Source organism: Pontixanthobacter luteolus (assembly GCF_009828095.1).
Classification (GTDB): Bacteria; Pseudomonadota; Alphaproteobacteria; order Sphingomonadales; family Sphingomonadaceae; genus Pontixanthobacter; species Pontixanthobacter luteolus.
This window is the reverse complement of the sequence record NZ_WTYP01000001.1, coordinates 623219-678087: the sequence shown is the minus strand read 5'-3', so window position 1 is coordinate 678087 and position 54869 is coordinate 623219. Positions and strand designations below refer to the sequence as shown.

Genomic DNA, 54869 nt, shown 5'->3' with positions numbered 1-54869 from the left:
TGGCACAACAGCCACGGCAGAGGAACTCGTCGAAATCGGACGCGCGATGGGCCGCGCCGGGCACGGTGTGTTCGAAATGGCCAGCGACCTCCAGCGCGACTGGAATGAATTTGGTTGGATGGGCGAACTCAGCCGTGAAACCGGTCTGCCGGTGACTTTCGCCGCACTGGAGTCGATCGCGAAGGAAATGCCGCTCAAGGAACAGATCGCGGCGATGCGAGCGGAAAACGACAACGGCGCAAACATCGTGGCCCAGATCGCCTTGCGCGGAAACGGCATCATCATGGCATGGCAGGGGACCGTAAATCCGTTCGTCTATCGGCCAAGCTGGCAACAGATCGCAGACCTGCCTTGGGAACAGCAGAAAGCGAAGCTGCTCGACCCTGAATTCAAGCGGCAATTGCTTTCGGAGGCGAACGATTACTCGGAAGCTCCCAAGGATATCCTCGGCGTGCTGATGGTCATCACCCAAGGTTGGGCCTTGCAGTACGAAATGGATCCTGATTTCGATTACGAACCGGATGAAACAGCCAGCGTTAACGCACGCGCGAATGCAAAGGGCGTAGACCCGCAGGAATATGCGTACGACATGCTTTGCGCCGATGACGGCAGGGGTTTTATATACCTGCCTATCCTGAATTATGCCGACGGCAATCTGGACTTCCTGCATCCATTGCAGCACGCCGACGACACGGTAAACTCGCTGTCCGATGGCGGCGCGCATTGCGGGACGATTTGCGACGCCGCAAGCCCGACCTTCATGCTGGAACACTGGGTCCGTGATCGCAAGCGCGGTGACCGCATCAGCCTGGAAAATGCAATCAAGCGGCAATGCTGGGATACGGCGCGCCTTTATGGCCTTGAAGATCGCGGTATCCTTGCGCCAGGATATCTGGCCGACATCAACATCATCGATTTCGACAGGATCAAGCTGGGCAAGCCGTGGCTCGCATTCGATCTGCCAGCAGGCGGCAAGCGCCTGCTGCAGAAAGCTGACGGCTATGTCGCCACGATCAAGAACGGCACCGTCACTTTCAAGGATGGCAAGTGGACCGGCGAAACACCGGGCGGCCTGATCCGGGGGCCGCAGCGGGCAGAATTGGCGGAAGCCGCCGAATGACTGCCTATTCGCCTTCCAAAGGCGACTGGGCTGTCATAACCGGCGCCGGGCGCGGAATTGGCCGGTTCCTTGCCCAGCATTTCGCGGCCAAGGGCATGCGGATCTGCGCCATCGACATCGATGCTTTCGAAGCCGAGCAGACTGCACGGCTCTGCGGTGATGGTAGCCGCGGAAGGGGCTGCGATGTGTCCGACCGCGATGAAACATTCGCGGTCGCTGAAAAGCTGATTGCCCAAGGCGTGGAGCCTTCACTTCTCTGGATAAATGCAGGTGTTGGCACCGCCGATACGGTCAGCAAGGCCAAGCCGGAAACGATCGATTGGCTGATGGGCGTCAACGTTTACGGACCGATCAATACCGCTCAGGCATGGCTGCCCGTGCTGCGCGCAAAAACCGGCGCGAAGCATGTCGGAGTGACCGCCAGTTCGGCATCGGTAACGCCGGTCAGCGGGCCTTACACGCTATATTCAACGACCAAGCAGATGACGGCATCAATCGGGGAGGCGCTTGGCGCTGAACTGGCCGAGGACGGCATCGGTGTAACGATTTTGTGCCCGGGTATGCTCAACACGCAAATCTGGAACGCCGCACAGGCACGTCCGGATCGATACGGTGGTGCCCGTAGCGCGCCGGAAGCGGCGGGCGATCTCTGGCGTGCCCAGCCCGGCCCCGAAGTGCTCGCGCAAGGAATCGATACCGTGCTGGGCCGAGGTGGCGGCTGGTGCATCATCCCTACCGAAAAGGACACCGAGAGCAGGATGGAAGCCCGACACCGTGCGCAGCATCACGGCTACTTCCATTACGCAATCGCTGACGATTAAGCCGTCTGACGACTTGATCACGCAAACAATTCGCCCATCCCGACACCCACTGGTTTGAGAAGGAAAAGACCGACGATGAAAGCCATTCGCACAGGTTCCGCGCCCTCTACGCTCGATACACTCACGCTCGTGGAGGTGGACAATCCGGGTGCCCCCGGCCCCGGCGAAATTCGCGTAGCGCTCAAGGCATCATCGCTGAATTATCACGACTATGCCGTGGTCAAGGGGATGATCCCCACCGCTGAAGGGCGGATACCGATGTCTGACGGAGCCGGAATCGTCGAAGCTGTCGGAGACGGTGTGAACGAATACAAGGTCGGCGATCTGGTTGTTTCAACCTTCTTCCCGGATTGGCTCGATGGTACCCCGCCGCAAAGCGCCTTCACCCGGGTGCCGGGTGATGGGATCGACGGCTACGCACGCGAAGTGGTTGTCGCGCCGACGACTTGGTTCACCCGCGCGCCCAAGGGATACGATGCCGCGCAGGCAGCAACGCTGACCTGCGCCGGATTGACCGCATGGCGCGCGCTGTTCGTTGATTATGCATTGAAGCCCGGCGACACGGTTTTGGTTCAGGGCACCGGCGGTGTGTCAATCTTCGCGCTGCAACTGGCCAAGGCGGCGGGCGCGAATGTGATCGCCACAAGTTCGTCGAACGAGAAACTGGAACGGGTCAAGGCGCTGGGGGCAGACCAGGTCATCAATTACAGGGAAACCGAAGCCTGGGGGCCGAAAGCGATGGAATTGACCGGCGGACGCGGGGTAGATTGCGTGGTCGAAGTGGGCGGATCGGGCACTCTGGACCAGTCAATGCTGGCGACGCGCATCGGCGGTCATGTGGCGCTGATCGGGGTTCTATCCGGTTTCGCCGGTCCGGTGCAGACCGCCCTGCTGTTCTCGAAGAACCTGAAAGTTCAGGGCCTGACCGTCGGTAGCCGCAAGCACCAGATCGACATGATTGCTGCTGTTGAAGCCAACGGGATCGCTCCGGTAATTTCCGATCACTTCGCAATGGCCGACCTGGCCGATGCCTTCCGCCATCAAGAAAGCGGCAAGCATTTCGGCAAGATCGTGGTCGACATCTAGGGCGTTCAATCAGGGGTGGATCACGATCCCTTTGGCGGGGTCGACCGATCCGCCCAGCATCGTGACGAACGCTTCGCGCGCTGCATCGATGCCCTCGCGCACATCCATCTCGATCGCGGTACCGACATCGCTCAGGAATTGCTGCCAGCTTTTGGCGATTTCCTTGCCGAAGCCTTCCGGGCCCAGTTCCTTGACCGCCGCAACGGCGTGATCCGGGGCGAAAAACAGGATCGGTTCGGGTCCGGCAAGTTTCCCCGATCCGTCCATGGTGCCGCCGCGAGCCTCGATATGGGTGGCGCCGACGAGGCAGGAATATTTCAGGTTTTCGCCCAGATGATTGTGCAATTGTGCCAGCAATTCGCCATTGCCGGCAAAATCAACCGATACCGACGGAACCTGCGCGATCTTGTCCAGATTGTCGTAGGCGATCACTTCGTCGTACAATCCGGATTGCTCGACGAAGCCGACATTGCCCTTCGATGTCAGTCCGATCCGGCGAATTTTCGGCGACCTGTCCTTGGCAACGCTTGCCAGCCCCATCGCGGTTTTCGATGATGCGCTGGTCAGGATAACGGCCTCTGCACCATGCCAGTTTTCGCGCCGCATGAAGCTTTCGATCAGGAAGCCGGTTTTGAACAACGGGCCGAAGATCATCCGCTCGTTCTCTTTCGCGGGATCATGCTCAGGGTCTGCATCCAGGCGGCTATACTGATTGTAGATCGGGCTCATCGGCTGCCGATGCGCCGCCATGTCCATGAAACCGTGCTTGCTCACCTTGCCCGGCATAACGGTCAGGTGTGTTCCCATCGGCAGGTAACCGTACACCCGTTCCCCCACCTTGAATTCTGGATGGGCAGAATCCTCGACCACCGCATGCCCCCACATCGGAACGATGCCGAATTCGTCCTCGGCAGGGAAGAAATTCCAGTAGCCGAACCGGTCACCCGCAACGGCATAGGTCACATTGTTTGCAGTCACTGCAAAGCTCTGAACCTTCAGGCGAACGGCACCGTCCGGCAAATCCATCTTGGGCAGTTCAACCGTCTTTGCTTCGGTCAGCTTCTCGCGGTTAACATGGACGGAATGCTTCATACGGTCTCTCCTAGGAATTTTCAGAGAGCGTAGCGTTTAGAAACTCTTCATGCGAGGGCCAATCTGCCTAACTTGCAGTAGAACCGCTTTCCATCGGCCACGCGGTGGCGGCCATCGATGCGCGCGTGTGGCACTCTTCCATCCATTGCGGCAAACGTTCCATCTGTGCGATCCCGGCCGCACCGTGGGGTGTCAGCTGCACACCGCGCAGCACCGTGTAGAGGAAAATGTCCGCCATCGAGAAACCGCAACTGGTCCACGCACCATCGCGTTGCAATTCTAGATCCAGAAATGACAAGGTTTTCGCGATGCCAGGCAAACTATCCGAAATCCGCTTGGTATCGAGCGGTTCGCCGGCATATCTGTGCATGATGTATGGCATCACCAGCCCGTGTTCGAACAGCGGGAAGAGGTAGGAATTGGCAATACCGATCCACCGCTCGCTCACCGAGCGCATCAGCGGATCGGAGGGCTGCAAAGCGCCATCATTATGCGCGCTATCGATATAGTTCACGACCGAAGCGGTCTCGTACATCTCTTGCCCGTCCAGATGGACCACGGGCACCTTGCCGAAAGGATGGCGGTTGTCAGGCGAATTGGCAGGTGTCGGCACAACGTCGTGCCGCAGGCCTGCCTCTTCGCAGACGATCTGGATGATCCTGACGTAAGTCGAAACGACCGGTCCGAATATCTGGACCGGCTTTGTCAACGACTTACACCCGCATCGGCATCAGGACATAAAGTGCCGGGCTCTTGTCATCCTTGCGGATCAGGGTCGGCGCGCCTGCATCGGCCAGGTGCAGTTCAACCTGATCGCTGTCGATCTGGCTGAGAATGTCCTTCAGGTAATTGGCATTGAAGCCAATCTCGAACCCATCCGAACCGTATTCCGCAGCGACTTCTTCTGTCGCAGTCCCGTTATCCGGGCTGGTGACAGAGAGGATGACCTTGTCATTTTCGAGGGCCATCTTGACCGCGCGAGTTTTCTCGGTCGCGATGGTCGCAACCCGGTCGACACCCGAATAGAAGGCTCGCGGATCGATTTTCAGCAGCTTGTCGTTACCCGTGGGAATGACACGGCTGTAATCGGGGAAAGTCCCGTCAATCAGCTTGGAGGTGAGAACAACGCCGCCCTCGCCGCCCAGCGTGAAACGGATCTTGCTGGCCGAAAGGTCGATTTGCACGTTCCCGTCCAGCGCTTCTTCCAGCAGCTTGCGCAGCTCAGCCACCGCCTTACGCGGGACGATCACGTCAGGCATCCCTTCGGCGCCCTCTGGCTGGTCGATGGTGAACCGCGCGAGGCGGTGACCGTCGGTTGCGGCAGCTTTCAGAACAGGTTTGTCATCATCCGCCACGTGCAGGAAAATGCCGTTCAGATAATAACGGGTTTCTTCTGTCGAGATCGCAAAACGCGTGCGGTCAATCAGTTCCGCCAGCGTCTTCGCCGGAAGCTCGAAACTGGTCGGCAGATCGCCTTCAACGATTGTCGGGAAATCATCACGCGGCAGGGTCGGGAGCGAAAAGCGGCTGCGCCCCGCCTTGATCGCCATGCGGTTTTCAGCCGTTTCCAGACCGACCTGGCTGCCTTCCGGCAGCTTGCGGGCGATATCGAACAGCAGGTGGGCAGATACCGTGATCGCGCCAGCGCTTTCGACAGAGGCAGCGCTCATGTTCTCAATCACTTGCAGGTCGAGGTCGGTCGCCATCACTTTGACCGATCCGGCTTCGTCAGCCTCGATCAGCACATTCGACAGGATCGGAATGGTGTTGCGGCGTTCGACCACCGACTGAACGTGGGACAAACAGCGCAGCAGCGTAGCGCGTTCGATTGTGGCCTTCATCGCGTCTCAATTCCCTATTGCGCGCGGGTGGCCGGAATCGCCAGCCTGCGCCGGTAAAGTCAGCATTATCCTTAGCGGTGGAGACCCCCGGGGCAAGGTTATAGAGGGGGAAACCCCGATTCCTTGGGGATAAAACCTCTCTGCCGCCCGTTCGCTCAGCCCAGCATCGCCATGCCGCCGTTCACGTGCAGCGTCTGCCCGGTAACATAGGAGGCTTCGTCAGACGCCAGATATGCAACCGCAGCACCGATATCTTCGCCTTCGCCCATGCGGCCCATCGGAATCCGTGCATTCAGCGCGTCCTTCTGCGCATCAGGCAATTCGTCGGTCATCGCTGTACGAATGAAGCCCGGCGCGACGCAGTTTACCGTAACGCCGCGACTTGCGAGTTCCTGAGCCAGGCTCTTGGACATTCCGACAAGCCCCGCCTTCGCCGCTGCATAGTTCATCTGGCCGGGATTCCCGGTGGCACCCACCACGCTGGTAATGCTGATGATACGCCCTTGCCGCGCCTTCATCATCGGACGGGCCGACGCACGCATCAGGCGGAAGGCCGCCTCAAGGTTGACCTTCATCACCTGATCCCATTCCTCGTCCTTCATCCGCATGGCGAGGTTGTCGCGCGTGATCCCGGCATTGTTGACCAGAATATCCATCTTGCCCAGCGTATCGACGGTCGCCGGAACCAGATGTTCGACGCTCTCCGTGTTCGACAGGTCGCAAGTGATTTCGACGTGATCCCCGCCAATCTCATCGTTCAGCTGTTCGCGGAAGGCGCGCAATTTGTCGCCGTTGGAGCCTGACAAGGCAAGGCGTGCCCCCTGCTTTGCGAGGGCGATGGCGATTGCGGAACCGATGCCTCCGCTGGCGCCAGTGACGAGTGCGGTTTTGCCTGAAAGATTGAACACGGGATCGGTACTCCAGTTAGAAATTTGCAAACAGGTCTTTGGCCTGCCGCTTGAGGATGATCATGGTCATCAGCGCGCCAACATCTTCATCGGTGCTCTCGCTGCCGCCGGGGTCAAGCCGCTCGAGGATTTCGCCCAGAAAAACGATGTCATCGTCGTCAGGCATTACCGCCTCGCCCAGTTCAGTGATATCCCCGGCGATTGTCTGTGCAATCGCCCAGAAACGATCTCTCTCGGATGCGGGAATATCGTTGTCGATCTGGCGCAGAATGTCAGCAGCGATCGGTGCGGATTGACGCATGCCGCGTTCGTTCAGCAAGGACATCGAATATAGGAACGCCATTTCCGACGCTTGCTCGGACCACGAGTTTTCGGCTGCGCATGCTTCGATCTGACCTGCCAATACTTCCATTACGCCTTGCGACATCAGGTCTTCGTCAAAGGTCTCAGAACTGAATTCTTCGACGTAGCGGTCCAGTTTTGCTGCTTCAGCATCGCCGCTGACGACAATCGCGCAATCGAGGTTTTCGGCCGCATGGGCCGTGGCCGGCAGGGCAAAAATGCAGGCCGTCAGGGCCGCGGAAAGTCCGAATTTCATGACAGTTCTCCGGCAAGTGCCTCGATATCTTCCATCGTGATGACGATGGAGACTTTGGCTTCACGGTCGATCCGCCCGATCATCGGGCCGAGAACCTTGCCGCCGAGTTCCACGAAATGTTCAGCACCGGCTGCGCGCATCGCCATCACGCTCTCGCGCCAGCGCACCCGCCCGGTCACCTGCTGCACCAGCAATTCCTGAACCTGCGCCGGATCATCGACCAGCGAGGCAGTAACATTGGCATAGAGCGGCACGGCCAGATCCTGTGGCGGCGTTTCGGATAGCGCCTCTGCCATGGCATCGGCTGCAGGCTGCATCAGCGAACAATGAAACGGCGCGGAGACGGGCAGCGGAACGCCGCGCTTGATGCTGTGATCTTTCACCAGTCCGACCGCGCGTTCAATCGCGCCAGTGTGGCCGGAAAGCACGACCTGCGTCGGGTCGTTGTCGTTCGCCAGTTCGCATACTTCACCCTCAGCGGCTGCATCTGCAAGCGCCTGCGCCTTCTCGACGTCAGCGCCCAGCAGTGCGCACATTGCGCCGACCCCCACGGGCACTGCTGCCTGCATCGCCTTGCCGCGCAGTTTGAGCAACCGCGCTGTGTCGGCAAGCGAGAACGCGCCGACGGCACAAAGCGCGCTGTATTCGCCCAGCGAATGTCCAGCCACGCAGCCAGCATTGTCAGCCAGCGAAATGCCGAAATCCTGCTCCAGCACGCGCAGAGTGGCGATGGCATTGGCCATGATCGCCGGCTGTGCATTCTCGGTCAGAGTTAATTCTTCTTCTGGCCCGTCACGCATGATGGTGGAGAGATTTTGCGACAATGCATCGTCGACCTCTTCAAACACGCTGCGCGCGGCGGCGCTGGCCGCAGCCAGTTCAGTGCCCATGCCCACTTTCTGGCTACCCTGTCCGGGAAATACAAAAGCTCGCATTATTCAGATCCCCTCTTCGCGCTGCCGATTGATTGTATGGCGCGCCGATGTTCGTGCCTCGCGCCTATTCGGCGTTGGCGGATCTCGCAAGTCCGAACGGCACGATTGTGTTGTCCGCGTCATGGCCGATCTCCGCATTGCCTAGGAAGGGAATACCGCCCTTTTCGCACCAATACCGCGCTATTTCCTCCGGACTGGCCCCGAATGGGCGGTCATTTTCGGGCACCTCGGATATACGGCCAAGCCGCAGCCCGGCAATACCGCGCAGATGCTGCGTGATATGAAAAAACAGGCGGTCGACCGAATACAGATGTTCCGACACTTCCTCGACCATGACCACATGGCCGCTTAGATCGGGGATCAATTCCGTGCCGACGAGCATGGCCAGCGTCGTCAGGTTGAACGCCGCCGCCGGGGTGCTGTCCAGTGAAGGTTCCAGCCCGCCTGTGCCGCCCTTCAACCAGTCAATGACCCTCAATATCGCCCGATCCCCGCCGGTCCGCCTGATGTCGCCAACCAGAGGTGCGTGAACGCTCTGGCCGATTCCAGCCTTGTGAAGCGCGGCGAGCAAATAGCCATTGTCGGAATAACCAAGATAGCTTTTCGAATGCGCAGCGTGCGTCAGTTGCGGTATTGCCTGCGCAGCAATGCGGTTGGCACCGTATCCGCCCATCGCAAACCAGACCGCGTCAAAAGACGGATCATTCGCGCATTCCAGAAAAGCATTCAGCCGGGCCGCGTCATCACCTGCGAAATGGCCGTGCCGTGCAAAGCATTGCCGGTGAAACACCAGTTCTACCTGGTCATCACTGGCCAGCAGGTCGCGCACAGCGTCCGCCCTATCCTGCTCGAGCCGTTTGCCCGGTGCACAAATCGCAATTCGTATCATTGATGCATCTAGCCAGCTTGCAAGCCGTCACACAACTGCATACCGCACGCTGCATGAGCGAATTCCCCACTTACGAAGAACTGCTGGACCGTCCTTTCTTTTTTTGCGGCATTGGCGGGTCCGGAATGCTGCCCTTGGCGCAAATCCTGAAAGGGCGCGGGGCCAGCGTATCGGGCTCTGATCGCAGCCGCGACCAGGGCCGCTCGCCGGAAAAATTTGCCGCTCTTGAGAAGCAGGGTTTCGCTCTGTTTCCGCAAGACGGCAGCGGCATTACCGTCAGCGATCAGATCCTGGTCGCTTCCGCCGCGGTCGAAGACACCGTGCCCGAGGTGGTTCGCGCCGCAGAACTTGGATGCCTTAGGATGACGCGCGCGGAATTGCTGTCGATCCTGTTCAACACATCGGGTGCAGGGATCGGCATCGCCGGAACCAGCGGCAAGTCCACCGTTACGGGAATGCTCGGGTGGATTCTGCACGCAACGGGCGGCGATCCCACGGTCATGAACGGCGCGGTGATGAAGAATTTCGTCAGCGAAGACCGTCCATTCGCCAGCGCGATCGTCGGCGGGCCCGGCGCTTTTGTAAGCGAAGTTGACGAAAGCGACGGGTCGATTGCGCTTTACCGTCCCGCAGTTGGCATACTGCTCAATGTCAGCCTCGATCACAAAAGCATGGAGGAACTGCGCGCCCTGTTCGGCGATTTCCTCGCCCGCAGCGGGGTCGCGGTCATCAATGCTGACAATGCCGAAGCTCTGGCGTTACTGCCGCGTGCAATCAAGGCACTGACTTTCGGGATCGATCAGGACAAGGCGCAAATCGGCATCGTTCCCGGCAGCATCGCGGACGGACCTGTGCGCCAGGCGGCGACCGTGATCGACCGGCATGATGGAAGCGAACACCCCCTCGTCCTGAACATGCCCGGTAGGCACAATCTATCCAACGCGCTGGCGGCCATTGCCGGGGCAATCGCTGCTGGCGTCCCGGTTGCCAAAGCTGTGACTGCTCTGGCCGGATTTGCTGGCCTGGCCCGCCGCTTCAACGTCATCGGCACGAGCGAATCCGGTATCACCGTGATCGACGATTTCGGCCATAACCCTGAAAAATGCGCGGCAACGCTGCGGACGCTGAAAAGCCATCCGGGACGCGTGATCGCGTTCTTCCAGCCCCACGGATACGGCCCGCTTCGGCAAATGGGGCATGAACTGGCGGATACCTTCGTGGCCGAACTAGGGCCAGAAGATATCACGATCATGTGCGATCCCGTCTATTTCGGCGGCACGGTGGACCGCAGCGTCGGCAGTGAACGGATCATTGAAATGATCGAGGATGGCGGGCGACTGGCTGATCATGTCCCCGCGCGCGAGGATTGCGCCAAATTGATCCAGTCGATCGCCAAGCCGGGCGACAGGATCGTGATTATGGGTGCACGCGACGATACCTTGACCGGATTTGCGGAAAGCCTGCTGAAAGCCCTCTAGCCGATGGCAGGGCCGGTTCCGGCATCCTTCGACGCTGATTCTTCCAGAGCCAGGGCTTTCTGAAAACCGCTACGCCGGGTCATGGCTGTCAGATAGTCTACAACACCCGGGCCGAGATACTCAGCAAGGCCAATCCGGTTCGCGAGGTAAAGCGCATAGCCGACGCAAATGTCGGCAACGGTGAAGCGGTCTGCACACAGAAATTCGCGCGATTCCAGGCGCTGTTCAACCTTCACCAACCGTTTACCGAACCATTTGGCATATGCGTGCCCGGCTTCCTCAAGCCCCTTGCCCTGCTCGAAGCGCGCGAAGCGAAGGTAAACCGTCTGCGGGAACGTGATGGTGGCATCGGCATGGTAAGTAAAATCGAGATATTGAGCATAGTCCGGCTCGTCCGGGCCAACCACCAGCGCATCAGCCCCACTTTTTACCGCGATATAATGCGCGATTGCGCAGCTTTCCGTCATCTTGCTACCGCCATCAACCAGCATCGGGATCGTGCCCAGCGGGTTGATTTCGAGGTATTCTGGCGCCTGAAAGCGCGGCGGAAATGGCAACATGCGCAGGTCCAGATCCGCCCCAGCCTCTGCCGCCGCCCATGTTGCACGAAGGCCCCGAGACCCTTGGCAAGTATAGAGCGTCGGACGCCAATCCTGCATCAGTGAGCGACCTCTTCATGGCCCATCTTGAACACCTTGTGCAGGATGAACACCAGGATTGCTCCGAGCACCAGCCCGGCAATCGCAGACAGGCTTGCGAATGTCAGCCAGCCGAGAATGCCGGACAATGCCCCGGTCGCACCCTCGACCGCGTGCTGCGCAAGCTCTACCGCATGTTCCGGACCTTCGATGCCGAGCTCTTTCAGGCCGTGCAGGATGATTCCGCCGCCCACCCAAAGCATCGCAATGGTCCCGATGAATGACAGCGCGATCAGCAGCTTGGGCATCGCCGCAAGCAGCAGTTTGCCGATATTTTGCGCCGCGACTGAGGATCGCTGTGCGAGATGCAGCCCGACATCGTCCATCTTCACGATCAGGGCGACTGCGCCGTACACCACAATCGTGATCGCGATTGCCACGGCGGCAAGCGCGATACCGCGCTGGAAAATGTCGTCCAGATCGATTTCGTTCAGTGCGATCGCCATGATTTCAGCCGACAGGATCAGGTCTGTCCTGATCGCCCCTGCAATTCGCTGCTTTTCGAATGCGACCGGATCGGTGATCGGGTCCTCGACGGTCTTGCCATGTTTGGCACCGCCAAGTTTTTCGATCACTTTCTCCGCGCCTTCATAGCACAAGTAGGCGCCGCCCAGCATCAGGATCGGAATGATAGCCCAAGGCAGAAATTCGCTGAGCAACAGCGCACCGGGCAGCAGGATCAGCAACTTGTTCCGGAAGCTGCCCTTGGTGATGCTCCATATGATCGGCAGTTCACGCGCCGGGCTGAGCCCGGTGACATAGGACGGGGTCACTGCGGCATCGTCGATCACGACACCGGCGGCCTTGGTCCCGGCCTTGCTTGCAGCAACGCCGATATCATCGATGGAAGCAGCCGCCGTCCGGGCGATAATTGAAACGTCGTCTAGAAGGGCTACCAGTCCGCCGGGCACATTGTTCTCCGAATCCAGTTTATCGAAGAACGGCTTAAAGCCGATTTGGTCCCGGCAAGCTAGGCAGTTCCCTGCTTCGCCACCCGCTTATCTTAGCGGAATTCTTGATGCAGGCTCCGCCGTGGGACAGGAATTGCTGATTTTGCTGGCAACCAGCTTGCGCGCAAACGGCGGCGCGCGCGGCTGAATTCGTCCGTGCGGCAATACTTATCGATGGCGTCGAATACTGCCGAAAGTTCCTGCCAATCATCAAACCCACATGGCTTTGACGCCTGCGCCTGCAGCCGGATATATTTTTCGCCCAGGGCAGAAACTCGGCAATTGCTGTCAACTGTGTGGAGGCCTGCCTTACGGAACATCGAGCGGGTGATGCGTGAGAACGGCCAGGCCCAGCTACGCTCTCCTTCTCCGGATTGACTATCGTTCTGTGCCCGCCCCTCGTTTTCTAGCCCGATCGACAGCACTTCGAATTCGTCCTGACTTATACCGAAATGTTCCTCGGCATAGCACATCGCGGCAGCGGACGGATTGCATTCCGACGATTGCGAGGTCCGGAAACGCCCACGCGCAGGGTGATCCATCGGCTGGAGAATGTGGGGTTCGAAATAGCCCTGCGCACTGCATGCCGCAGCAGCCAGATCGCTCAGCAACATTTCGCTGAACCGGTCATGACGGCCATTGCCTATCTCGATCGTAGCCCACTGGTTCGACTCAGGGTCGGATTGGCGCTCGACACTGACCATCAGTTTTGCACCGGAGCGCGGCATTTCGGACAAGCGCGCTGCACCGAACAGTTTTCCAAGTTCGGCGATCATATGCTGGTGACAATATTTCGCGTTCTCCGCATTGTTGCCGAACATGGCCTCGGCATTCTGGCGATAGAACTTCATGATCTCAGCGATTTCGACACCATTTGCGAGGGCCAGCGCAGTGATCGCGCCCATCGCATTGCCGGCAAACATATCTGCTGCACCAACCAGCTGCCCTTCCGGGTCAAGCTTGTGCATCAGATATGCAGTGCCGGCAGCACCGATTCCGTCCCTGTCGAATGCGACAATCCTGAACGTCATTGCCTGTAAAATCCCGTCGTAGAACCCTTGAACGATTCCCCTCTGCCCGATTCGTAGGAATACCTATTGTATTGATCGGACATGCTGGGCTGATTTTGTTAACCATTTCCGGAGCCAGTTCTGGCCCTGGGCCCGGGATTGATCGGCGCTTTTGCTCCCGGCCAGAATGTGTCCGCGCGGTGTTCGTCGCGCTTTCGGACTTGCTTTTCGGACCAGTCCAGCTATGTGCGCCCATCCGCTGCGAAAGTGGCGGTGTTGAAGAAAGCCGGAGGGGCCCCGCAATGGTGCGGATCAGCCAGCGATCGGCATTACATTGTGAAGGAAGCGAAGATGGCTCTGTATGAGCATATCTTTCTCGCGCGTCAGGATCTGAGCCAGTCTCAAGTCGACGCTCTGGCCGCTACGGCCACCGAGATTATCGAAGCTAATGACGGTAAAGTCACCAAGACCGAAACTTGGGGCCTGAAGAATCTTGCCTACAAGATCGACCGTAACCGCAAGGCGCATTTCGTAATGCTCAACATCGAGGGCCCCGGCTCCGTTGTTGCCGAACTCGAGCGTCAGACCCGTATCAACGAAGACGTCATTCGTTACATGACCATCAAGGTCGACGAGCATGAAGAAGGCCCGTCTGTAATGATGCGCAAGAACGACCGCGACAAGAAGCGCCGGTCCGATCGTGAGGAGCGCAACTGATGGCACGTCCGTTTTTCCGCCGCCGCAAATCTTGCCCGTTTTCGGGTAAGAATGCCCCGAAGATCGACTACAAAGACGTACGTCTGCTGCAGGGCTTCATGTCCGAGCGTGGCAAGATCGTCCCTAGCCGTATCACCGCAGTCTCTGCAAAGAAGCAGCGCGAACTCGCCAAGGCGATCAAGCGTTCACGCCACATCGGCCTGCTTCCGTACATCGTGAAGTAAGGGAGAAAGAACATGGATATCATTCTCCTCGAACGCATCGAGAAGCTCGGCACCATTGGTGACGTCGTAACCGTCAAAGACGGCTATGCACGTAACTTCCTGCTGCCGAACAAGAAGGCCCTCCGTGCTAACGAAGCCAACAAGAAGGTCTTCGAAGCAAACCGTGAGCGTCTTGAAAAAGAAAACGCCGAGAAGCGTACCGAAGCCGAGAAAGCCGGCACCGAAGTCGACGGCACCGAGATCGTTCTGATCCGCGCATCGTCGAACTCCGGCCAGCTGTACGGTTCGGTATCGGTTCGCGACATCTTCAACGGTCTGGCCGAAAAGGGCCACAACGTTGACAAGAAGCAGATCATCCTCAGCGCGCCGATCAAGACGATCGGCATGTTCGACGTGATCGTGCGTCTGCACCCCGAAGTCGAAGTCATCGTGAAGGCAAACGTTGCCCGCAGTGACGACGAAGCCGAACTGCAGAGCCAGGGCGTCGACGTTCTGGCCCAGATGTTCGAAGACGAGCAGAAGGAAATCGAGGAAGCGGCTGCAGCAAATGCCAGCAACCGTGACCCGAGCCTTGAGCCGGGTGAAATCCCTGCCGACATGCTCGACGAAGGCGTTGAAGCCGGAGCCGAGGAAGAAGCAGTCGAAGAAGAAAAGTCCGAAGACTGATCTTCCTGCCTTTGGCAAGACAACAAAGAGGCGCGGCTCCTTCGGGACCCGCGCCTTTTTTGTAACAGCAGGGTAAAATCCGGCTGGCTTTGAAAAACAGAACAGAAGGAGCTATCTCCCAGCGATGAAAACAGTTGAAACTATCCTATCCGAACTCGAACGACTTTATGCCGCCTCCGTCGCGCGTCTGCGCGCTGACGTGATGGCCTTTGGGCGCGATGGCTCGCTGCCCTCGAAGGAACGCCGCAAGGACGGAAGCTATTCCTATCCCGAACTGGTCATGCGCTTCATGGGCGGCGATCAGCCGGAAGACCGCAGCCGCGCATTCGGCCGCCTCAACGCGCCGGGCACCTATTCAACCACTGTGACGCGCCCGGCGATGTTTGCCGGCTATCTGCGCGAGCAACTGGAACTGATCGGCAGCGATTACGACATCGAGCTGGAGGCACGCCCTTCCAAGCAGGAAATTCCGTTTCCCTATGTGCTCGACGGCGATGTGGCGGCGCAGCTGGCCGGGATCAGCCCGCAGGAAATCGCCCGCCATTTCCCCTCGACAGAACTGGCCGACATCGGCGATGAACTGGCCGACGGGATCGAGATCGACGAAAGCGGCGGAACTATCCCGTTGTCACTGTTCGACGGGCTGCGGACCGATTTCTCGCTGGCGCGCCTCGCGCATTACACGGGCACCGCAACCGACCATTTCCAGCGTTTTATCCTGTTCACCAACTATCACCGCTATGTCGATGAATTCGTTGACTGGGCCGGCAAACAGCTGGGCAAAAACGGCTATACGGCGCTGGCCGGTGCCGGGGGCCTGTATCTGGAAGAAGCCACGGAGAACGCCGCCAGCCAGCTGTCGGATACGGCATGGCGCAAGCACCAGATGCCTGCTTACCACCTGGTAGGTGAAGGCCGCAGCGGTATCACGCTGGTCAATATCGGCGTCGGCCCATCCAACGCAAAAACCATCTGCGATCACCTCGCGGTCCTGAGGCCAGAGGCATGGCTGATGATCGGCCACTGCGGCGGCCTGCGGCCCACGCAGAAGATCGGCGATTACGTTCTGGCCCACGCGTATCTGCGTGACGATCACGTGCTTGACCCGGTACTTCCGCCCGAAATTCCCCTGCCCGCAATTGCAGAGGTTCAGCAGGCGCTGGCCGGCGCGGCAGAGCAGGTCAGCGGCGAACACGGCGCGGACCTGAAAAAGCGGATGCGCACAGGCACCATCGTCACCACGGACGACCGCAATTGGGAACTGCGCTACACCACCAGCGCAAAGCGGCTGTCGCTCAGCCGCGCTGTCGGTATCGACATGGAAAGCGCCACCATCGCCGCGCAGGGTTACCGCTTCCGCGTTCCCTACGGCACGCTGCTATGCGTTTCGGACAAGCCGCTGCACGGCGAAATCAAGCTGCCGGGCCAGGCCAACAAGTTCTACGAGGAAGCGATCAGCGCCCACCTCCAGATCGGCGTGACCGCCTGCAACCTTCTGCGCGAAGAAGGCAACCGCCTGCACTCACGAAAATTGCGCGCGTTCAACGAACCGCCGTTTAGGTAGATCTCAAACTAATACCCAAACTGTGCCTTGGCGGCTTCCACATCGTGGCGCTCAACCGTCACCAACGATGTCTTCGTTTCGCGAGTCCCGTCAGGATTTGTGACGACAGCATTCGTGCGCATCGACATCTTTATGACCGACCCTGTAGGTTCCAGATCAAACTCCATCCGGATCGAACCCTGGAAATCGGTCTGTGCAGCGTCACTTTCTGCTTGCTCGCGCGATAGATCTTCGTCGAGCATTTGGGCAAGGATCAAGGCATTCTTTGCTTCTTCCGCGCGGGCTTTCTGCTGATCAATCGACAGAACTACAAAGTAACCTGTTCGCGGCGCAGCCAATCGCTCCAATATGCCGGGAGAGCTCGCCATAGGGTGTGAAAATTCAGCACCGGCTTCCAGACGTGGCATACGCAGATCGAATGCTTCAATCTGGTCCAATATCGAATCCGGATCACAATCGACCCGATAAGGGAACCCACCACCGTGGGTCCAATGGCCGCATGCTTCTCGCGGAATGTTCCGTTGCGTCAACCACTGGTCGATTCGTGATTTGACGCTGTCGACATCAAGCAACTCGAGCGATCCGTCAGGCCTTTCCAGAACATCCGCCGGAAAATACCAAAATTTTGTTCTGGTATTTCCCGCCTCATCGCGCGGCAAATCATACCGGAGCACAACACCGTCATCAGTGTTCCGCATGACTGTTTCGATCAAAGACTGCTGGCCGCTGGAGCTGCTGTTTGAGCCGCCATCGGAACTCACCGATGACCTCTCGTACACTAGCTGAAGCCAGCTGGCGCGATCAGAACCCGCATTCGCCTGCGCTGCAAAAGGAATTGCGGAGACAATTACCGCTGAAAGAAAAAGGTAAAACCTCACCCCTTACCCTTCGTCTTGGTCTTACCCGCCTTCGCATTGCCCTCGATAAATTCGATAATCTGACCAGCAATATCCTTGCCGGTCGCGTTTTCGATGCCTTCCAGGCCGGGTGAGGAGTTTACTTCCATGATCACCGGGCCGTGATTGCTGCGCAGCAGATCGACGCCGCACACGTTCAGGCCCATTACCTTTGCCGCGCGCACAGCGGTGCTGCGTTCTTCCGGCGTGATCTTGATCAATTGCGCGCTGCCGCCGCGGTGAAGGTTGCTGCGAAACTCGCCCTCTGCGCCCTGCCGCTTCATAGCGGCGACAACCTTGCCGCCCACGACCAGACAGCGAATGTCCGATCCGCCCGCTTCCTTGATGAATTCCTGCACCATGATCGCGATGTTCGCGCCGCGGAATGCCTCGATAATGGACGCCCCGCCCTTCAGCGTTTCGGCCAGCACCACGCCGATGCCCTGTGTACCTTCGAGCAGTTTGATCACAACCGGCGGGCCGTTGACCGCCTTGATAATCTGCTCAGCCTGCTTGGGATCATTGGCATAGGCTGTCAGCGGCAAACCCAGACCGTATTTCGCCATGATCTGCGTGCTGCGCAATTTGTCGCGGCTCCGCCCGATGGCAACGCTTTCATTGAGCGGCCACACTCCGCCCATCTCGAACTGGCGCAGAACCGCCAGACCGTATGCCGTGATCGACGCACCGATACGCGGGATAACCGCATCATATTTGCCCAGCGTTTCACCCTTGTACATGACAGTCGGACGGTGGCTGGCAATGTTGACGGTGCAGCGCGTGGTGTTGAGGATGTCGAGCGTGTGTCCGCGTTCCTCGGCCGCCTCGACCAGACGCTTGTGCGAGTAAAGGTTCGGGTTGCGGGCGAGCATTGCAATTTTCATTTGAGAATCCTTTGGCGCTCTTCCGCGCTGGACTGGAGGTAACTTCTGCCTGAATTGACGAGGAACCGGCGGCGCAGCGCGGTTCTGCCAATCAGGATCGGGAATTTCATGTCGCTGCGATCAGCAAGGCTGAATTCGGCCGCAAACCGTTCGGACCCGATTTGCAGGTCCGTCTTGATGACATAGCGTTCCTGCGCCTCGCCATTGGAACTGGTCACGGTGCGCCGGTCCGCATGCGGTACCTCTACGGTAACCGCCTCGCTTTGCCCACCGCCTACGTCCAGCTGGAAGCGGATCCAGCGGTGTCCGTCGCGGTCAAAGCGTTCGATGTCGGTTGCGTGCAAGCTGGACGTGCGTGCGCCGGTGTCGATCTTTGCCGGTATCCGATGGCCCGAAAGGTCCGGCAATGAAACCATTTCACGCCAGCCGACCACTGCTTTTTTCGGATCAATCTGCGCCATGTGCACCCGCAGACAGGATGGCCAAACCGTCCCCGCCGTCGCCCACCTTGATGCGCCTGAGCAAGGTGCCTGAAGCATAATCGATTTCAGCCACGGTATCTGTACCGGTTTCAGCGACGTAAACGCGCTGTCCATCATCCGACCACAGGATCGTGACCTGAAACCGGGTTTGCGCCTCCTCCGGGCTTGAAACGGCAATCGTGCGGACAGGCTCGCCCGTTGCGACGTCGATCACAGTCAGCGAGCCGTCGGCCAGGTTCGAAGTGACGGCGACATCGCCCTGGGGCCGTATCGCAAGCCGCAATGGGAAACGCCCGACATTGATTTCGCGGCGCACGTTCAGCGTCATCGGCTCCAGCTCAATCGCCGTGTCTGAGCCTCTCGCTGAAACCCACAGGACCGTTCCATCGGGTGACAGATCGATCCCTTCCGGTTCTACTCCCACCACGGCACTGCGCGGCGCGCGGCGCGTGAGCAGGTCGACCAGCGTGACCGTGCCGCTGCCCAAATCCATCGTCCATGCATGGCACGCATCGGGCGATACGGCGAGCATGTGGCTGCCATCCTTGCCAGTAGAAAATTCGAACGTTTCCGGCTTCGGGCCGACCGGGTCTTTCACCCGGAAGATCGACTTGCGGCCTTCTGCGGTCACATAGATATCGCCATTATCATGCCAGACGATCCCGTGGGGGCGCGCATTTTCGCCCAATTCGATGCTCGCGGCTTTTTCAAGACCGGCAGTGGCGAGAATATCGACGCGGGTACCAGCATAGCAGGCGACAGCAAGGTGAGTGCCATCGGGAGATAGCGCCAACTCATGCGGATTGGCGCAGGTTTCCACCCGGCGCATTTCCTTGCCGCTTTCCAGATCGATGACCGACAAATCGTTGCCGCGCTTATTGGTCACATACAGCGTATCGCGCGAAGCATTCGCATCATGCGCAGGTACAAGCGTCGCCGGGGCGCACGCGCTCAGCAGCACGGCTGGCAGGGCTGCCGCAATGCAGCGCCCTGCCCCCGCATCCCGCAAGGGTCGCCTTACCATCCGGTAGGCTGGCCTTCGTTTTGTTCGTCGAGCCATGCCTGCAGCGGCGCGAAATATTCGACCAGCGCCTTGCCGCTCATCTGCCTTTCGCCGGTGAAGGCTTCCAGCGCATCAGGCCAAGGCTTGCTAGCGCCCATTTCGAGCATCGCGTTCAGGTTTTTGCCGACTTCCTCGTTGCCATAGAACGAACAGCGGTGCAGCGGCCCTTCCCATCCGGCCTGATCGCAGGCTGCCTTGTAGAACTGGAATTGCAGAATGCGGGCGAGGAAATAGCGGGTGTAAGGCGTGTTGCCGGGGATGTGATATTTGGCGCCGGCATCGAACGCATCCGCAGGCCGGTCGACCGGCGGAGTGATGCCCTGATATTCTTCTTTCAGGCCGTGCCATGCCTCGTTGTACTGCTCCGGCGCGATTGAACCATCGAACACACCCCAGCGCCATTTGTCGACCAGCAGGCCGAACGGCAGGAATGCAATCTTGTCCATCGCCTGACGCAGCAGGAGACCGATATCCTTGTCGGCGCCAGGCACGTCTTCCCGGTCGAGCATATCGATCTGCACGAGATATTCCGGAGTGATCGACAGTGCGATCATGTCACCGATAGCTTCGTGGAAGCCATCGTTTGCGCCGTTCAGATGCAGGAAGTCCTGTTCCTTGTAGGCGCGCTGGTAATAATTGTGGCCCAGTTCGTGATGGATCGTGATGAAGTCATCGGCATTCTTCTTGATGCACATCTTGATCCGGATGTCGTCCTTGTTGTCGAGATCCCACGCGCTTGCATGGCACACGACTTCGCGGTCCTGCGGTTTGGTGAACTGGCTGCGTTCGTAGAAGGTATCAGGCAGCGGTTCGAAGCCGAGCGAGCTGAAGAATTGCTCGCCCACCTTGACCATGTCGACTTCGCTGTAGCCCTTTTTCTCGATCAGATCGGTCAGGTCGTAGCCGACATCGCCGGCACCCTCCGGCGCGACCAGCGGATAAATATTGCCCCATTCCTGCGCCCACATATTGCCCAGCAGATCGGCACGGATCGGGCCGGTCGCGGGCTGCACAGCATCGCCGTGATGCTGGTTCAGCTTGTTACGGACATAGGTGTGAAGCGAGAGGTAAAGCGGCTTAACCTCCTGCCACATACGTTCCAGATCGGCGGAGAATTCCTGCGGCGGCATATCATAGCCTGATCGCCACATTGCGCCGACATCGCTAAAGCCCAGCTCCGCCGCGCCTTCATTGGCGATCTCGACCATGCGGGCGTAATCGTCTTTCATCGGCGCGCCGACATTGGTGTGCCAGCTGCCCCACATTTCGGCGAGCTCTTCTGGTGTCCGCTCGACATTGCCCATTTCGGCTTCAATGTCGGAACCGTTGATTTCCTCGCCGTTGAGCGTGCCCTTGCCCTTGCCGTACTGGCTGTTGAGCCGGGTCGCGATTTCGTTGAGTTCAACCGCAGCGCCCTCTGTCGTCGGTGCTGGCAGGACAATGCCGTTGCGAAGCATGTCGAGCTTGCGTGAAACTTCTGGATCGAGCCCGTCGATGGTCGCGTATTTCGCCGCTTCCAGCGCATATTTGACTGACATTTCGGTGCCTTCTGCACCGGAGGCAGCAGCCAGCGCATCGGTATCCTGCGTGATATAGGTGGCGTTGATCCAGTAAATCTTGCTCGCTTCGACGATGTAATCAAACATCTCGCTTTCGGCCATTGCCACGAACTCGGCCGCCCCTTCGGGGGTCATCGGAAAGGCAGTCTGTTCAGCCATCTCGGGTGCTTCGGCATGGTGATCTGCCATGGCGGGAGTGGCGAGCGAGATAGCGAGCGCGGATAGCGCGACGGATGCGAATTTCATGATGTCAAAAGTCCCCAATTCTCAAACCGGTTTCAGTTGAGACGATTGTGAACCTGCCGCGAGGTTTAATCAACTGGCTCGGCGCTGAAATCGACGAATTGCAAGGGCCGCAAGGATGCCAGCAAACGTGGCAATCCACGCGGCAACCTTTACGGGACGAACAGTTGCTGCAAGCGCGGCTTTCGCATCATCGCCTTCAAACCGCATAAGCTGTGAAAACTGGCTGATCGTTTCAATGTAGTCGGTTGCAAGGAATATTCCCCCCGCAAGCAGCACTGCCCCGCCAATCAACCGAACTGCGCCGCGCCCGGATCGGAAGAAATAGAGCCCGCCAAGAACGCTGCCGATGCCGTAAATACCAATGAACACCAGGTCGGACATCATCGCCAGCGCTGCACGGTTCCACAATGCTGCCAGCCGCCATTCGTGCTGAATTCGGTCCACTTCAGCGGCGGTTCCTGCCGCCTGATGATCCAGTATCCCGCCGGGAACGGCTGAAACCGCCAGCGGCAGCCCCAGAATTATCGTGACACCAAACAGAACCAGACCAAGTCCCCATAGAGTCAGGAATGCGGTGCGCAGCTTGGAATGTTTCATGTCAGAAAATCGACCAGCGCATCGCCAAGCGCGCCTTCGGTGACGCTGCTCATGTGGGTACCCGGAATTTCGACATAACGTGCATCGGGCAGAACTTCTGTCAGCCGCGTGGCTGAACCATTGTCATTGTCCTTGTCCCCGCACAAAACCATGGTCGGCATGGCCAATTTGGCCAGCTCGTCCGACGAGGTATCGGCCACCGATTGCAAGAGCAGACGCGCCGCAACCCGGTCCACCTTCATGGTTTTCATGAAACTGACCGCCATGAATGCAGGATCGCCGCGCTTTACCTCGTCGAAACGGTCGATTGCATCGATGAAGAAGGCAGCTCGGTTGTTCCAGCCGGAAAGCCCTTCCAGTCCCATGCCTGACAAGACCAGTCTGCGCGGCTCAAGTCCCGAAATCACTGCCCGCGCCGATGTTCGCGCGCCGAGAGAAAAACCGACAAGATCGTAATCCTCCAGTTCCAGAGCCTCGACCAAAGTGTGAACATCCCTGGCCAATACGTCGCCCGGATAACTTGCCGGATCATGCGGCGCACCGCTCATCCCGTGAGCGCGCAAATCGGGCATGATTGCCTCGAACCCGGCATCGACCAGCTTTTGCGCGTGGCCGAACCTGATCCAGTTCATGTCTGCATTGGAAAACAGCCCGTGCAACAAGACGACTGGCCTGCCCCCGCCTGTTTCCGGGGCCATACGGTGCACGGCAAGCTGGGTGCCGTCGAAGGCGTTTACCCGGGTAGACAGAGCAGCGGTCAAATCGGACCTCCCAAAAATTCAATCCATCCAGCCGCGTCTTCAGGCTGGGTTTCCATTTGCGCAATTTCCTCGGGCAATTGCAGCCACTGTTGCTTGCTGCGAACCCAGAAATGGGCCGCAAGTTCAAGCTTGTGACTTTCATCGACAGCGCCGCAATTGCACCCGCCGGTCAGTCCGCCTTTCATCGTTCGGCAAGCCCTTTTTCGTTCATGCGCCACAGGACCATCTCGATCCGGTCCTGCCCAAAGAACGGCTCCCCATCGAATACCAGCGTGGGCACACCCCAATGGCCTGAAGCTTCGAGGGCTTCTTGGTTGGCGGCGATTTCCGCATCCAGGCCCTCGGCATCCTCTACAACTGTCCGGGTCAGCGCATCCCAGTCGAGACCCGACTTCTCAGCGGCGTTTTTCAGATGATCGCCTTCATTCCAGCCTTCTGCCCCGCCCCAGATCAAGCGGGCCACTTCGTCTGCGAACACAAGCCCCTTACCCTCTCGCGCGGCGGCCTGGCCCATACGGGTGATGCGGTAGATATGCGGCTGATCTTCCGCAATCGTGCGGGTTTTCATGTCCTGCACGATAGGATCGGGTTTCGGCGGGCCGAAGGGAATGCCGTGGAACTGCGCCACGCGGATCATGTCACGCATGGTATAGCCCAGCCAGTTGGGATGATTGCGTTCGAAGAAATCGGGCTGGCGCACGGCCAGCGGATATACAGGCCGCAAATCGATTTCGACATCGAACATGTCGGCCAAAGCACGGTAACGGCCAATCGCCAGATAACTGTAGGGCGAGCGGAACGAGAAATAGAGCTGAGCTTGTAGGGTCATGCCGCCCTTTTTGCGCTGTTCAGCGGAAGAAGCAATTGGTCCCGGCATAGAATGCATCGATGCCGACCCCGTTTTCGTCCAGAAAACCGCCGATGCCCATGTCTGAAGTGAACTCATTCCCCAAAGTGCTGCCGCCGACCATCTCGAACCCGTCCAGCCCGGACGTGAGGTCGCTCACGGTGTTTTCGGTTCCAAACTTGCTTGCCACCCGCAGCAGGCCGGCCTGTTCAGCATCTGCAAGGAACCAGCCAACGAGCCTGTCTTCCTGGTAGTTGACGGTCAAACCGCCGGGATAGGTTGCGCTCGCTATGGGCCCAGCACCACATTCCGAATTGGTCGAATTTGAAAGGCTGGACCCGAGCATGGACCTAAGCAGGGCATCCACCTCGATCCTTGCCGAACCGAAAGGCAGGCCGGATGTGCTCCATGCCGCAGCTAGTCCGTCGCCGGACAGAACAAGGGTTTCCTGTTCTATATCGACCGCCTGCACCCGCTCACTTTTCGGCTCGGGCTGATTATGCAAGCGTTCGTCGCGCTGGTCTCCGCAACCAGACAAGACAAACGCTGCAAGAACTCCGAAGGTGAGCCGCAAGGACCTACCCTTTCTTCAGGTGCCGCCGGCCCAGCAATTCGGCGATCTGGACCGCGTTCAGCGCCGCGCCCTTGCGAAGATTGTCGGATACGCACCACAGCACCAGGCCGTTCTCGACCGTCGGGTCTTCGCGCACGCGGCTGATATAGGTCGCACCGTCGCCAGCGCTTTCCACCGGGGTTACATATCCGCCGTCTTCGCGCTTATCGATCAGCATGATGCCCGGCGCCTCGCGCAGGATATCCTGTGCTTCCGTAGCAGAAATTTCGTTCTCAAACTCGATATTCACCGCTTCCGAATGACCGACGAATACGGGCACGCGGACGCAAGTGGCGTTCAGCTTGATCTTGGGGTCGAGGATCTTCTTCGTCTCGACCATCATTTTCCACTCTTCCTTGGTGGAGCCGTCATCCATGAACACATCGATGTGCGGAATGACGTTGAAGGCGATTTGCTTGGTGAACGTTTCCGGCATCAGCGGGTCACCGACGAAAATCGCGCGGCTCTGCTGGAACAGCTCGTCCATGCCAGCCTTGCCTGCACCGGAAACCGACTGATACGTCGATACGACGACGCGCTTGATGGTGGCGGCATCGTGCAGCGGTTTAAGCGCGACGACCAGCTGCGCGGTCGAGCAGTTGGGGTTCGCGATGATGTTCCGCTTGGTGTAACCGTCGATCGCATCAGGGTTCACCTCAGGCACGATCAGCGGAACGTCCGGGTCCATCCGGTAGAGCGACGAATTGTCGATCACCACGCAGCCTGCTGCCGCCGCTTTCGGGGCGTATTCCTTGGCCGGGCCGCTGCCTGCGGAAAACAGGGCGATATCCCAGCCGGACCAGTCGAAGTGCTCGATATTCTTGCATTTGAGCATCTTGCCGGTGTCGCCGAATTCCACCTCGGTCCCGTGCGAGCGTGAGCTGGCAACAGCTGCGATCTCATCAATCGGAAATTCGCGCTCTGCAAGGATTGCCATCATTTCGCGTCCGACATTGCCTGTCGCACCGACGACTGCCACCCGATAACCCAAACCTATTCTCCTAAATCGAAATTCTACGCTGCCCCTCTAGCAGCATTCGTGTTAGACGGAAGCCAGCAATGGGGGGTTGCGCTGTCACACTGGAGGCAACAATCACTCTGTCTATCGATCAATGGCGCCAAAGCGCGAAGCATTTCGAGTTTGAAGGGCTGAAGATCGCCTATTGGACTGCGGGCAAAGGCAAGCCGCTGCTAATGGTGCACGGCTTCCCCACCGCTTCATGGGACTGGGCGCCGGTGTGGGACCGGCTATCACGCAGCCATATGCTGATCGCCGCCGACATGATCGGCTTTGGCCTCTCGGACAAGCCGCAATCCGGCTATTCAATCCACCGCCAGACCGACATGCAGCTGGCCCTGCTCAAGCATATCGGTGTCGATCAATTCGATGCAGTGGTGCATGATTACGGCGTATCGGTCGGGCAGGAGATGCTCGCCCGCCAGCAGGAGCAATCCGGCGCGGAGGGACTTGGCCGCATGGTCTTCCTGAATGGCGGCATATTCCCCGACCAGCACCGCGCCCGCCCGATCCAGAAGCTGGGCGTATCGCCGCTTGGCTTCCTGGTCAGCAGATTGCTGAAACGCGAAGGTTTCGGAAAAAGCTTCTCAGCTGTGTTCGGCCCCGACACCAAACCCAGCGAACAGGAACTGGACGAATTCTGGTCTCTGATCGCGGAGCAGGACGGCAACCGCATTTTCCACAAGCTGCTTCATTACATCGGCGACAGGCAGGAACATAAAACGCGCTGGATCACGGCGCTGGAAAATGCCGAGAAACGGGTCGGCCTGATTAACGGTGCGAAGGATCCGGTGTCGGGCGAGCACGCCTTCAACCGGTGGGTGGAATGCGTACCCGAAGCGCACGCATACCTGTTGCCGCAAATCGGCCACTACCCACAGGTTGAGGCTCCGGACAGGGTCGCCGCGCTCATCCTGGAATGGCTCAGCTAGAACCTATTCGGGCGGAGTAACGCCGTGCCGTTGGAGGAATGCGAAGATCGTATTCCACATATGCGGACTGATATTCTCACCCGCCACGCGGTGCGTGTAACCAGGGTAAAGCATCATCTCGAAAGGCACGTTGCCCTCTTGCAGGGTAGCGATGAGTTCGGATGAATTTTCGAACACGACATTGTCATCCGCCATGCCATGGATCAGCAGCAAAGGATCGCTGATCCTGGTCGCATCGGGAATGGCGCTGGCTTTCTCGTAAGCTTCCGGCACCTCGCGCGGATCGCCCATGAAGCGTTCGGTATAATGCGTGTCGTACAGTTCCCACTTGGTCACCGGAGCGCCCGAAATGCCCGCCGCATACAGCCCCGGATCGGCCTGCATCTGTTTCAGCGTCATGTATCCGCCATACGACCAGCCATAGATAGCGATCTTGGCCGGATCGACGAAATCGAGCGATTTGAGGTACTCGGCACCAGCCTTCTGATCGGCAACCTCGACCCCGCCCATTGCGCGGTAAAGCGGCTGCTCAAAGTCGACCCCGCGATTGGCGCTTCCGCGATTGTCGAGTTCGAACCAGATGTAGCCCGCATCGACAACCGCCTGCTGCAGCGCACCGTCCCAGCCCTTTGTCACGATCTGGGGACCGGGTCCGCCATAGTGATAGAAGAAGACCGGATACTGCTTGCCCTGCTCCATCTCTGGCGTGACCATTTTCCAGAACAGGTCCGTGGTTCCGTCTGCGGCCTTGATCGTACCGAACCGGGCAGGACGGTGGTCTGAGAGGAAGTCACTGTAAGGATGATCCGGCCCGAGTGCGTTTTCTTCCACCCATGCAAGCCGGTCGCCCTTTGCGTCGGCAATATAGGTTTGCGGGGGCTGATTGTGGCCGGAACGGGTCACCAGGAGCGTCTGCCCGTCCTTGTCCATAGTCGCGCTGTGGGTATAGCCGCGTTCGGTAAGACGGGTGATCGGCCCGCCCGTCAGACTGACCGAATATACGTGCTGTTCCAGAGGATCGTCACGGTTCGCAGTGAAATAGGCGATATTCCGGTCCTGATCGACACCCACCAACGCACTGACCACCCATTCACCGCTGGTCAGTTGCACAGTTTCCCCTTCAGGGATGCCCCGCAGATAGAGGTGGCCAAAACCATCGACCTCGCTCCACCACAGCAAGCGCGGATCGCTGCCTTTCAGGAATTTGTAATTGTCCGACAGATTGATCCAGTAATTCTCGCGCGCGGCGTTTTCCGTGAACACAGCCGCGCTTTCGCCCGTCGCCGGATCGACCCGCAGCATGTCCATCACCGTCTGGGCGCGGTTCTGCCGCTGAACGTAGAGCGCGCTTCCATCAGGTGCCCAGTCCACGCGGGCGACGTAAATGTCTCGGTCCGATCCCAGATCGACCTGCACCCGGTCACTGCCATCGGGGTTCATCACGAACAGTTCCACGATCGCGTTGTCGCTGCCAGCGACCGGATAGCGCTGATCGAACACCTTCGTTCCGGTCGCGCCGATTGCAGCGCGGGTGACGATGCCGACAGGGCTTTCATCGGTCCGCTGGACCGCGATACGGCTGTCGTTGGGGCTCCACCAATACCCGGTGAGCCGCGACATTTCTTCCTGTGCGACAAATTCCGCCTCGCCCCAGCGGATCGTGTCGCCTTCTTTCGGGGTGACCGGATTGGCCGCCGCGCCGACCTCTCCGACCCACAATTGGCGCTCCCGCACGAAGGAGACGTACTTGCCGGTCTCGCTCAGCGCGGGGTTGAGTTCGCTTTCCTCGGTATCGGTCAGCCGGCTCGCTTCGCCGTTCAGATCGGCAAGGTAGAGATCGCCGTCCAGCGGAACCAGAATGCCCGCCCCGTCCGAGGTCCATTGATAATCGATTATGCCCTTCAGATTGCCGACACGCGCACGCTCGCGCTGCATCTTTTCATCTTCGGACAGCTCACGTCCCGAGCCGAGCTTTTCCGAATCGACCAGCATGGCCCATTCTTCGCTTTCGCGGTCATAGGCCCACAGATCATAGCGGTCCCGGTCGTCCTCCCGATTGCGCAGCAGCGTGAGAAACCGGCCGTCAGGTGAAAGCTTCGCCTTGCGCGGGCTGGACCCGTCAAGCGATGGTGACGCGAACACGCGTTCGAAGCTGAGCTCCGCCGCACCGTCTTGCGTATCGCCTTGCGTATCGTCTCTCTCCGCGCTCATCGGGTGAGCTCCGGCGTGCATCGGCGCGACAAGGGCAAGCGAAGCGGCAGCAGCGAGCAGTAAACGCATATCAAGGGACGACCTCTCTCTTTCGGATACCGGTGTCCTAACGCGCGTGCCGTGTCAGGCAAGGGTGCGCCAACGAAAAAGGGCGGCTCCCGCAGGAACCGCCCTTCTTCAATTCGATATTGCGAGACTTACGCCTTGGGGGCGTTCATCCGGCGCTCGGCAATACGAGCGCTCTTACCGGTACGGCCACGCAGATAGTACAGCTTCGCGCGGCGCACGATACCGCGGCGAACCACGGTGATGCTGTCCACGATCGGCGAATAGAGCGGGAACACACGTTCCACGCCTTCACCGAAGCTGATTTTACGAACGGTGAAGTTGCTGCCCATGCCGCGGTTGGAGCGGGCGATGACAACGCCTTCAAAATTCTGGACACGTTCACGCGTACCTTCGACAACCTTCACGCCAACGCGGACGGTGTCACCAGCACGAAATTCGGGGATGTCCTTCCCCAGCGCGCCGATTGCTTCGGCTTCGAGTTCTTGAATCAGGTTCATTTGCCCTGGTCCTTATCTTTTCGCCGCGCGCCAGAGGCAGGCTGGTCCCGATCGCCACTGTAGCGATCCCAAAGGTCCGGCCTGCGTAACCGTGTATGATCTTCAGACATTTGCTTGCGCCAGTCTGCGACCTTCGCATGATCCCCCGATCGCAGCACTTCGGGGATCGTGCGCCCTTCCCATTCCTGAGGTCGGGTATACTGCGGATATTCGAGCAACCCTTCTTCGAAGGATTCCTCGGTACCGCTAGAAGCCGCGCCCATTACGCCGGGAAGCAGGCGAATGCAAGCATCAAGTATCATCAATGCCGCAGGCTCTCCGCCCGACAGAACAATGTCGCCGACAGCGACCTCTTCGATCTCCCGCCCTTCGAAAATCCGCTCGTCAAATCCCTCGAACCGGCCGCACAAGATTGTGACGCCTGGCCCCGCTGCCAGTTCGCGAATGCGCGCCTGAGTAATCGGCTTCCCGCGCGGCGTCATCGCGAGGATCGGCGCCTTGGGCTGCACCCGCTTTGCATGGTCGACTGCCGCGGCCAGCACATCGACTTTCAAGACCATTCCGGCCCCGCCGCCAGCGGGCGTGCCATCAACGTTCTTGTGCTTGTCGGTCGCGAAATCGCGGATCTGGATCGTGTCGAGCGACCATTTTTGTTCCTCCAGCGCACGGCCGGCGAGCGACAGGCGCAGCGGCCCGGGGAACATCTCGGGGTAAAGCGTGAGGATGGTGGCGGCGAAGGTCATGATGCCTTCACGCCCAAGCGCCAAACCTTTCGCACTAAAAAATAGCTGAGGGGCCAAGCGACTAGCAGCGCGAGCGCCGCTCCGACGACGAAAGTGGGAATCGAGGTAATCTCCGTTTCAGAGAGCGCACTATCTGACTTATCGATGAGAATGATTGCAACGAGCACGCACATCATGACCGGCGGTATCGCCGTCACCGCTTTTGCGAACCGTCGCTTGTCGATCTTGGGAAATGCAAAGGCAAAGATACCTGTAGCCAAAAACCCGAGAATAGAGGAGCCGAGAAAAGCCATGGCGGCAACAATAAGCCCGCCAAGAATCACGGTAGCTAAGTCCATTTGATGCCATCCTTCGCCCGGGCATCGACGCGCAGCTCGAACACATCGGGCCTTGAGTAATGACCGTCCGTATCGAGGCTCGCCAGCCCCTGCCCGATCTCGCCTAGGTCAAGGTCAGCAAATAGCGTTTCCTCTCCCTCGCTCGCCAGCGCCACGATCCGGGCATCCGGCGCGATGATCATCGAGCCGCCGCGATTGAGCGCATCGCCCTCGATCGCCTCGATCAGTTCCTTCGCCGCAGCATCGCCGCCGACCCGCTCCAGCCCGTCGAACAGATCGTCACGTCGCTGCACCAGTCCCGCCGCCAGCACGAAGCAGCGGCCCTCCATCGCATAGTGCCGCGAGGCGAGTGCGTATTCCTCGCGCACGGTGGGCCATGCCGCCACATGCACGCTCTCGCCGAGGTTGTGCATCGCCGCGCGCGCCAAGGGCATCCAGTGCTCCCAGCAGATGAGAGAGCCGACTTTGCCCCATTCCGCCTGGTGCACGCCGAGCGTCGAACCGTCCCCGCGCATCCAGATCAGCCGTTCGCCGTGGGTTGGCACCAGCTTGCGGTGCGGCAACGGGTCCTGACCCGGACGGAACATCAACTGGTTGTTGTAAAGGCTCTGCCGAACCCGCTCATGCGCGCCGATAGAGATGCAGGCATCATGTTCGTCGCACAGCTCTTGCAGCGGAAGGAGCCGCTCGTCATTCGCGACAATCGCGTTTTCGAGCATGATCCGGTGCAGCGCCCGCGTGCCGGGATGGTCCCACAAAGCCGCGCCGGGTGCCTCATCCAGCCATACCGGATAGCCGCCGAGGAAAGTCTCCCCGAAAGCCACCAGTTTCGCACCATCTTTGATCGCGCGTTCGGCCAGTTCCACCGCTTTGGTGATACCATCTCCAATCGCGAGCGGGATCGGCGCGGCCTGGATAATGGCGACGGGCAGGGTGTGGCTCATGGCCTATATGTCGGCGAAATCGTCGCTAACCACAAGGCGTGTGTCGTCCCATTCGACAACCGCTGCCTTGTTCATCGGGATCATGAACTTCTTGCCGGGCTTTCCGTCAACCGAAGGTCGTTCGATCTCCAGCACATCCTGCGCGCCGTAATTTTCGACGGCACAGATCGTGCCCAGCGCTTCACCGCTTTCGGAATGGGCGGGCAGGCCCAGCAAATCGGCGTGGTAATATTCGCCCTCACCCAGTTCGGGCAATGCCGAAACCGGGATTGTCAGGACCGTACCGCGCAGTTTTTCCGCCGCATTGCGGTCGGACACTTCGGCAAAGCGCGCAACGGCGCCGCCCTTGTTGTCGTCGCGGATTTTCTTGAGAGTGAGAGCCCCGTCGTTGAAGCTCTTATACTGTTTCAGCTGGGCGATGCCTTCGCCGAACAGTTTCAGACGGACTTCGCCCGTCACGCCATGCGCACCGGTTACGGCAGCGAGCGTGACGGGCTTGTCCTGCATGGGAGAGATTACTCGCCCTTGTCTTCGGTAGCAGTGTCGTCAGCTTGGTCGTTTGGAACGCCGGCTTCTGCAGTCTGCTCGGCAATTGCTGCCTTGTCTTCAGCGGTGTCGCCGTCAGTGGTTTCAGCCGCATCGGCAACAGCTTCAGCGGTTTCTTCCGACTTGACCGAACCGGTTGCAGTGTTTTCGTTGGAAGCTTCTTCTTCCTTGGCAGCGGCTTCAGCTTCCTTCTTCGCTTCTTCAGCTGCAGCAGCTTTTTCAGCCTTTTCTTCAGCGCGTTCGGTCGCCTTTTCGCCCGGCTTCGCCTTGTTCGGGTTGTTGCGTGCTTCGCGCTCACGAACGCCGGCAGCGTCGAGGAAACGTGCAACACGGTCCGAAGGCTGTGCGCCAACGCCGAGCCAGTAACGGGCGCGGTCTTCGTTCAGCGTTACGCGCTTTTCATCATCCTTGGCGAGCAGCGGATTGTAGGTGCCGATCTGCTCCAGATACTTACCGTCGCGCGGCTTGCGGCTGTCAGCAGCCACGATGCGGTAGTAAGGACGCTTTTTCGCGCCACCACGCGAGAGACGGAGTGCAATTGCCATGGTATTTTACCTTTCGAGTGTAATATTATGAATTAAAATGAAATTATGGTGTTCTGAAATTCTATCGCTTCTTGGGTCCGCCGAGGCCGGGTAGTCCGGGAGGGAGGCCGCCCCCACCCATTCCGCCGCCCATTCCACCAGGCCCGCCAAGACCCGGCATCGCGGCATCCATGCCGCCTTTGCCGAACAGCGCGCCCAGCCCTTTCAGGCCGCCCATCTTTTTGATCTGTTTCATCGCGCGGCTCATTTCCTGATACATTTTCAGGAGCCGGTTCACGTCCTGCACCTGCAGGCCCGATCCGGCGGCAACGCGTTTCTTGCGTTTCGCATTCAGCAGCGCGGGGTTGGCGCGTTCCTTGGGCGTCATCGATCCGATGATCGCATCCATGTGCACCAGAACCTTGTCGTCCATTCCGCTGTTCGCGAGTGCGGCCTTGGCTTTCTTCATGCCCGGCATCATGCCCGCGAGCATCCCCAGACCGCCCATCTGGGTCATCTGTTTCAGCTGCGTGCGCAGGTCGTTCAGGTCGAACTGCCCCTTGGCCATGCGCTTGGCCATGGCTTCGGCATCTTCTTCCTTGATCGTCGCCGCGGCTTTTTCGACCAGGCTGACGACATCGCCCATGCCCAGAATGCGGTCAGCAACGCGTTTGGGGTGGAAGGCCTCCAGCGCGTCGAGCTTCTCGCCGGTACCAGCAAACTTGATCGGCTTGCCCGTGACATGGCGCATCGACAGCGCCGCACCGCCGCGGGCATCGCCGTCCATCCGGGTCAGGATCACACCCGTCAGCGGCACTTCATCGGTGAAGCTTTTCGCGACGTTCACGGCATCCTGGCCGGTCAGGCTGTCGACCACCAGCAGGACTTCCTGCGGGGCGGAGATCGCGGACACGGCCTTCATCTCGGTCATTAGCGCTTCGTCGACGTGCAGACGGCCTGCGGTGTCCAGCAGCAGCACGTCGGCGGCCTGAAGTTTCGCGGATTCAAGCGCGCGGCGGGCAATGTCGACCGGTTGCTGGCCGGCAACGATCGGCAACGTCGCGCATTCAATCTGCTCGCCCAGGACGGCAAGCTGTTCCTGGGCCGCAGGACGGTTGACGTCGAGCGAGGCCATCAGAGCCTTCTTGCCGTGTTTCTCGCGGATGAATTTTGCGAGCTTGGCAGTCGAAGTGGTTTTACCCGAACCCTGCAGACCGACCATCATGATGACGACCGGCGGTTTGGCTTCAAGGTCAAGGCCGACGGTTTCTTCGCCGCCCAGCATTTGCACCAGTTCGTCGGAAACGATCTTGATGACCTGCTGGCCGGGGGTAACCGATTTAAGGACTTCGGACCCGATGGCTTTCTCGGTCACCGCGTCGACAAAACGCCGGACAACCGGCAGGGCAACATCAGCTTCGAGAAGTGCGATACGGACTTCGCGCATTGCATCGCGAACGTCCTGTTCCTTGAGCGCGCCGCGGCCGCGCAGGCCGTCGAATACGCCGGTCAGGCGATCAGACAGACTGTCGAACATACGCTCACTCCTCTTTGCTGTTCAGCCCCGATATGGGGGTCGCAGCGCCAAATGCCAAAAACGCCGGCGAACGAAACCTCGTTGGCCAGCGTGCGGAGTTCATTGAGAAAACCGACTTGAATTCGTTTTCGATGGTGGAGCCTAGCGGGATCGAACCGCTGACCTCAACACTGCCAGTGTTGCGCTCTCCCAGCTGAGCTAAGGCCCCTTAACCATCGATGTCACCTGCACCGAAGTGCGGGAGGACGCCCTTTATTCAGGACGCCCCCCTATTGCAAGTACGTAATTAGCTCTCGGGCGCTTCATCGTCGCCCTTGCCCTTGGAAACGGCAAGGTCTTCGCTGTCGTCACCGAGGTCGACGTCGGAATCGGGACGGTTTTCTTCCTCGTCCACATCGCCCAGATCATCATCGTCATCGGCCAGATCGCTGTCTGCTTCTGCGCCCTTCTTCTTGTCAGCGTCTTCGAACGGAATCGGCTGCTTCGTCTTGAGGACGGGCTCCGGATCCCATTCTTCACCGCATTCGATGCAGGTGGCGGGATCATCCTTGCCCAGATCATAGAAGCGGGTGCCGCATTTCGGGCAAGTACGCTTCGTGCCCCATTCTGGCTTGACCATTGTAAATCCTTAAATGCTGTCCGAACGGTTAGTCCGGAGCGAAAACTGCTGTATGCCTATTGGGTTCGGCGCTTGGAGAAAACAAGGCCTGAATCAGTGCGGGCGCGCCTTGCCATAGGGCAATCGCAGTGTCAAAGCCCCGCTTGTTCAGAGACACCCAGTTCGAAAGCCCAACATTGCCTGACACCCCTACCCCGAAACGTTTTTCACCGATGGGAGCGCTGACCGGCACCATCCGCGTACCCGGCGATAAATCGATCAGCCACCGCGCGCTGATGTTTGGCGCGCTGGCGGTCGGCGAAACCCGCGTCAGCGGTCTGCTGGAAGGGCACGATGTGCTGGCAACCGCCGATGCGCTGCGCGCGATGGGCGCGGCAATCGAGAAAACGTCCGACGGCGAATGGTCGATCCACGGCGTAGGCGTTGGCGGGCTGTTGCAGCCGGATCAGGCGCTGGACATGGGCAATAGCGGAACCTCGACTCGTTTGTTGATGGGACTGGTCGCCAGTCACGGGATTTCCGCAACTTTCACCGGCGATGCGAGCCTTTCCGGTCGGCCAATGGGCCGCGTAATCGATCCGCTGGGCCAGATGGGCGCCGGCTTCGAAGCAAGCCCCGGCGGCACATTGCCCCTGATGATGAAAGGCAGCCTTCCTGCCGTACCGATTACTTACCGACTGCCGGTCGCCTCTGCGCAAGTGAAAAGCGCGGTGCTGCTTGCCGGATTGAACACTCCGGGCGTGACTACGGTGATCGAACCTGTCCCCACCCGCGACCATACAGAGCGAATGCTAAAAGGATTCGGCGCAGATCTGAGCGTGGAATTGGTGGAAGGCGAGCGGCACATACGTATTCGCGGCGAGGCTGAACTCAAGCCGCAGACCATCACTGTGCCCAGCGACCCGTCATCAGCCGCATTCTTCATCGTCGCAGCCCTGCTCACCCCCGGCAGCGATCTGACAATCGAGAATGTCGGGCTGAACGATACGCGCGCCGGCCTGATTGGCATGCTGCAACAAATGGGCGGCTCGATCGAATTGCTGGATGAGCGCGAAATCGGCGGCGAGCCTGTCGCCGATTTGCGCGTCAAACACTCCGCACTGAAAGGTATCGAGGTCGACCCCCAGATCGCGCCGAGCATGATCGACGAGTTCCCCATCCTGTTCGTGGCAGCTGCCTGTGCCAGCGGCGTGACCACCACCAGCGGACTGGAAGAATTGCGGGTGAAAGAAAGCGACCGCCTGTCAGCAATGGCCGCTGCGCTTACCGCCGCAGGCGCACGGGTTAAGGAAACAGGGGATGGCCTGATCATCGCCGGCACTGGCGGCGCGCCCCTGCCCGGCACATCGGGAGAACCGGTCACCACCCACCTCGATCACCGGATCGCGATGAGCATGGCTGTTGCAGGTATCGCGAGCAGCGCCGGGGTCGAGGTTGACGACACTCGCCCGATCGCCACCAGCTTCCCCACATTCGAAACCTTGCTGGCGCAGGCCGCACGTGACTGAAATGGCCCTGCCTCCGCTCGACTGGGCCACGCTGGTCGGGTTCGTCGGCATGATCATGATCGTGTCTGCCTATGGTTATCTGACGGCCAAGGATTCGCCCGATCCATTCATTCTGCACGGCACCAATCTGGTTGGCGCAACACTGCTGGCGGTATCCTTGCTGGTGCACACCAACCTGCCATCGCTGGTTCTGGAAGCGATCTGGATCAGCGTTGCGATCTGGGGGCTGACCAAAGCGATCATGGCACGGAGACAATCGAAATGATCATCGCCATCGATGGCCCTACCGCGTCAGGCAAAGGGACGATTTCGAAACGGATCGCCGCCCATTTTGGCCTGCCGCATCTGGACACCGGATTGCTCTATCGCGCAGTCGGACGGCAAACCTTGCTGAATGGCGGCGATCCCGACAATGCCGCTGATGCGCTGGCAGCGGTCGATTTCCCGGCCGAACTGCTCGAAGACCCGGTCCTGCGCAATGAAGCGACCGGCAGCCTCGCGAGCCGAGCATCGGTTCATCCCGCCGTTCGTCAGGCATTGTTCGAGCGCCAACGTGCATTCGCCCTGCAAGATGGCGGTGCGGTGCTCGACGGGCGCGATATCGGCACAGTCATCGCACCCGATGCCGACGTGAAACTGTTTATCACAGCCAGCGTCGATGCCCGCGCCCAGCGCCGGTTCAAGGAAATGCAGGAACGCGGAGCTTCCATCACTCTGGAAGAGATAGCCGCCGACCTGCGCCGGCGCGACGAACGGGACACAAACCGCAAGGACGCGCCGCTCGTGGCTGCCAGCGATGCCTATGTCATCGACACATCGCAGCTTGGCATCGAAGAAGCTTTCGCCGCTGCCCTTGATGCCATTGCACAGGCCCGCGCCGAATAACCACAGCGGGCCATTGCGCTGTCCTACACCAGTATCGCGCGCCTAACTGCGCCGATGCCCAGCCTTCCCGCCCCACCGGCCTGTCCGTTCGTTACACCTGATCTTCGCGCGGTGCAGCGGACGCAGAACAGACCGCCAAATGTTTCCACCTGTACAGTGTTCCATGTGTTCCATTCTGTAGGACTTGCAGGCGTAAAAAGCTTGCTTTTGCGCGGCCCCTGCACTAGGCGCGCGCTCGTCTGGCGGGCATTTTTGTCCGGCAGGCCTTTGCTGCTGCATTCGGCACGGCAAAGAGTTCGGCCCTCTTGGCCCACCAAGGCAATTCCGCCGCGGTGGAGAAAAGACCCCGGGAAACAACCTGGTGGCCGGTAAAATACAGTATTAGGAAAACCCTAACCTATGGCAACTTCAGCCAATCCTACGCGCTCGGATTTTGAAGCGCTTCTTAACGAACAGCTTGGCGGTGCAGAAGACGGTGGTTTCGAAGGCCGCGTCGTTAAAGGCACTGTCACTGCAATCGAAAACGGCAAGGCCGTTGTCGACGTGGGCCTCAAAAGCGAAGGCCGCATCGACCTTAAAGAATTCTCCCGCGGTGAAGACGATCACGGCCTGTCGGTCGGTGATGAAGTCGAAGTGTTTGTCGACCGCGTTGAAAATGCAGACGGCGAAGCAATGCTCAGCCGCGACCGCGCACGCCGCGAAGCTGCATGGGACAAGCTCGAAAACGAATTCGGCGAAAGCGCTCGCGTAAACGGCCGCATCTTCGGCCGCGTCAAAGGCGGCTTCACGGTCGACCTCGACGGCGCCGTGGCCTTCCTGCCCGGTTCGCAGGTCGACATCCGTCCGGTTCGCGACATCACTCCGCTGATGGATATCGAACAGCCGTTCCAGATCCTCAAGATGGACCGTCGCCGCGGCAACATCGTTGTTTCGCGTCGTTCGATCCTCGAAGAAACACGTGCTGAACAGCGCAGCGAACTGATCGGCGAACTGGCTGAAGGCCAGGTCATTGACGGCGTCGTCAAGAACATCACCGATTACGGTGCGTTCGTTGACCTCGGCGGCATCGACGGCCTGCTGCACGTCACCGACATGAGCTACAAGCGGGTCAACCACCCGAGCGAAGTCATCGAAATCGGCCAGACTGTTACTGTCCAGATCGTTCGCATCAACAGCGAAACCCAGCGCATCAGCCTGGGCATGAAGCAGCTTGAAAGCGATCCATGGGACGGCGTCGGTGCGAAATACCCGGTTGGCGCGAAGCTGAAGGGTACTGTCACCAACATCACCGAATACGGCGCATTCGTCGAAATCGAACCGGGCATCGAAGGCCTGGTCCACGTTTCGGAAATGAGCTGGACCAAGAAGAACGTCCACCCGGGCAAGATCGTATCGACCTCGCAGGAAGTCGATGTTGTCGTTCTCGAAGTCGACAGCGAAAAGCGCCGCATCTCGCTCGGCCTCAAGCAGGCCCAGGGCAACCCGTGGGAAGAATTCGCAGACAAGCACCCCGTTGGCTCGACTGTCACCGGCGAAGTCAAGAATGCTACCGAATTCGGCCTGTTCATCGGTCTCGAAGGCGATGTGGACGGCATGGTTCACATGTCCGACATCGCATGGGGCATCTCGGGCGAAGACGCTCTGGCTCTCCACCGCAAGGGTGAAGAAGTGCAGGCAGTCGTTCTCGATGTCGACACCGACAAGGAACGCATCAGCCTCGGCATGAAGCAGCTTGAAAAGGGTGCACCATCGGCAGAAGGCGCCGCTGGTGGCGGCCTGAAGCGTGGCGACGTAGTCACCGTGACTGTCCTCGAAGTTCGCGATGGCGGCCTCGAAGTGCAGGCTGGCGACGATGGCGCGACCGGCTTCATCAAGCGTTCGGACCTTGGCCGTGACCGTGACGAACAGCGTCCCGATCGCTTCCAGACCGGCAGCAAGATCGACGCAATGGTCACCGGTTTCGACCGCTCGAAGAAGCCTAACTTCTCGATCAAGGCGCGTCAGATCGCTGAAGAGAAAGAAGCAGTGGCACAGTTCGGTTCGTCCGATTCGGGCGCATCGCTGGGCGACATTCTCGGCGAAGCTCTGAAGGGCAAGGAAGACTAAGTCTTTCTCCGACAGCTTTGACTAAATTGGGAAAGCCCGCCGCTCGAAAGAGTTGGCGGGCTTTTTCGTGTCTGGCCCGAACGGTGCCAGTCAACCGCGCCCCCTTCCCTCGCCGCGCATCCCTGCGTAGGATCGCGGGATGATAGAAATCCATCAGTTCCCGTGCCTGTCCGACAATTACGGATATCTCGTCCACGACCCAGCCAGCGGCGAAACCGTGTGCATCGACACACCCGATGGCGAAGAATACCTGAAACAGGCAAAGGCCAAAGGGTGGACGATCACGCAAATCTGGAACACTCACTGGCACCCTGATCATGCCGGCGGGAACAAGGCGATCAAGGATGCCACAGGCTGCACCATCATCGCACCGCAGGAAGTGGAGAAGCTGAGCCCGATAGACCGGGTGGTGTCGCACGGTGACACCGTAAAGATGGGCGATTGGAACGCGGAAGTGATCGACGTTGGCGGCCATACGAACGGCCATGTCGCTTTTCACATGCCCGAAGCAGGCGCGGCCTTCGTCGGCGACGCCGTGTTCGCGCTGGGCTGCGGGCGGATGTTCGAAGGCGAGCCGGAACAGTTCTGGAACAGCCTGCAGCGTATCAAGGCTCTGCCGCCGGAAACGATGCTCTACTGCGCACATGAATACACCGCCGCCAATGCGAAGTTCGCGCTGCACGCCGATCCGGACAATCCGGCTCTGGCCGAATATGCAACCGAGATAGAACGCAAGCGCGCGAAGAGTGAACCGACAGTGCCGACAAAGCTCGAACTTGAGCTAGCTACCAATCCGTTCCTGCGGGCGGATAATCCGGCGCTGATGCAAAAATGGGGCGGCGCAGATCCGGTCGAAACGTTTGCCGCATTGCGTGCAGGCAAGGACAGTTTTTGATCACCATGCAGGCGCTGCAAGTCACATCGCTTAGCGACGACCTTTCCGGCTGCGAATTAGTCGACATCGCCGTGCCAGCGCAAAAGGCTGGCGAAGTCCTCGTGAAGGTCCACGCAGCATCGCTGAACTTCCCCGACTTGCTGATGACCAAGGGTGATTACCAGTTCAAGCCAGAGCCGCCTTTCACCGCCGGTATGGAGCTTGCAGGCGAAGTTGTAGCAGCGGGGAAGGAAAGCCGGTTCTCCGCAGGTGACCGGGTGATCGGCGGCGCGAAGACCGGCGCGATGGCAGAATACGCTTCAGTGCCCGAGATCAGTTTGCGGCTCGCCCCGCAAGGGCTCGACTATCCCCAGGCGACCGCACTCGGCGCGGCGTATAACACCGCCTACACCGCATTGGTGGAACTGGGCGGCCTCACCGCAGGGCAATGGGTTCTGGTTCACGGCGCGAGCGGCGGAGTGGCGCTCGCAGCGATCGACCTCGCAAAAGCGCTGGGCGCCCAAGTCATCGCGGCAACAGGCTCTCCGGACAAAGTCCCCGCGATCAAAAGGCTCTACGCTCCCGATGCGGTGATCGTTTCGGAAGGCCGTTTTCGCGAGAAGGTGGCAGAAATCACCGGCGGCAAACTATGTGATCTCGTCTGCGATCCCGTTGGAGGGGACGTTTTTGATGAAAGCACCCGCTGCGTGACATTCGGCGGCAAATTGCTGGTGGTCGGATTTGCGGGCGGGCGGATCGCCGATATCGCCACGAACATTCCCCTGATTAAGGGTTTCTCAGTCGTCGGCGTGCGCGCGGGCGAATATGCCCGGCGCTTTCCCGAGCGCGGCAAACGGATTGCGGACGAAGTGGGGCGACTGGCCAGTTCCGGTCTGATTACGCCTCCGATCGATCGGATCGTGCCACTGTCTCAATGGCGTTCGGCGTTTGAGGCTATGGCCCGGCGAGGATTGGTAGGCAAAGTGGTACTTACTCCCGGCACATGACACAAAAAAGGCGGCCCCGAGAGGCCGCCTTTTTTCGTCGACACTTAGTCTTGCCAGTTAGATACCAGCGATGACCTGGTCCGCAAGCTTGCTATCAGCGTCTGCGTCATGCTTCTTGGCAATCAGCTCCCGTGCAGCAGCGGTCGCGGCCATGGCAGCGCTGTTGCGCACGTCATCGACAGCGTCACGCTCTGCGGCAGCGATCTTGTCTTCCGCCATTTTCTTGCGCCGCTCCACCATTGCCTTGCTGTCCTGCTCGGCCTTGTCCATGATCGAGTCCGCTTCTTTCTGAGCGTTCTCCATCATCGCTTCTGCGTCTTTCTCAGCATTGGCGATCTTGGCCGAATATTCGTTGCGAAGCGCTTCTGCTTCAGCGCGCAGCTTCTTGGCTTCGTCCAGCTGCTCACGGATTGCGGCGATCTTGGCATCCAGCCCGCCGGTAATCATACCCGGGACTTTCTTCCACACCATCACCAGGATCAGGACCAGCATAGAGATCGAAACGATCTGGTACGGTTCCATGCCCCACAGCGTCGGACCCAACGACTCTGGAATATCGACCGTGGTGAAGACTTCGGGTGCATTAGACATTGGTCATAGCCTTCTTGACTGCCGACTTGGCATTGGCTGCAGTCACTTTGACGCCGGCGAGCTGCTTGACGATGTCCTGAGCGGCTTCTGCAGCCACACTCTCGACTTCGGTCATTGCGGCATAGCGCGCTTCGGCGATCTCGACATCGGCTTTCTCAAGCTTCGTATCGATACGCTTCTGTGCAGCCGCGAGCTTTTTCTCGCTCTTAGCAGCAGCATCGGCTTTCGCCTTGGCAATTACCGCCTGGGCCTGAGCGCGATTTTCATTCTCACGCTTGCGCCAGGCTTCTTCTTCATCATCGGCCTTGTCACGAGCAGCCTGAGCTGCAGCGAGATCGCCAGCAATCTGGCTGTCACGCTGGGATACAGTGTCCATAACCCGCGGAACCATACCGCGACCTACGACGAAGAAGACAAAACCAAAGGTCACCAGCAGCCAGAAAATCTGGCTGGAATAGGTTTCCATGATTTGCGCTATCTGGGGCATTGGATCAGGTCCCGACGCTTAAAAGGTGTCGACGAATAGAAACAATCGCGGGCGGGAACAGGCCTTGGCCGTCCCCGCCCACCGATTGATATGTTAGGCGACGAAGATCAGGATCATCGCGACGACGAACGCCAGCAGGCCGAGAAGCTCAGCTGCGGCGAAGCCGATGAACAGGCGGCCCTGCTGGCCGTCTGCTGCGCCAGGGTTACGAAGCGCGCTCTCAAGGAACGAGCCGAATACGTTACCCACACCGATAGCGGCCATGCCGGCACCGATAGCTGCGAGACCCGCGCCAACGAGCTTTGCTGCTTCTGCTTCCATTGTATTGCTCCTTAGGTAAATTTCTAAAAGTTGATCAGTAACTTAGTGAAGATTTTCAGCGTCATTGATGTACAGCGACGTCAACAGCGCAAAAACGTAGGCCTGAATGCCAGCGACCAGAATTTCCAGCGCGCTGATGCCGACCATCAGAATGAAGCTCGGCACGCCAACCAGAGCGGCAAAGCCTGCACCGGCGTTGGTTCCGTCGATCACGAAGCTCGACAGGACTTTCAGGAGAACGTGGCCAGCCATCATCGCAACGAACAGACGCAGCGCAAGGCTGAACGGACGCACGAGGAACGAGATCAGCTCGATCGGGAAAATGACCGGGATCATCGCCAGCGGCGTACCGTGCGGCACAAACAGGGTGAAAAACTTGAGACCGTGCTTCCAGAATCCAACGACCAGAACGATCGCGAAGCTGATAATGGCGAGAACGCCGGTCACGGTGAAGTGGCTGGTGAAGGTGAACGGGTGAAGACCGATCACGCCCAGCGGAAGAAGACCCAGAATGTTCGCGAACAGGATGAACATGAACAGCGAGAAGATATAGGGCACGTATTTGCGCCCGGCCTTGCCGATATTCGCTTCCAGCATGTCGTCGATGAAGCCGGTGAAGGTTTCCACCATCATCTGCCAGCGCCCAGGCACCAGCTCGCGCTTCATGCCGCCCGCGACGAAAATCGTCAGCAGGACAGTTGTGATCGCCATCCACATCGCGCTGTTGGTAAACGCGATATTGAATCCTGCGAGCTCCCAGCCATTCGAACCCAACAAGGGTTCGATGGTGAACTGGTGCATCGGATCGACTTTGCCTTCTTCGGCTGCCACGTCTGAAACGTCCCTACGCGTAAAAGAACACTAGCTTCTCGAACTCAGTCGCCCTTGGGCGCGTCGTCCGATTGCGTGTTCGCCATTCGGAAAATGTTCCTGAAGGCGACGGCTATTCCGAGGAACAACCCCACCAACAGACCCCAGGGCGATGATCCGGCGAAATAATCAATGGTTCCGCCAATCACCAAACCGCCGAGAATCCCACCAAGCAAATCCGCAAGCACCCGGTTTCCACTGCGATAATTCGCATCGGTGCCCGATTGCTGCGGCCGGTTGCGTTCATTTTCACGCTCTCTCGCGGCTTTTAACCGCGCTTCGAGCGCATCAATGCGCGCATCCTCGGCGATGGGTTCCCGTACGGGCTTCTCGTCGCTCATGCCTTGCTCCTTAATTGAGGTTGCGCGGCACGGGCAAAAAGCTGCCCGCCAAGGGCGAGGCCCCCTTAGGCGGGGGGTATAATCGAGTCAACCGGTGTGGGGTCCCAATCGGTCGATTATGTCAGGTTTTTGGACATCGCGCCCCGATACGGGCTTACGGGCAGCGGCTGTCGCGCAGCGGCGGTGCGCTGGTGCGGGTTTGCCACGTTCCGTCAGGTGCCTGATATTTTTCCCCCGGAACCGTCCGCGCGATCGCAAGACAGCCTGCGGTCAGGGCATATTCCTCCAGCGTTGCGTTGGCGGCCTGCGCCTTCTCCGCATAGACCGCGCGGCGTTTGATGTTGATATCTTTCACCATCGCTTCCAGCGCGGGATTGGAGCCGCCCACGATGCCGAGGTAGCCATCCATTTTTTCGCCAATCTGGCCAGAAGCGCGCGCCGAAGCATAGGCCGGATCGCGCTGGGCGTAAGCCGTTCCCGCGATGCCGCCCAGTGCCAGGGCAGCTGCAATTGCGATAGAAACTGACTTCTTCATTTGCTCATCCTTGTGCTGCGGATCTTATCAGAAAATATCCGCATTCTCTTCAATCGTGTTGCTGGCATCTTCCGCCAGTCGATAAATTACTTCCTGCCGGATATTGATGTTGAGTTCGATTACGATCGGCTCGGACGGGGCATTCACATTGATGCACCCTCCCAGCAGGATCGAACCCGCCAACAATATCGCCGCACCGATGCGGCCCCTTGCCCCTGCTCTGCGCTTATACTGCATGACGCAGTGTGTCGCAGCCGCGCCGGACAAGGTCAATTTACAATGCGTCATGGCACATCCTCGCTGTCTGATGTCTGAATGGGCTCTTCATCGCCCAGTGCGTTGTCTGATATGTCGTCTGGTTTGATCGCCCGGTCTTGCAGCACCGGATTGATCGGCGGCGGCAAGACAGGCTCTGCCGGTTGCAGAGGTGCCCCCGCAGGAATGAAACGTTTCCCGTCATCTTCCAGCAGGCCCAGTTCGCGGGGATCGCGCACGGTGGACGGGTCGTAAATCGATTTCAGCGTGGTCACCAGTTTGTAGAACGGAGCGCGGATGTTCACGTTGAAGCGTATCGGCAGATCGGCGATCTGGCGGGTGATGAAATTTTGTTTGGTCCCTGCACCCTGCCGCACGCCGTCGAACCGGATACGGGTGACAATATCGCCGGTCAGTGGGCCGTCCATCTCGATCCGCATATCGTCGTAATCGAGACTCTTCAGCGTTTCGAAGGCGTAATTCGCGAAGGCTGACAGGTCTTCATAGGTCAGTTCGCCAACATACGAAATGTTACCGCCGGGCGCGCGCGCTACAAGCAGGCCGCCTTTGATTTCGCCAAAGCCCAGTTCGTCGAATTCCAGCGGCAATTGCCCGTCGAAAGTGCCGGTTGCGGCGAGGTTGCCGAGTTCGAGGTTCTCGACAAACAAAGCCGCTTCCAGCCCATCCACTTCGAGTACGTATCGCCTGCGTTCCGCGACCCCGAAATTGAGGTCGACGGGGCGCAAGGTCAGCGTGCCGCCCATGAACGGCCATTCGCCGCCCGTCACGCCCAGATACTGGCCATCACGCAAGCTGAAACCGATCACTCCGTCATTCACCTCGATGCCTGGATTGATCGCGGCCACCCGCACTTTCTGATCAGGGGCGGTAGTTAGGCTGAGCAAATCGATGAACTCAACCGTTCCAGCCGCGCCTGTGACGGGGCCAAACGCGGCCGCAAAATCGAGCGATTCGGAAGAGAAACGGCCGGAGCTGGTCACTGCGTCCGAATTCCAGTCAATCCGTCCGGTGCCGGCGATGCTGCCCCTGGCATTGGCAATCACACCAAGCGCCAGCGGAGTCAGATCGACGGGCTGCAATTCTTCGTCGAACAGCACGCCGGGCACATGCAGATCGGCAAAACCGGTGCTGGTAGTCAGGTCGTGCTGGATCGAGACTTCGGCAACTTCGCTCTCATTGCCTGGATAGCGCAGCAGCGCGTCGGCCAGAATAACGCTGTCTTCCAGCGAAAGCTTCGCATCCCGCGCCATGAGCGGGTTGAACCGGGGTTCTTCGGACCGGTCGACCAATTCGAATGAAGCGCCGCCAATTTCGAATACACCGCCCGCGTAAGACCATTCCCCTGTGGTGTCTTTCAGATCGAGCGGTACCGCAAACAACGCAATTTCGGCCCCTGAGAACGACCCTGTTATATCCTCGCCCAACACGGCCTTCAGCTCGGAAATTGCGAACCTGTTTTCCTCCTGCTGCGGACCGAGCGACACCAACAGATCTTTTACAGATGCCGCGCCGGGATAAGCGAATCCTGCTGCGCCGCTCGAAATGCGAATCTCTGTGCCGGCAAGCGTGCCCGCTATATTCAATGACGGAGCACCGGCGGCGAAATTAAGACCGTTGGTGCCGTAGCTGACAATCGGCCTGCCACTCGCCGGGCAAAGCGCGATCTGTTGTCCTCTCAGCTCGAGATTGGCGAACGCGAGCGTATCGAAGCCGATCTGCGTGCACCCCCGCCAGAGGGACAAGCCGCCCGCAGAGCTCCAGCTTCCGCTAACCGGCAAACGCAGGCCGCGCACTTCCCCGCCTGGCAATGGACCAGTCGCCTGCACGCTACCGGAAAATCCGAGTGCCCCGCTGCGATCCTGCGTTGCCACCAGTTCAGGTATGGCAAGCGAGCTTCCCTGCGCCGAATACTCGGCCATCTTCAGGCGAAAAATGGACCGTCCATTTGCCTGCTCCATACGCCCGACCAGAGCCGGCAATTCGCCGCCACCGAAGCGGAAATTACCTGACATGCGCGGCGTGCGCTCTGCCGTGCTGGCGATCTGCACCTGGCTGACCGACAAGAGAGTTTCACCGTATCTACCCTGCACCGACCCCTGCGGCAAAGACAACGAAATGATATCGCCAGTTTTGCGTGCGTTGATCGCAGCAGTGAAGCTGGAATCGACGAGTTTTCGGCCAAGGGCAGAACGAATTTTCGCCAGCAAGGGAGCCGCCAGGGTTCCTTCGGCGGATTTTTCATATTCTGCCAAGGTAGCGGTGAATCCGCGGCCGATATTTATCTGCGAACCCGACAATTCTGCATCAAGATCCAGCGACGCGAATTGATCACGTCCGCGCAGCCCGCCTTCCAGCGAAAATTCACCGGCGCGGACATTGGAGTTTGCGACAGATCTTGCAGCGAGATTAAAACGCGAATTGATCGTCCCGTCCCGCACGGCGACGGTCAGCGGGCCCGCGATCCCGGCTGCGGCTATACCCGGCCCTGCAAAGGCACCTGCCGCAATTGAGGCATCGGCATCGAAACCGGCCATATCTGCATCAAACGTAATATCCGTGGCGATGGACACATCCTTGATTCTCCCGGAATATTCAGGACAATTCAGAGCAGCTGTTCGCACCGGCCCCGACAAGGTTAGCCTGCCGCTGGTGGTCGTCAGGTCGCCGTAGACGGTTGCACGCGCAACCCTGCACCCGGCGATATCAGCCTGCGGAGCGATGGCGGCGATCATGCCGGTGAACCCGTTATCCAGCTGCCCCTGCCCCTCAGCCTTCACGCCGACCGGGCCAAAATCGGTTTCGAACAGTGCCCGCCCGTCAATCAGATCAATATCCCAGGCTGGCAGACCCGTTGGTTCTTCCGATTCGGCGAAGATGACCGGATCGAGGCTGCCGAGCGAGAGCTCTCCGTCGGTGTACGATCCGTAGAGGCGCGGTCTGACCAGTGTAATCCGGCCGATTTCCGGAACGCCCAGCCCATAGGACAAGGTTATTTCGGCACGTTCGATGGTGAGGTCGGGCCGCGCGGGATCGCCGACCACTATGTTTGTCAGGACCTGCCGCTCGGGCGAGATTTCCGTCACATCGTAGGTCGCTGGCACCCCGATCCCTGCGAGTTGTTCGGCAATCAGGTCACGCGCAATCTGTTCGCGCACCGTCCACGTATACCCGACCACCACAAGTAGGATAACCAGTGCAATCGCAGCGATTTTACGCAGCAGATTTCGCGGCTTGTCCATAGCCGTGTCGTCTTGCGTATCAGTTTCCTGTTCGGGGAGCTGCGGCATTGCTTGCTACTTGCGCGCAAGCGACTGCAAAGGCAATGCAGCATGGCAGCACTTGAAAGGTGGAATGGCCCGCAAATGAGCGAAAACGCAGGAAAACATGGCGCTGCGGGCCATCGGAGCCGTCTGCGAAAACGGATGCTTGAAGGGGGCGCAGAAGCGCTCGCCGATTACGAAGTGCTCGAATATTTGCTGTTCGCTGCGATCAAGCAAGGCGATACCAAGCCGGTGGCCAAGGCGCTGATCGATCGGTTCGGATCGCTATCTGGCGTGCTCAACGCCGATGCGGGGGCATTGCAGAACGTCAAAGGCGTAGGCGAAACAAGCGCTGCCGCGTTGAAGAGCGTGGCTCTGGCGGCGCGGCGGATGGCCCGCAACGAGGTGTCCCAGAAACCCGTGCTGGGAAGCTGGCAGGCACTGCTCGATTACCTGACCATCGACATGGCGCATCTGACGGTGGAGCGGGTGCGCGTGCTGTTCCTGAACGCACAGAACCGCCTGATCCTCGATCATCATGTCGGCGACGGTTCGATAGACGAGGCTGCCATTCATCCGCGTGAGGTTATCCGCCGCGGGCTCGATATCGGTGCAACCGCACTGATACTGGTCCACAACCACCCGAGCGGCAATCCCGAGCCGAGCCGCGCCGACATCCAGATAACGAATCGCATTGCGGAGGCTGGCCGGTTGCTGGGCATTACGGTACATGATCACGTCATTATTGGCCGCGAAGGACACACCTCGCTGAGGGCAAAAGGTCTGATTTAAGGCGCGCAGACGATCTGCCGTGTGCAAACAGGCCCGCTCCCCTTGCCAATCGCCATGCCGCGCCTTAGCCGCCGCGTAACTGCCCGCAACATCACCGGAGTCGATCATGGTCCCCCGTTATTCCCGCCCTGCAATGTCCGCAATCTGGGAGCCAGAGGCCCGCTATCGCATCTGGTTCGAGATCGAAGCGCATGCGACGGAAAAGCTGGGCGAACTGGGCGTGGTCCCGGCGAGCGCCGCCAAGGCCCTGTGGGACTGGTGGGCGACCAACCCGGAAATCGACGTTCCCGCCATCGATGCCATCGAAGCGGTCACCAAGCATGACGTGATCGCATTCCTGACCTGGGTTGCCGAGCAGGTCGGTGACGAGGCGCGCTTCATGCATCAGGGCATGACCAGCTCCGACGTTCTGGACACGACGCTGGCGGTGCAGCTGGCCCGATCTGCCGACATTCTGCTGGAAGACCTCGACCACCTGCTGGCCGCGATCAAGCGCCGCGCGGAAGAGCATAAGTACACGCCCACTATCGGCCGCAGCCACGGTATTCATGCAGAACCGGTCACATTCGGCCTCAAATTGGCGCAGGCCTATGCAGAATTCGATCGCTGCAAGAAACGCCTTATCGCCGCGCGTGAGGAAATCGCCACTTGCGCGATATCCGGCGCCGTCGGCACTTTTGCGAATATCGACCCCAGCGTTGAAGCGCACGTCGCAGAAAAACTCGGCCTGGAAATCGAACCGATATCGACTCAGGTTATCCCGCGCGACCGGCACGCAATGTTCTTTTCCACGCTGGCGGTAATTGCCGGATCGATCGAACGTGTCGCGGTCGAGGTCCGCCATCTGCAACGCACTGAAGTTCTGGAAGCTGAGGAGTATTTCTCACCCGGCCAGAAAGGTTCGAGCGCGATGCCGCACAAGCGCAACCCGATCCTCACCGAAAACCTCACCGGTCAGGCGCGGATGATTCGCGGCTATGCCATGCCGGCGCTCGAAAACGTGGCGCTGTGGCACGAACGCGATATCTCGCATTCCTCGGTCGAGCGTTTCATCGGCCCCGACGCGACGATCACGCTCGATTTTGCGCTCGCGCGGCTGACCGGGGTAATCGACAAGCTGCTGATTTATCCTGAGCGGATGCAGAAGAACATGGACCGCATGGGCGGTCTGATCCATTCGCAGCGCGTGCTTCTGGCATTGACGCAGGCCGGGGTCAGCCGCGAAGACGCGTATCGTCTGGTTCAACGCAACGCGATGAAGGTTTGGGAATCGGATGGCGCGCTCGCCTTGCTCGATCTGCTGAAAGCGGATGAGGAAGTGACAGCGGCGCTTTCGAATGAGGAAATCGAGGCGAAATTCGACCTCGACTATCACTTCAAGCAAGTTGACCACATTTTCAGCCGCGTGTTCGGCTGATCGGCGGGCAACCCGCTCACCCTTCCCAATCGCGGCTCAGCAGCCTAGCATCTGCCGAAAATCTGACGGAGTACTGAAATGCAGGTCGTTCGCACCATCCTCTGGGTCTTGCTGTTTGTGGGACTGCTGGCGTTTTCCTTCTTCAACTGGAAGCCGGTGGAAGTCACGATTTGGGAAAATCTGGTGCTGGAAACGAAGGTACCCGCGCTGGTCATCATCTCTTTCCTGCTTGGCATGATCCCGACATGGCTGCTCCACCGCGGCACCAAATGGCGCATGAACCGGCGGATCAAGACGCTGGAAAACGCCGCCAGATCGGCTGCGGTTTCGCCGTCCTCTCCTCCGGCTACGACGACAACTGAGGCGGCTTCACCGTCCGGCACCGCTGCCGCGCCGGTTGAACCCGCCCCTGCACTCACCGCGGATAGCACCACCAAGCCATGACAAATCCCGTCTATCTCGCGCTCGATCTGCCGCAACTCGATGCGGCAAAAGCCCTCGCCGCGAGGGTCAAGAATCATGTTGGCGGGCTGAAGCTGGGACTGGAGTTCTTCTGCGCTCACGGTTCTCATGGCGTCCACGAGATAGCGCAAGTCGGCCTGCCCATTTTTCTCGATCTGAAACTGCATGACATTCCGAACACTGTCGCTGGTGCGATGCAGGCGATCCACGTCCTCGAACCGTCGATTGTGACCGTGCACGCAAGCGGCGGGCGCGCGATGCTGGAAGATGCCAAGGCAGCGGCGGGTGAACACACCAAAGTCGTTGCTGTAACCATGCTCACCAGTCTGGACGAGCAGGATCTGAAGCGTACCGGGGTTGGCGGCACACCGCACGATCACGTCATGCGACTGACCGAACTGGCGCATGATGCAGGTATCGACGGCATCGTCTGCTCCGGTCAGGAAGTTGGCGGGGCGCACAAGCAATGGAAAGACGGTTTCTTCGTGGTCCCCGGGTTGCGTCCCGCCGGATCGGCAGTGGGTGATCAAAAGCGCGTCGTCACCCCGCGACAGGCGCGCGACGATGGCGCCAGCGTGCTTGTGATCGGTCGGCCCATCAGCCGTGCCGACGATCCGGTTCAGGCGGCACGCGATATCGAGGCAACGCTTTAAAGCCTCTCACCATGCGCGAACAGTTGATCAAGATCTGCGGGCTCTCGTCGCCCGATACCATGCAGGCCGCTCTTGATGCTGGTGCGACACATGTCGGACTGGTTCATTATCAGCCCAGCCCCCGGCACATCGAGTTGCCTGACGCGTCACGGCTTCGCGCAATGGCAAGGGGGCGCGCCAAAGTGGTGCTGCTGCTGGTCAATGCCGATATCGAAACCACGTCCGCCGCGATCGAGGCGATCAAGCCCGAGGTGATCCAGTTTCACGGGACGGAAACACCGGAATGGTGCGCCCTGGTCCGCAAGCAGGTGAATATCGAAGTCTGGAAGGCGCTCGGCGTGAAAGACAAGCCGACGCTGGAAAAATCGGCGCGCTATATCGGCAAGGTCGACCGGTTGCTGTTCGATGCGCCGGCAACAGCATTGCCCGGCGGGAATGGCACCAGTTTCGACTGGAGCCTGCTCGCAGATCATGAGCATACCGCCGCTTGGGGCCTCGCCGGCGGACTGACACCGGAAAATGTTGCCGATGCGATTGCGCAAACCGGGGCGCCGCTGGTGGATACGTCATCCGGCGTGGAAAGCGCGCCCGGTATCAAGGACGCTGCGAAAATCGCCGCGTTCTGTGCCGCAGCAAAAGCAGGCTGAGCTTTCCAGCCCCTCACGCCTGCCCGGCAGCCGATACAAAAAGGGCGGCCCGAACGGACCGCCCTTCCATCGTATTTCTGACCAGGATCAGAAAGCTACGCCAACACCGACTACGGCAGTGTTCACGTCAACGAAATCGCTGAAGAAGTGACGGTATTCAGCTTTCAGGTAGAGACCGCTGTCGCCAACCGTCTGCTCGTAACCAGCACCCAGGTGCGGGGTGTCTTCGCCTTCACCGAAGGTGTAACCGCCGGTTGCGTAGATCTTGCCGCCGGTGCCAACCTTGGCGCCGAGACGTGCGGTGGTGCCCCAGACTACGTCTGCGCCATCAACCAGCAGCTTGTCAGCCGAACCTTCAACGCCGAAGAACAGCGAGCTGTCTTCGCCAGCACCGAGGTCGAAGTCATAACCAGCAGCAACGCCGGCAACAGCTTCTTCTTCGCCGTTTGCCCAGGCGATACCGCCGCGAGCTTCAACACGAGCTTCGTTGGCCGAGGCCGGAGCAGCTACTGCTACCGCAGCGATCGCACCGAGTACAATTGCAGTCTTACGCATATTAAATCCTTTCAATCATGCCGCCGAAATTGGGGGTCGACGGCAGGGAAAGGTCAAATAGTCAGCGAAAAATGAACTTCAACTGACAAATTATTGGTTAGTCTAAGTTTCTGATTATGTGGTGATTGTGCAACATTAGGTTCATCGGGCGTAAAGAAATAATGCGCCCTGTGAATGCTGGACAGGCCCGCAATGCTCTGCCAATCGGGGGCCATGAACGCCCCCAATTCCTTCCGCAACCAGCCCGACGATCGCGGTCATTTCGGTGACTATGGCGGCCGTTATGTGGCCGAGACATTAATGCCGCTGATCCTGGATCTGGAGCGTGAATATCGCGCTGCCCAGGCCGATCCGGCTTTCAAGGCGCAGTTCGACGATCTGCTGGAACATTACGTCGGCCGGCCCAGCCCGCTGTATTTCGCAGAACGCCTGACCGAGGCGGTCGGCGGCGCGCAGATATGGTTCAAGCGTGACGAACTGAATCACACCGGCGCGCACAAGATCAACAATTGCATCGGGCAGATCCTGCTCGCCATTCGCATGGGCAAGACGCGGATCATCGCGGAAACCGGCGCGGGCCAGCACGGCGTTGCCACGGCGACCGTCTGTGCGCGGTTCGGCCTGCCTTGCGTCATCTACATGGGCGCGGAGGATGTCCGGCGGCAATCGCCCAACGTGTTCCGCATGAAATTGCTCGGCGCGGAAGTGATCCCCGTAACCAGCGGCGGCGCGACGCTGAAAGACGCAATGAACGAAGGTCTGCGCGACTGGGTCGCCAATGTGCACGACACATTCTACATCATCGGCACCGCAGCTGGTCCGCACCCCTACCCCGAAATGGTTCGCGATTTCCAAAGCGTGATCGGCAAGGAAGCGCGCGAACAGATGCTCAGCCGCATCGACCGCCTGCCCGATTTGCTGGTCGCCTGCATCGGCGGCGGTTCGAACGCGCTTGGCCTGTTCCACCCGTTCCTCGACGACGCAGACGTAAAGATGCTCGGCGTAGAGGCAGGCGGGCACGGGCTCGACGGTGATGAACACGCGGCCAGCCTGCTAGGCGGGGCACCTGGCGTGCTTCACGGCAACAAGACTTATCTGCTGCAGGACGAAGACGGCCAGATCACCGAAGGCCACTCGATCAGCGCAGGGTTGGACTATCCGGGCATCGGCCCCGAACACGCATGGCTGAAGGATACCGGCCGGGTCGAATATACCAGCGTGACCGACAAGGAAGCGCTGGAAGGATTCCAGCTGCTGTGCCGTACCGAGGGTATCATCCCCGCGCTGGAGCCCAGCCACGCGATCCATGCAGTGGCCGAGCGCGCAAAAACAATGCGCGATGATCAGATCATCCTCGCCAACCTGTGCGGACGCGGCGACAAGGACATCTTCACCGTGGCCGAGGCGCTCGGGGTGGAAATATGAGTGAGGCAAGCGGAGACGTCGGCAAACCTCTTCTAGTTTCACTTATTGTTGTTTGGGGCTGTGCTGCTGTCGCCTTCCTCGCCATCCAATGGCTCCTGGACTCATACCTTGCAGCCGGTCGAGGAGACGAATTCGGCTTGTCCATGATGATGACGACGCCAGGAGATGTGGTCATATACGCCGTGCTTCTGAGTTTGCTATTCTTGTTGCATTGGTGGCTTTCTGGTCTCTTCGGAAAAAGCGGCATCGCCTCACGCCCAGTCGCAAACTTGATGCTGGTCGCTGCTGGACTCTGTATCCTTCAACTTCTTTTCGAGGGAGCTACGAGAGATTATCTCGAATTCAGCGTGCTCTGTGGGCCTGACGAACCAACAGTGGTGATAATGGTTGACGAATTTTATCTGTGCGAACGATCAATGTTGGTTACCAAGGCAGCAGGATGGTTGAGCATCGTGCTTCCTCTGCTAGCCATTCCTGTCAGAATCCTTGAAAGTCGAGTTCGGATGAAGCGAACGTGACCCAACTTTCCTACACACCGGCAGTGATGGTATAAAGCACGCATGACAACTGCTTCAAGCCTTTGGAAATACAGCACAACTTGCGCACCTATTGTCGAAAAGCTTTTCGCGCCGTGTACTGTGTTCCATGTGTTCCATCCTGTAGGACTTCGCGAGAACAAATGACCGAATCCAACCGCCTCTCTTCCGCCTTCTCCAAACCACACCCTGCTCTCGTCTGCTTCGTCACTGCTGGCGACGGGGACACGGCGGCCAATCTCGACGCGCTGGTCGAGGGCGGCGCCGATGTGATCGAGCTGGGGATGCCCTTCACCGATCCGATGGCCGATGGTCCGGCAATTCAGGCTGCGAATTTGCGCGCCTTGGCCCGCCGGACAACGACCGCCGATATCTTCGCGCTGGCCGAACAGTTCCGCCTCCGTCATCCGGACGTGCCGCTGATCCTGATGGGATATGCCAATCCGATGATCCGCCGCGGGCCGGAATGGTTTGCGGAAGAATGCGCCAAGGCCGGGGTGGACGGAGTGATCTGCGTCGATATCCCGCCGGAGGAAGACGAAGCGCTCGGCCCTGCGCTGCGCACCAAGGGCATTGCGCCTATCCGCCTCGCCACGCCGACCACCGATGCCAAACGTTTGCCTGCGGTGCTCGAAGGTTCGGACGGTTTCGTCTATTACGTGTCCGTCGCCGGCATCACCGGCAAGCAGCAGGCGGCCACCGCATCCATCGAAGAAGCAGTCGGCAAGCTCAAGGCGTCAACCGATTTGCCGATCGCAGTCGGCTTCGGTGTGCGTACACCCGAGCAGGCCAGCGCCA

General features: G+C 59.4%; 62 protein-coding genes and 1 tRNA gene (2 of these 63 running past the window's edge). 23 read left to right on the top strand and 40 right to left on the bottom strand.

The genetic code is table 11. The features are described 5' to 3' along the window. From GRI43_RS03280 to GRI43_RS03270, 3 genes are all read left to right on the top strand, one after another. Positions 1-1120, top strand: partial view of an N-acyl-D-amino-acid deacylase family protein gene (locus GRI43_RS03280; protein ID WP_160729652.1) — the 3' portion only. 635 nt of this gene lie to the left of the window's left edge; 1120 of the gene's 1755 nt are visible here — the last part of the coding sequence; its start codon lies off the left edge, out of view; it ends in the stop codon at positions 1118-1120. Beyond that, positions 1117-1941: an SDR family NAD(P)-dependent oxidoreductase gene (locus GRI43_RS03275; protein WP_160729651.1), complete on the top strand. Its 825-nt coding sequence runs from the start codon at positions 1117-1119 to the stop codon at positions 1939-1941. Before GRI43_RS03280 ends, GRI43_RS03275 begins: the two co-directional genes overlap by 4 nt. 75 nt (positions 1942-2016) lie before the next feature. Continuing rightward, positions 2017-3027: a zinc-dependent alcohol dehydrogenase family protein gene (locus GRI43_RS03270; protein WP_160729650.1), complete on the top strand. Its 1011-nt coding sequence runs from the start codon at positions 2017-2019 to the stop codon at positions 3025-3027. A 9-nt stretch (positions 3028-3036) separates the two neighbouring features. Here GRI43_RS03270 and GRI43_RS03265 read toward each other — a convergent pair whose 3' ends face one another. The 7 genes from GRI43_RS03265 to GRI43_RS03235 form a co-directional block, all read right to left on the bottom strand. Next, positions 3037-4119 (bottom strand): DUF2855 family protein, encoded by a 1083-nt coding sequence (locus GRI43_RS03265; RefSeq protein ID WP_160729649.1) that lies wholly within the window; start codon positions 4117-4119, stop codon positions 3037-3039. A gap of 67 nt (positions 4120-4186) precedes the next feature. After that, complete coding sequence (locus tag GRI43_RS03260; RefSeq protein ID WP_160729648.1) at positions 4187-4828, bottom strand: glutathione S-transferase family protein; 642 nt, start codon at positions 4826-4828, stop codon at positions 4187-4189. Between the two features lie 4 nt (positions 4829-4832). After that, positions 4833-5960, bottom strand: coding sequence for a DNA polymerase III subunit beta (gene dnaN / locus GRI43_RS03255; protein ID WP_160729647.1), 1128 nt, complete (start codon positions 5958-5960; stop codon positions 4833-4835). 155 nt (positions 5961-6115) lie between these two features. Further along, on the bottom strand, positions 6116-6868 hold the full coding sequence (gene fabG, locus GRI43_RS03250) for a 3-oxoacyl-ACP reductase FabG (protein ID WP_160729646.1): 753 nt from the start codon (positions 6866-6868) through the stop codon (positions 6116-6118). 16 nt (positions 6869-6884) lie between these two features. Continuing rightward, the gene (locus GRI43_RS03245) at positions 6885-7466 is read right to left on the bottom strand and encodes a hypothetical protein (RefSeq protein ID WP_160729645.1); all 582 of its coding nucleotides are present in this window, start codon (positions 7464-7466) and stop codon (positions 6885-6887) included. After that, positions 7463-8401 (bottom strand): ACP S-malonyltransferase, encoded by a 939-nt coding sequence (fabD, locus tag GRI43_RS03240; protein ID WP_160729644.1) that lies wholly within the window; start codon positions 8399-8401, stop codon positions 7463-7465. The genes GRI43_RS03245 and fabD overlap by 4 nt, the downstream gene beginning before the upstream one ends. A gap of 64 nt (positions 8402-8465) precedes the next feature. After that, entirely contained in the window at positions 8466-9290 is an 825-nt protein-coding gene (locus GRI43_RS03235; RefSeq protein WP_160729643.1) for an LD-carboxypeptidase, read from the bottom strand. A gap of 53 nt (positions 9291-9343) precedes the next feature. Here GRI43_RS03235 and GRI43_RS03230 point away from each other — a divergent pair, with 53 nt between their 5' ends. After that, on the top strand, positions 9344-10768 hold the full coding sequence (locus tag GRI43_RS03230; RefSeq protein WP_160729642.1) for a glutamate ligase domain-containing protein: 1425 nt from the start codon (positions 9344-9346) through the stop codon (positions 10766-10768). On the opposite strand, the gene GRI43_RS03225 is transcribed toward GRI43_RS03230, so the two are convergent. From GRI43_RS03225 to GRI43_RS03215, 3 genes are all read right to left on the bottom strand, one after another. Continuing rightward, on the bottom strand, positions 10765-11427 hold the full coding sequence (locus GRI43_RS03225) for a glutathione S-transferase family protein (protein WP_160729641.1): 663 nt from the start codon (positions 11425-11427) through the stop codon (positions 10765-10767). The genes GRI43_RS03230 and GRI43_RS03225 overlap by 4 nt on opposite strands. Then, the gene (locus tag GRI43_RS03220) at positions 11427-12377 is read right to left on the bottom strand and encodes a DUF808 family protein (RefSeq protein ID WP_160729640.1); all 951 of its coding nucleotides are present in this window, start codon (positions 12375-12377) and stop codon (positions 11427-11429) included. Before GRI43_RS03220 ends, GRI43_RS03225 begins: the two co-directional genes overlap by 1 nt. A 92-nt stretch (positions 12378-12469) precedes the next feature. Next, positions 12470-13447, bottom strand: a complete 978-nt coding sequence (locus GRI43_RS03215) for a patatin-like phospholipase family protein (protein ID WP_160729639.1) — start codon at positions 13445-13447, stop codon at positions 12470-12472. Between the two features lie 330 nt (positions 13448-13777). Between GRI43_RS03215 and rpsF the strand changes: the two genes are divergently transcribed. The 4 genes from rpsF to GRI43_RS03195 all read left to right on the top strand — a co-directional run bounded on the left by rpsF (position 13778) and on the right by GRI43_RS03195 (position 16597). Then, positions 13778-14143 (top strand): 30S ribosomal protein S6, encoded by a 366-nt coding sequence (gene rpsF, locus GRI43_RS03210; protein ID WP_160729638.1) that lies wholly within the window; start codon positions 13778-13780, stop codon positions 14141-14143. Then, positions 14143-14367, top strand: coding sequence for a 30S ribosomal protein S18 (rpsR, locus tag GRI43_RS03205; RefSeq protein WP_160729637.1), 225 nt, complete (start codon positions 14143-14145; stop codon positions 14365-14367). The genes rpsF and rpsR overlap by 1 nt, the downstream gene beginning before the upstream one ends. 12 nt (positions 14368-14379) lie before the next feature. Then, the gene (gene rplI / locus GRI43_RS03200) at positions 14380-15033 is read left to right on the top strand and encodes a 50S ribosomal protein L9 (RefSeq protein WP_160729636.1); all 654 of its coding nucleotides are present in this window, start codon (positions 14380-14382) and stop codon (positions 15031-15033) included. A gap of 124 nt (positions 15034-15157) precedes the next feature. Beyond that, a complete protein-coding gene (locus GRI43_RS03195; protein WP_160729635.1) occupies positions 15158-16597 on the top strand; it encodes an AMP nucleosidase in 1440 nt (479 codons plus the stop codon). An 8-nt stretch (positions 16598-16605) separates the two neighbouring features. Here GRI43_RS03195 and GRI43_RS03190 read toward each other — a convergent pair whose 3' ends face one another. From GRI43_RS03190 to GRI43_RS03140, 11 genes are all read right to left on the bottom strand, one after another. Beyond that, positions 16606-17475, bottom strand: coding sequence for a hypothetical protein (locus tag GRI43_RS03190; protein WP_160729634.1), 870 nt, complete (start codon positions 17473-17475; stop codon positions 16606-16608). Beyond that, positions 17472-18377, bottom strand: coding sequence for a 30S ribosomal protein S6--L-glutamate ligase (gene rimK / locus GRI43_RS03185; RefSeq protein ID WP_160729633.1), 906 nt, complete (start codon positions 18375-18377; stop codon positions 17472-17474). Before rimK ends, GRI43_RS03190 begins: the two co-directional genes overlap by 4 nt. After that, a complete protein-coding gene (locus GRI43_RS03180) occupies positions 18374-18838 on the bottom strand; it encodes an ATP-dependent zinc protease family protein (RefSeq protein ID WP_160729632.1) in 465 nt (154 codons plus the stop codon). The genes rimK and GRI43_RS03180 overlap by 4 nt, the downstream gene beginning before the upstream one ends. Continuing rightward, complete coding sequence (locus GRI43_RS03175; protein ID WP_235903589.1) at positions 18825-19883, bottom strand: beta-propeller fold lactonase family protein; 1059 nt, start codon at positions 19881-19883, stop codon at positions 18825-18827. The genes GRI43_RS03180 and GRI43_RS03175 overlap by 14 nt, the downstream gene beginning before the upstream one ends. Then, positions 19877-21727: a M2 family metallopeptidase gene (locus GRI43_RS03170; RefSeq protein WP_160729631.1), complete on the bottom strand. Its 1851-nt coding sequence runs from the start codon at positions 21725-21727 to the stop codon at positions 19877-19879. Before GRI43_RS03170 ends, GRI43_RS03175 begins: the two co-directional genes overlap by 7 nt. A gap of 69 nt (positions 21728-21796) precedes the next feature. Next, complete coding sequence (locus tag GRI43_RS03165) at positions 21797-22324, bottom strand: hypothetical protein (RefSeq protein WP_160729630.1); 528 nt, start codon at positions 22322-22324, stop codon at positions 21797-21799. Further along, entirely contained in the window at positions 22321-23085 is a 765-nt protein-coding gene (locus tag GRI43_RS03160; protein WP_420849969.1) for an alpha/beta fold hydrolase, read from the bottom strand. The genes GRI43_RS03165 and GRI43_RS03160 overlap by 4 nt, the downstream gene beginning before the upstream one ends. Further along, on the bottom strand, positions 23082-23270 hold the full coding sequence (locus GRI43_RS03155; protein ID WP_160729629.1) for a hypothetical protein: 189 nt from the start codon (positions 23268-23270) through the stop codon (positions 23082-23084). The genes GRI43_RS03160 and GRI43_RS03155 overlap by 4 nt, the downstream gene beginning before the upstream one ends. After that, entirely contained in the window at positions 23267-23914 is a 648-nt protein-coding gene (locus GRI43_RS03150; RefSeq protein WP_160729628.1) for a 2-hydroxychromene-2-carboxylate isomerase, read from the bottom strand. Before GRI43_RS03150 ends, GRI43_RS03155 begins: the two co-directional genes overlap by 4 nt. Before the next feature lie 19 nt (positions 23915-23933). Further along, complete coding sequence (locus GRI43_RS03145; protein ID WP_160729627.1) at positions 23934-24470, bottom strand: aspartate-semialdehyde dehydrogenase; 537 nt, start codon at positions 24468-24470, stop codon at positions 23934-23936. 40 nt (positions 24471-24510) lie between these two features. After that, on the bottom strand, positions 24511-25536 hold the full coding sequence (locus GRI43_RS03140) for an aspartate-semialdehyde dehydrogenase (protein ID WP_160729626.1): 1026 nt from the start codon (positions 25534-25536) through the stop codon (positions 24511-24513). A 68-nt stretch (positions 25537-25604) separates the two neighbouring features. On the opposite strand from GRI43_RS03140, the gene GRI43_RS03135 reads away from it, so the two are divergent. Then, the gene (locus tag GRI43_RS03135; protein WP_160729625.1) at positions 25605-26495 is read left to right on the top strand and encodes an alpha/beta fold hydrolase; all 891 of its coding nucleotides are present in this window, start codon (positions 25605-25607) and stop codon (positions 26493-26495) included. A gap of 3 nt (positions 26496-26498) precedes the next feature. Here the strand turns inward: GRI43_RS03135 and GRI43_RS03130 are convergent, their stop codons facing one another. The 10 genes from GRI43_RS03130 to GRI43_RS03085 form a co-directional block, all read right to left on the bottom strand. Next, a complete protein-coding gene (locus GRI43_RS03130) occupies positions 26499-28775 on the bottom strand; it encodes a S9 family peptidase (RefSeq protein WP_160729624.1) in 2277 nt (758 codons plus the stop codon). Between the two features lie 128 nt (positions 28776-28903). Beyond that, positions 28904-29272, bottom strand: a complete 369-nt coding sequence (gene rplS, locus GRI43_RS03125) for a 50S ribosomal protein L19 (RefSeq protein ID WP_160729623.1) — start codon at positions 29270-29272, stop codon at positions 28904-28906. Next, entirely contained in the window at positions 29269-30015 is a 747-nt protein-coding gene (trmD, locus tag GRI43_RS03120; RefSeq protein ID WP_160729622.1) for a tRNA (guanosine(37)-N1)-methyltransferase TrmD, read from the bottom strand. Before trmD ends, rplS begins: the two co-directional genes overlap by 4 nt. Next, positions 30012-30353, bottom strand: a complete 342-nt coding sequence (locus GRI43_RS03115; protein WP_160729621.1) for a hypothetical protein — start codon at positions 30351-30353, stop codon at positions 30012-30014. The genes trmD and GRI43_RS03115 overlap by 4 nt, the downstream gene beginning before the upstream one ends. Then, positions 30344-31297: a carbon-nitrogen hydrolase family protein gene (locus tag GRI43_RS03110; protein WP_160729620.1), complete on the bottom strand. Its 954-nt coding sequence runs from the start codon at positions 31295-31297 to the stop codon at positions 30344-30346. The genes GRI43_RS03115 and GRI43_RS03110 overlap by 10 nt, the downstream gene beginning before the upstream one ends. Positions 31298-31300: 3 nt before the next feature. Further along, entirely contained in the window at positions 31301-31804 is a 504-nt protein-coding gene (rimM, locus tag GRI43_RS03105) for a ribosome maturation factor RimM (protein WP_160729619.1), read from the bottom strand. 8 nt (positions 31805-31812) lie between these two features. After that, positions 31813-32388, bottom strand: coding sequence for a 30S ribosomal protein S16 (gene rpsP, locus GRI43_RS03100; protein ID WP_160729618.1), 576 nt, complete (start codon positions 32386-32388; stop codon positions 31813-31815). Between the two features lie 61 nt (positions 32389-32449). After that, positions 32450-33904 carry a signal recognition particle protein gene (ffh, locus tag GRI43_RS03095; RefSeq protein ID WP_160729617.1) on the bottom strand — a complete coding sequence of 485 codons (1455 nt, stop codon included), beginning with the start codon at positions 33902-33904 and terminating at the stop codon, positions 32450-32452. Between the two features lie 132 nt (positions 33905-34036). Further along, positions 34037-34112, bottom strand: a tRNA-Ala gene (locus tag GRI43_RS03090). Positions 34113-34190: 78 nt separating this feature from the next. Beyond that, the gene (locus tag GRI43_RS03085; protein ID WP_160729616.1) at positions 34191-34523 is read right to left on the bottom strand and encodes a TIGR02300 family protein; all 333 of its coding nucleotides are present in this window, start codon (positions 34521-34523) and stop codon (positions 34191-34193) included. Positions 34524-34735: 212 nt separating this feature from the next. Here GRI43_RS03085 and aroA point away from each other — a divergent pair, with 212 nt between their 5' ends. The 6 genes from aroA (at position 34736) to GRI43_RS03055 (ending at position 40903) form a co-directional block, all read left to right on the top strand. Further along, positions 34736-36031 (top strand): 3-phosphoshikimate 1-carboxyvinyltransferase, encoded by a 1296-nt coding sequence (gene aroA, locus GRI43_RS03080; RefSeq protein WP_160729615.1) that lies wholly within the window; start codon positions 34736-34738, stop codon positions 36029-36031. A 1-nt stretch (position 36032) separates the two neighbouring features. Further along, positions 36033-36296, top strand: coding sequence for a CBU_0592 family membrane protein (locus tag GRI43_RS03075; protein ID WP_160730608.1), 264 nt, complete (start codon positions 36033-36035; stop codon positions 36294-36296). Beyond that, positions 36293-36916: a (d)CMP kinase gene (locus GRI43_RS03070; RefSeq protein ID WP_160729614.1), complete on the top strand. Its 624-nt coding sequence runs from the start codon at positions 36293-36295 to the stop codon at positions 36914-36916. Before GRI43_RS03075 ends, GRI43_RS03070 begins: the two co-directional genes overlap by 4 nt. 399 nt (positions 36917-37315) lie before the next feature. Further along, the gene (gene rpsA / locus GRI43_RS03065; protein WP_160729613.1) at positions 37316-39022 is read left to right on the top strand and encodes a 30S ribosomal protein S1; all 1707 of its coding nucleotides are present in this window, start codon (positions 37316-37318) and stop codon (positions 39020-39022) included. 139 nt (positions 39023-39161) lie between these two features. Further along, the gene (gene gloB, locus GRI43_RS03060; RefSeq protein ID WP_160729612.1) at positions 39162-39917 is read left to right on the top strand and encodes a hydroxyacylglutathione hydrolase; all 756 of its coding nucleotides are present in this window, start codon (positions 39162-39164) and stop codon (positions 39915-39917) included. A 5-nt stretch (positions 39918-39922) separates the two neighbouring features. Continuing rightward, positions 39923-40903, top strand: coding sequence for an NADPH:quinone oxidoreductase family protein (locus tag GRI43_RS03055; protein ID WP_160730607.1), 981 nt, complete (start codon positions 39923-39925; stop codon positions 40901-40903). 57 nt (positions 40904-40960) lie between these two features. On the opposite strand, the gene GRI43_RS03050 is transcribed toward GRI43_RS03055, so the two are convergent. The 8 genes from GRI43_RS03050 to GRI43_RS03015 all read right to left on the bottom strand — a co-directional run bounded on the left by GRI43_RS03050 (position 40961) and on the right by GRI43_RS03015 (position 47611). Next, complete coding sequence (locus GRI43_RS03050; RefSeq protein WP_160729611.1) at positions 40961-41494, bottom strand: F0F1 ATP synthase subunit B family protein; 534 nt, start codon at positions 41492-41494, stop codon at positions 40961-40963. Continuing rightward, positions 41487-41981: a F0F1 ATP synthase subunit B family protein gene (locus tag GRI43_RS03045; protein ID WP_160729610.1), complete on the bottom strand. Its 495-nt coding sequence runs from the start codon at positions 41979-41981 to the stop codon at positions 41487-41489. The genes GRI43_RS03050 and GRI43_RS03045 overlap by 8 nt, the downstream gene beginning before the upstream one ends. A 93-nt stretch (positions 41982-42074) precedes the next feature. Beyond that, entirely contained in the window at positions 42075-42302 is a 228-nt protein-coding gene (locus tag GRI43_RS03040) for a F0F1 ATP synthase subunit C (protein WP_027442220.1), read from the bottom strand. A 42-nt stretch (positions 42303-42344) separates the two neighbouring features. Then, a complete protein-coding gene (locus tag GRI43_RS03035; RefSeq protein ID WP_160730606.1) occupies positions 42345-43103 on the bottom strand; it encodes a F0F1 ATP synthase subunit A in 759 nt (252 codons plus the stop codon). 74 nt (positions 43104-43177) lie between these two features. After that, on the bottom strand, positions 43178-43513 hold the full coding sequence (locus GRI43_RS03030; protein ID WP_160729609.1) for an AtpZ/AtpI family protein: 336 nt from the start codon (positions 43511-43513) through the stop codon (positions 43178-43180). 154 nt (positions 43514-43667) lie between these two features. Next, positions 43668-44048, bottom strand: a complete 381-nt coding sequence (locus GRI43_RS03025; RefSeq protein WP_160729608.1) for a YdbL family probable chaperone protein — start codon at positions 44046-44048, stop codon at positions 43668-43670. Between the two features lie 27 nt (positions 44049-44075). After that, positions 44076-44285, bottom strand: coding sequence for a YnbE family lipoprotein (locus GRI43_RS03020; protein ID WP_160729607.1), 210 nt, complete (start codon positions 44283-44285; stop codon positions 44076-44078). A 47-nt stretch (positions 44286-44332) separates the two neighbouring features. Then, entirely contained in the window at positions 44333-47611 is a 3279-nt protein-coding gene (locus tag GRI43_RS03015) for an intermembrane phospholipid transport protein YdbH family protein (RefSeq protein WP_235903587.1), read from the bottom strand. Between the two features lie 42 nt (positions 47612-47653). Between GRI43_RS03015 and radC the strand changes: the two genes are divergently transcribed. The 5 genes from radC to GRI43_RS02990 all read left to right on the top strand — a co-directional run bounded on the left by radC (position 47654) and on the right by GRI43_RS02990 (position 51555). Continuing rightward, complete coding sequence (gene radC / locus GRI43_RS03010) at positions 47654-48376, top strand: RadC family protein (protein WP_160729606.1); 723 nt, start codon at positions 47654-47656, stop codon at positions 48374-48376. 106 nt (positions 48377-48482) lie between these two features. Beyond that, positions 48483-49793: an adenylosuccinate lyase gene (gene purB / locus GRI43_RS03005; RefSeq protein WP_160729605.1), complete on the top strand. Its 1311-nt coding sequence runs from the start codon at positions 48483-48485 to the stop codon at positions 49791-49793. Between the two features lie 78 nt (positions 49794-49871). Next, a complete protein-coding gene (locus tag GRI43_RS03000) occupies positions 49872-50237 on the top strand; it encodes a DUF1049 domain-containing protein (RefSeq protein WP_202391578.1) in 366 nt (121 codons plus the stop codon). After that, positions 50234-50908 (top strand): orotidine-5'-phosphate decarboxylase, encoded by a 675-nt coding sequence (gene pyrF / locus GRI43_RS02995; protein WP_160729604.1) that lies wholly within the window; start codon positions 50234-50236, stop codon positions 50906-50908. The genes GRI43_RS03000 and pyrF overlap by 4 nt, the downstream gene beginning before the upstream one ends. Positions 50909-50919: 11 nt before the next feature. Next, positions 50920-51555 carry a phosphoribosylanthranilate isomerase gene (locus tag GRI43_RS02990; protein ID WP_160729603.1) on the top strand — a complete coding sequence of 212 codons (636 nt, stop codon included), beginning with the start codon at positions 50920-50922 and terminating at the stop codon, positions 51553-51555. 87 nt (positions 51556-51642) lie between these two features. On the opposite strand, the gene GRI43_RS02985 is transcribed toward GRI43_RS02990, so the two are convergent. After that, the gene (locus tag GRI43_RS02985) at positions 51643-52110 is read right to left on the bottom strand and encodes an outer membrane protein (RefSeq protein WP_160729602.1); all 468 of its coding nucleotides are present in this window, start codon (positions 52108-52110) and stop codon (positions 51643-51645) included. A gap of 213 nt (positions 52111-52323) precedes the next feature. On the opposite strand from GRI43_RS02985, the gene trpB reads away from it, so the two are divergent. From trpB to trpA, 3 genes are all read left to right on the top strand, one after another. Continuing rightward, a complete protein-coding gene (gene trpB / locus GRI43_RS02980; protein WP_160729601.1) occupies positions 52324-53535 on the top strand; it encodes a tryptophan synthase subunit beta in 1212 nt (403 codons plus the stop codon). Next, positions 53532-54053, top strand: a complete 522-nt coding sequence (locus GRI43_RS02975) for a hypothetical protein (protein ID WP_160729600.1) — start codon at positions 53532-53534, stop codon at positions 54051-54053. The genes trpB and GRI43_RS02975 overlap by 4 nt, the downstream gene beginning before the upstream one ends. Before the next feature lie 161 nt (positions 54054-54214). Then, a protein-coding gene (gene trpA / locus GRI43_RS02970; protein ID WP_160729599.1) for a tryptophan synthase subunit alpha crosses the window boundary here: on the top strand, positions 54215-54869 show its 5' portion. 134 nt of this gene lie beyond the right edge of the window; only the first 655 of its 789 coding nucleotides appear in the window; it begins with the start codon at positions 54215-54217; its stop codon lies off the right edge, out of view.

Bases quoted from the DNA above. Each gene is read 5' to 3' on its own strand.
- GRI43_RS02990 (WP_160729603.1), top strand. From the start codon at position 50,920: ATGCGCGAACAGTTGATCAAGATCTGCGGGCTCTCGTCGCCCGATACC.
- GRI43_RS03025 (WP_160729608.1), bottom strand. From the start codon at position 44,048: ATGAAGAAGTCAGTTTCTATCGCAATTGCAGCTGCCCTGGCACTGGGC.
- ffh (WP_160729617.1), bottom strand. From the start codon at position 33,904: ATGTTCGACAGTCTGTCTGATCGCCTGACCGGCGTATTCGACGGCCTG.
- GRI43_RS03135 (WP_160729625.1), top strand. From the start codon at position 25,605: ATGGGGGGTTGCGCTGTCACACTGGAGGCAACAATCACTCTGTCTATC.
- radC (WP_160729606.1), top strand. From the start codon at position 47,654: ATGGCAGCACTTGAAAGGTGGAATGGCCCGCAAATGAGCGAAAACGCA.
- GRI43_RS03175 (WP_235903589.1), bottom strand. From the start codon at position 19,883: ATGGTAAGGCGACCCTTGCGGGATGCGGGGGCAGGGCGCTGCATTGCG.
- GRI43_RS03275 (WP_160729651.1), top strand. From the start codon at position 1,117: ATGACTGCCTATTCGCCTTCCAAAGGCGACTGGGCTGTCATAACCGGC.
- GRI43_RS03180 (WP_160729632.1), bottom strand. From the start codon at position 18,838: ATGGCGCAGATTGATCCGAAAAAAGCAGTGGTCGGCTGGCGTGAAATG.
- rplI (WP_160729636.1), top strand. From the start codon at position 14,380: ATGGATATCATTCTCCTCGAACGCATCGAGAAGCTCGGCACCATTGGT.
- aroA (WP_160729615.1), top strand. From the start codon at position 34,736: ATGGGAGCGCTGACCGGCACCATCCGCGTACCCGGCGATAAATCGATC.
- GRI43_RS03085 (WP_160729616.1), bottom strand. From the start codon at position 34,523: ATGGTCAAGCCAGAATGGGGCACGAAGCGTACTTGCCCGAAATGCGGC.
- rimK (WP_160729633.1), bottom strand. From the start codon at position 18,377: ATGAAAATTGCAATGCTCGCCCGCAACCCGAACCTTTACTCGCACAAG.
- trmD (WP_160729622.1), bottom strand. From the start codon at position 30,015: ATGACCTTCGCCGCCACCATCCTCACGCTTTACCCCGAGATGTTCCCC.
- GRI43_RS03070 (WP_160729614.1), top strand. From the start codon at position 36,293: ATGATCATCGCCATCGATGGCCCTACCGCGTCAGGCAAAGGGACGATT.
- fabD (WP_160729644.1), bottom strand. From the start codon at position 8,401: ATGCGAGCTTTTGTATTTCCCGGACAGGGTAGCCAGAAAGTGGGCATG.
- GRI43_RS03035 (WP_160730606.1), bottom strand. From the start codon at position 43,103: ATGCACCAGTTCACCATCGAACCCTTGTTGGGTTCGAATGGCTGGGAG.
- gloB (WP_160729612.1), top strand. From the start codon at position 39,162: ATGATAGAAATCCATCAGTTCCCGTGCCTGTCCGACAATTACGGATAT.
- GRI43_RS03230 (WP_160729642.1), top strand. From the start codon at position 9,344: ATGAGCGAATTCCCCACTTACGAAGAACTGCTGGACCGTCCTTTCTTT.
- GRI43_RS03265 (WP_160729649.1), bottom strand. From the start codon at position 4,119: ATGAAGCATTCCGTCCATGTTAACCGCGAGAAGCTGACCGAAGCAAAG.
- GRI43_RS03045 (WP_160729610.1), bottom strand. From the start codon at position 41,981: ATGCCCCAGATAGCGCAAATCATGGAAACCTATTCCAGCCAGATTTTC.
- GRI43_RS03130 (WP_160729624.1), bottom strand. From the start codon at position 28,775: ATGCGTTTACTGCTCGCTGCTGCCGCTTCGCTTGCCCTTGTCGCGCCG.
- GRI43_RS03030 (WP_160729609.1), bottom strand. From the start codon at position 43,513: ATGAGCGACGAGAAGCCCGTACGGGAACCCATCGCCGAGGATGCGCGC.
- GRI43_RS02975 (WP_160729600.1), top strand. From the start codon at position 53,532: ATGAGTGAGGCAAGCGGAGACGTCGGCAAACCTCTTCTAGTTTCACTT.
- GRI43_RS03235 (WP_160729643.1), bottom strand. From the start codon at position 9,290: ATGATACGAATTGCGATTTGTGCACCGGGCAAACGGCTCGAGCAGGAT.
- GRI43_RS03075 (WP_160730608.1), top strand. From the start codon at position 36,033: ATGGCCCTGCCTCCGCTCGACTGGGCCACGCTGGTCGGGTTCGTCGGC.
- GRI43_RS03000 (WP_202391578.1), top strand. From the start codon at position 49,872: ATGCAGGTCGTTCGCACCATCCTCTGGGTCTTGCTGTTTGTGGGACTG.
- GRI43_RS03170 (WP_160729631.1), bottom strand. From the start codon at position 21,727: ATGAAATTCGCATCCGTCGCGCTATCCGCGCTCGCTATCTCGCTCGCC.
- GRI43_RS03050 (WP_160729611.1), bottom strand. From the start codon at position 41,494: ATGTCTAATGCACCCGAAGTCTTCACCACGGTCGATATTCCAGAGTCG.
- GRI43_RS03015 (WP_235903587.1), bottom strand. From the start codon at position 47,611: ATGCCGCAGCTCCCCGAACAGGAAACTGATACGCAAGACGACACGGCT.
- GRI43_RS03225 (WP_160729641.1), bottom strand. From the start codon at position 11,427: ATGCAGGATTGGCGTCCGACGCTCTATACTTGCCAAGGGTCTCGGGGC.
- pyrF (WP_160729604.1), top strand. From the start codon at position 50,234: ATGACAAATCCCGTCTATCTCGCGCTCGATCTGCCGCAACTCGATGCG.
- rpsP (WP_160729618.1), bottom strand. From the start codon at position 32,388: ATGGCAATTGCACTCCGTCTCTCGCGTGGTGGCGCGAAAAAGCGTCCT.
- rimM (WP_160729619.1), bottom strand. From the start codon at position 31,804: ATGCAGGACAAGCCCGTCACGCTCGCTGCCGTAACCGGTGCGCATGGC.
- rplS (WP_160729623.1), bottom strand. From the start codon at position 29,272: ATGAACCTGATTCAAGAACTCGAAGCCGAAGCAATCGGCGCGCTGGGG.
- GRI43_RS03040 (WP_027442220.1), bottom strand. From the start codon at position 42,302: ATGGAAGCAGAAGCAGCAAAGCTCGTTGGCGCGGGTCTCGCAGCTATC.
- GRI43_RS03195 (WP_160729635.1), top strand. From the start codon at position 15,158: ATGAAAACAGTTGAAACTATCCTATCCGAACTCGAACGACTTTATGCC.
- GRI43_RS03270 (WP_160729650.1), top strand. From the start codon at position 2,017: ATGAAAGCCATTCGCACAGGTTCCGCGCCCTCTACGCTCGATACACTC.
- GRI43_RS03165 (WP_160729630.1), bottom strand. From the start codon at position 22,324: ATGAAACATTCCAAGCTGCGCACCGCATTCCTGACTCTATGGGGACTT.
- rpsA (WP_160729613.1), top strand. From the start codon at position 37,316: ATGGCAACTTCAGCCAATCCTACGCGCTCGGATTTTGAAGCGCTTCTT.
- rpsR (WP_160729637.1), top strand. From the start codon at position 14,143: ATGGCACGTCCGTTTTTCCGCCGCCGCAAATCTTGCCCGTTTTCGGGT.
- purB (WP_160729605.1), top strand. From the start codon at position 48,483: ATGGTCCCCCGTTATTCCCGCCCTGCAATGTCCGCAATCTGGGAGCCA.
- dnaN (WP_160729647.1), bottom strand. From the start codon at position 5,960: ATGAAGGCCACAATCGAACGCGCTACGCTGCTGCGCTGTTTGTCCCAC.
- rpsF (WP_160729638.1), top strand. From the start codon at position 13,778: ATGGCTCTGTATGAGCATATCTTTCTCGCGCGTCAGGATCTGAGCCAG.
- GRI43_RS03055 (WP_160730607.1), top strand. From the start codon at position 39,923: ATGCAGGCGCTGCAAGTCACATCGCTTAGCGACGACCTTTCCGGCTGC.
- GRI43_RS03245 (WP_160729645.1), bottom strand. From the start codon at position 7,466: ATGAAATTCGGACTTTCCGCGGCCCTGACGGCCTGCATTTTTGCCCTG.
- GRI43_RS03150 (WP_160729628.1), bottom strand. From the start codon at position 23,914: ATGACCCTACAAGCTCAGCTCTATTTCTCGTTCCGCTCGCCCTACAGT.
- GRI43_RS03215 (WP_160729639.1), bottom strand. From the start codon at position 13,447: ATGACGTTCAGGATTGTCGCATTCGACAGGGACGGAATCGGTGCTGCC.
- GRI43_RS03155 (WP_160729629.1), bottom strand. From the start codon at position 23,270: ATGAAAGGCGGACTGACCGGCGGGTGCAATTGCGGCGCTGTCGATGAA.
- GRI43_RS03115 (WP_160729621.1), bottom strand. From the start codon at position 30,353: ATGGACTTAGCTACCGTGATTCTTGGCGGGCTTATTGTTGCCGCCATG.
- GRI43_RS03110 (WP_160729620.1), bottom strand. From the start codon at position 31,297: ATGAGCCACACCCTGCCCGTCGCCATTATCCAGGCCGCGCCGATCCCG.
- GRI43_RS02985 (WP_160729602.1), bottom strand. From the start codon at position 52,110: ATGCGTAAGACTGCAATTGTACTCGGTGCGATCGCTGCGGTAGCAGTA.
- GRI43_RS03020 (WP_160729607.1), bottom strand. From the start codon at position 44,285: ATGCAGTATAAGCGCAGAGCAGGGGCAAGGGGCCGCATCGGTGCGGCG.
- trpB (WP_160729601.1), top strand. From the start codon at position 52,324: ATGAACGCCCCCAATTCCTTCCGCAACCAGCCCGACGATCGCGGTCAT.